The organism is Methyloradius palustris (genome assembly GCF_019703875.1).
In the GTDB taxonomy this organism is placed as follows: domain Bacteria; phylum Pseudomonadota; class Gammaproteobacteria; order Burkholderiales; family Methylophilaceae; genus Methyloradius; species Methyloradius palustris.
The window spans coordinates 1-57671 of record NZ_AP024110.1; the positions used below are offsets into that span (position 1 = coordinate 1).

General features: G+C 46.7%; 51 protein-coding genes (1 of these 51 running past the window's edge). 21 read left to right on the plus strand and 30 right to left on the minus strand.

What is annotated here, in order from left to right; all coding sequences use genetic code 11:
• The first annotated feature begins 100 nt into the window (after positions 1 to 100).
• The 10 genes from dnaA (at position 101) to egtD (ending at position 14686) form a co-directional block, all read left to right on the plus strand.
• Complete coding sequence (gene dnaA, locus ZMTM_RS00005) at positions 101 to 1537, plus strand: chromosomal replication initiator protein DnaA (RefSeq protein ID WP_221764326.1); 1437 nt, start codon at positions 101 to 103, stop codon at positions 1535 to 1537.
• Positions 1538 to 1781: 244 nt separating this feature from the next.
• Positions 1782 to 2885, plus strand: coding sequence for a DNA polymerase III subunit beta (dnaN, locus tag ZMTM_RS00010; RefSeq protein ID WP_221764327.1), 1104 nt, complete (start codon positions 1782 to 1784; stop codon positions 2883 to 2885).
• A gap of 85 nt (positions 2886 to 2970) precedes the next feature.
• Positions 2971 to 5379, plus strand: a complete 2409-nt coding sequence (gene gyrB / locus ZMTM_RS00015) for a DNA topoisomerase (ATP-hydrolyzing) subunit B (protein ID WP_221764328.1) — start codon at positions 2971 to 2973, stop codon at positions 5377 to 5379.
• Positions 5380 to 5511: 132 nt separating this feature from the next.
• Positions 5512 to 6966, plus strand: a complete 1455-nt coding sequence (locus ZMTM_RS00020; RefSeq protein WP_221764329.1) for a class I SAM-dependent DNA methyltransferase — start codon at positions 5512 to 5514, stop codon at positions 6964 to 6966.
• Positions 6963 to 7319 (plus strand): GIY-YIG nuclease family protein, encoded by a 357-nt coding sequence (locus tag ZMTM_RS00025; protein WP_221764330.1) that lies wholly within the window; start codon positions 6963 to 6965, stop codon positions 7317 to 7319. Before ZMTM_RS00020 ends, ZMTM_RS00025 begins: the two co-directional genes overlap by 4 nt.
• A complete protein-coding gene (locus ZMTM_RS00030) occupies positions 7316 to 8530 on the plus strand; it encodes a restriction endonuclease subunit S (RefSeq protein WP_221764331.1) in 1215 nt (404 codons plus the stop codon). Before ZMTM_RS00025 ends, ZMTM_RS00030 begins: the two co-directional genes overlap by 4 nt.
• 329 nt (positions 8531 to 8859) lie before the next feature.
• Positions 8860 to 9972, plus strand: coding sequence for a protein adenylyltransferase Fic (gene fic / locus ZMTM_RS00035; RefSeq protein ID WP_221764332.1), 1113 nt, complete (start codon positions 8860 to 8862; stop codon positions 9970 to 9972).
• Positions 9973 to 9977: 5 nt separating this feature from the next.
• Positions 9978 to 12299, plus strand: a complete 2322-nt coding sequence (hsdR, locus tag ZMTM_RS00040; RefSeq protein WP_221764333.1) for an EcoAI/FtnUII family type I restriction enzme subunit R — start codon at positions 9978 to 9980, stop codon at positions 12297 to 12299.
• A gap of 207 nt (positions 12300 to 12506) precedes the next feature.
• Positions 12507 to 13694, plus strand: a complete 1188-nt coding sequence (gene egtB / locus ZMTM_RS00045) for an ergothioneine biosynthesis protein EgtB (RefSeq protein ID WP_225907044.1) — start codon at positions 12507 to 12509, stop codon at positions 13692 to 13694.
• A 5-nt stretch (positions 13695 to 13699) separates the two neighbouring features.
• Positions 13700 to 14686: an L-histidine N(alpha)-methyltransferase gene (egtD, locus tag ZMTM_RS00050; protein WP_221764335.1), complete on the plus strand. Its 987-nt coding sequence runs from the start codon at positions 13700 to 13702 to the stop codon at positions 14684 to 14686.
• Positions 14687 to 14688: 2 nt separating this feature from the next.
• Here the strand turns inward: egtD and ZMTM_RS00055 are convergent, their stop codons facing one another.
• Together ZMTM_RS00055 and ZMTM_RS00060 are read right to left on the minus strand one after the other, a co-directional pair.
• Complete coding sequence (locus tag ZMTM_RS00055) at positions 14689 to 14973, minus strand: DUF427 domain-containing protein (protein WP_221764336.1); 285 nt, start codon at positions 14971 to 14973, stop codon at positions 14689 to 14691.
• Positions 14974 to 14991: 18 nt separating this feature from the next.
• Entirely contained in the window at positions 14992 to 16158 is a 1167-nt protein-coding gene (locus tag ZMTM_RS00060) for an aminotransferase class I/II-fold pyridoxal phosphate-dependent enzyme (RefSeq protein WP_221764337.1), read from the minus strand.
• 132 nt (positions 16159 to 16290) lie between these two features.
• Between ZMTM_RS00060 and ZMTM_RS00065 the strand changes: the two genes are divergently transcribed.
• Both ZMTM_RS00065 and ZMTM_RS00070 read left to right on the plus strand, forming a co-directional pair.
• On the plus strand, positions 16291 to 17658 hold the full coding sequence (locus tag ZMTM_RS00065; protein WP_221764338.1) for a TAXI family TRAP transporter solute-binding subunit: 1368 nt from the start codon (positions 16291 to 16293) through the stop codon (positions 17656 to 17658).
• Positions 17659 to 17752: 94 nt separating this feature from the next.
• Positions 17753 to 18106: a hypothetical protein gene (locus tag ZMTM_RS00070; RefSeq protein WP_221764339.1), complete on the plus strand. Its 354-nt coding sequence runs from the start codon at positions 17753 to 17755 to the stop codon at positions 18104 to 18106.
• A 15-nt stretch (positions 18107 to 18121) separates the two neighbouring features.
• Here ZMTM_RS00070 and ZMTM_RS00075 read toward each other — a convergent pair whose 3' ends face one another.
• Positions 18122 to 18304 (minus strand): hypothetical protein, encoded by a 183-nt coding sequence (locus tag ZMTM_RS00075; RefSeq protein ID WP_221764340.1) that lies wholly within the window; start codon positions 18302 to 18304, stop codon positions 18122 to 18124.
• 90 nt (positions 18305 to 18394) lie between these two features.
• Between ZMTM_RS00075 and ZMTM_RS00080 the strand changes: the two genes are divergently transcribed.
• Entirely contained in the window at positions 18395 to 18721 is a 327-nt protein-coding gene (locus ZMTM_RS00080) for a cupin domain-containing protein (protein WP_221764341.1), read from the plus strand.
• Between the two features lie 55 nt (positions 18722 to 18776).
• Here ZMTM_RS00080 and ZMTM_RS00085 read toward each other — a convergent pair whose 3' ends face one another.
• The 4 genes from ZMTM_RS00085 to ZMTM_RS00100 form a co-directional block, all read right to left on the minus strand.
• The gene (locus ZMTM_RS00085; protein ID WP_225907045.1) at positions 18777 to 19283 is read right to left on the minus strand and encodes an OmpH family outer membrane protein; all 507 of its coding nucleotides are present in this window, start codon (positions 19281 to 19283) and stop codon (positions 18777 to 18779) included.
• Between the two features lie 222 nt (positions 19284 to 19505).
• A complete protein-coding gene (locus ZMTM_RS00090; protein ID WP_221764342.1) occupies positions 19506 to 20399 on the minus strand; it encodes a dienelactone hydrolase family protein in 894 nt (297 codons plus the stop codon).
• Positions 20400 to 20467: 68 nt separating this feature from the next.
• Complete coding sequence (locus ZMTM_RS00095; protein ID WP_221764343.1) at positions 20468 to 21466, minus strand: HDOD domain-containing protein; 999 nt, start codon at positions 21464 to 21466, stop codon at positions 20468 to 20470.
• 105 nt (positions 21467 to 21571) lie between these two features.
• Entirely contained in the window at positions 21572 to 21805 is a 234-nt protein-coding gene (locus tag ZMTM_RS00100; protein ID WP_221764344.1) for a DUF2789 domain-containing protein, read from the minus strand.
• Positions 21806 to 21882: 77 nt separating this feature from the next.
• Here ZMTM_RS00100 and ZMTM_RS00105 point away from each other — a divergent pair, with 77 nt between their 5' ends.
• On the plus strand, positions 21883 to 22140 hold the full coding sequence (locus tag ZMTM_RS00105; RefSeq protein WP_221764345.1) for a hypothetical protein: 258 nt from the start codon (positions 21883 to 21885) through the stop codon (positions 22138 to 22140).
• A gap of 14 nt (positions 22141 to 22154) precedes the next feature.
• Here ZMTM_RS00105 and ZMTM_RS00110 read toward each other — a convergent pair whose 3' ends face one another.
• From ZMTM_RS00110 to ZMTM_RS00125, 4 genes are read right to left on the minus strand one after another with little or no spacing between them, the layout of a single operon-like run.
• A complete protein-coding gene (locus ZMTM_RS00110) occupies positions 22155 to 25232 on the minus strand; it encodes an efflux RND transporter permease subunit (RefSeq protein WP_221764346.1) in 3078 nt (1025 codons plus the stop codon).
• Positions 25232 to 26365 carry an efflux RND transporter periplasmic adaptor subunit gene (locus ZMTM_RS00115; RefSeq protein ID WP_221764347.1) on the minus strand — a complete coding sequence of 378 codons (1134 nt, stop codon included), beginning with the start codon at positions 26363 to 26365 and terminating at the stop codon, positions 25232 to 25234. The genes ZMTM_RS00110 and ZMTM_RS00115 overlap by 1 nt, the downstream gene beginning before the upstream one ends.
• Positions 26362 to 27846, minus strand: a complete 1485-nt coding sequence (locus tag ZMTM_RS00120) for an efflux transporter outer membrane subunit (protein WP_221764348.1) — start codon at positions 27844 to 27846, stop codon at positions 26362 to 26364. The genes ZMTM_RS00115 and ZMTM_RS00120 overlap by 4 nt, the downstream gene beginning before the upstream one ends.
• Positions 27836 to 28315 (minus strand): MarR family winged helix-turn-helix transcriptional regulator, encoded by a 480-nt coding sequence (locus ZMTM_RS00125; protein WP_221764349.1) that lies wholly within the window; start codon positions 28313 to 28315, stop codon positions 27836 to 27838. Before ZMTM_RS00125 ends, ZMTM_RS00120 begins: the two co-directional genes overlap by 11 nt.
• A gap of 456 nt (positions 28316 to 28771) precedes the next feature.
• Here ZMTM_RS00125 and ZMTM_RS00130 point away from each other — a divergent pair, with 456 nt between their 5' ends.
• From ZMTM_RS00130 to ZMTM_RS00145, 4 genes are read left to right on the plus strand one after another with little or no spacing between them, the layout of a single operon-like run.
• A complete protein-coding gene (locus tag ZMTM_RS00130) occupies positions 28772 to 29398 on the plus strand; it encodes a POTRA domain-containing protein (protein ID WP_221764350.1) in 627 nt (208 codons plus the stop codon).
• Complete coding sequence (locus ZMTM_RS00135; RefSeq protein WP_221764351.1) at positions 29367 to 30446, plus strand: ShlB/FhaC/HecB family hemolysin secretion/activation protein; 1080 nt, start codon at positions 29367 to 29369, stop codon at positions 30444 to 30446. Before ZMTM_RS00130 ends, ZMTM_RS00135 begins: the two co-directional genes overlap by 32 nt.
• An 11-nt stretch (positions 30447 to 30457) precedes the next feature.
• Entirely contained in the window at positions 30458 to 36553 is a 6096-nt protein-coding gene (locus tag ZMTM_RS00140) for a two-partner secretion domain-containing protein (RefSeq protein ID WP_221764352.1), read from the plus strand.
• Positions 36550 to 37251, plus strand: coding sequence for a hypothetical protein (locus ZMTM_RS00145; RefSeq protein WP_221764353.1), 702 nt, complete (start codon positions 36550 to 36552; stop codon positions 37249 to 37251). Before ZMTM_RS00140 ends, ZMTM_RS00145 begins: the two co-directional genes overlap by 4 nt.
• 168 nt (positions 37252 to 37419) lie before the next feature.
• On the opposite strand, the gene ZMTM_RS00150 is transcribed toward ZMTM_RS00145, so the two are convergent.
• The 8 genes from ZMTM_RS00150 to cutA all read right to left on the minus strand — a co-directional run bounded on the left by ZMTM_RS00150 (position 37420) and on the right by cutA (position 44764).
• Positions 37420 to 38610: a zinc-ribbon and DUF3426 domain-containing protein gene (locus ZMTM_RS00150; RefSeq protein WP_221765506.1), complete on the minus strand. Its 1191-nt coding sequence runs from the start codon at positions 38608 to 38610 to the stop codon at positions 37420 to 37422.
• Positions 38607 to 39494 (minus strand): 50S ribosomal protein L11 methyltransferase, encoded by an 888-nt coding sequence (prmA, locus tag ZMTM_RS00155; RefSeq protein ID WP_221764354.1) that lies wholly within the window; start codon positions 39492 to 39494, stop codon positions 38607 to 38609. The genes ZMTM_RS00150 and prmA overlap by 4 nt, the downstream gene beginning before the upstream one ends.
• A gap of 17 nt (positions 39495 to 39511) precedes the next feature.
• Entirely contained in the window at positions 39512 to 40861 is a 1350-nt protein-coding gene (gene accC, locus ZMTM_RS00160; protein ID WP_221764355.1) for an acetyl-CoA carboxylase biotin carboxylase subunit, read from the minus strand.
• A gap of 26 nt (positions 40862 to 40887) precedes the next feature.
• Positions 40888 to 41340, minus strand: a complete 453-nt coding sequence (gene accB / locus ZMTM_RS00165) for an acetyl-CoA carboxylase biotin carboxyl carrier protein (protein WP_221764356.1) — start codon at positions 41338 to 41340, stop codon at positions 40888 to 40890.
• Positions 41341 to 41382: 42 nt separating this feature from the next.
• A complete protein-coding gene (aroQ, locus tag ZMTM_RS00170) occupies positions 41383 to 41850 on the minus strand; it encodes a type II 3-dehydroquinate dehydratase (RefSeq protein ID WP_221764357.1) in 468 nt (155 codons plus the stop codon).
• 141 nt (positions 41851 to 41991) lie between these two features.
• Complete coding sequence (locus ZMTM_RS00175; protein WP_221764358.1) at positions 41992 to 42534, minus strand: TlpA family protein disulfide reductase; 543 nt, start codon at positions 42532 to 42534, stop codon at positions 41992 to 41994.
• A gap of 17 nt (positions 42535 to 42551) precedes the next feature.
• Positions 42552 to 44369, minus strand: coding sequence for a protein-disulfide reductase DsbD (gene dsbD / locus ZMTM_RS00180; protein ID WP_221764359.1), 1818 nt, complete (start codon positions 44367 to 44369; stop codon positions 42552 to 42554).
• Between the two features lie 161 nt (positions 44370 to 44530).
• Positions 44531 to 44764 carry a divalent cation tolerance protein CutA gene (cutA, locus tag ZMTM_RS13565; RefSeq protein ID WP_404804673.1) on the minus strand — a complete coding sequence of 78 codons (234 nt, stop codon included), beginning with the start codon at positions 44762 to 44764 and terminating at the stop codon, positions 44531 to 44533.
• Between cutA and ZMTM_RS00190 the strand changes: the two genes are divergently transcribed.
• Complete coding sequence (locus tag ZMTM_RS00190; RefSeq protein ID WP_221764361.1) at positions 44739 to 45152, plus strand: FxsA family protein; 414 nt, start codon at positions 44739 to 44741, stop codon at positions 45150 to 45152. The two genes, cutA and ZMTM_RS00190, sit on opposite strands and share 26 nt — an antisense overlap.
• A gap of 79 nt (positions 45153 to 45231) precedes the next feature.
• Entirely contained in the window at positions 45232 to 46254 is a 1023-nt protein-coding gene (locus ZMTM_RS00195) for a CDP-6-deoxy-delta-3,4-glucoseen reductase (RefSeq protein WP_221764362.1), read from the plus strand.
• On the opposite strand, the gene ZMTM_RS00200 is transcribed toward ZMTM_RS00195, so the two are convergent.
• From ZMTM_RS00200 to ZMTM_RS00225, 6 genes are all read right to left on the minus strand, one after another.
• A complete protein-coding gene (locus tag ZMTM_RS00200) occupies positions 46255 to 47439 on the minus strand; it encodes a heme biosynthesis protein HemY (protein WP_221764363.1) in 1185 nt (394 codons plus the stop codon).
• Positions 47439 to 48602 (minus strand): uroporphyrinogen-III C-methyltransferase, encoded by a 1164-nt coding sequence (locus ZMTM_RS00205; protein WP_221764364.1) that lies wholly within the window; start codon positions 48600 to 48602, stop codon positions 47439 to 47441. Before ZMTM_RS00205 ends, ZMTM_RS00200 begins: the two co-directional genes overlap by 1 nt.
• Before the next feature lie 57 nt (positions 48603 to 48659).
• Complete coding sequence (locus tag ZMTM_RS00210; RefSeq protein WP_221764365.1) at positions 48660 to 49442, minus strand: uroporphyrinogen-III synthase; 783 nt, start codon at positions 49440 to 49442, stop codon at positions 48660 to 48662.
• The gene (gene hemC / locus ZMTM_RS00215) at positions 49442 to 50383 is read right to left on the minus strand and encodes a hydroxymethylbilane synthase (RefSeq protein ID WP_221764366.1); all 942 of its coding nucleotides are present in this window, start codon (positions 50381 to 50383) and stop codon (positions 49442 to 49444) included. Before hemC ends, ZMTM_RS00210 begins: the two co-directional genes overlap by 1 nt.
• 85 nt (positions 50384 to 50468) lie before the next feature.
• Positions 50469 to 51215: a LytR/AlgR family response regulator transcription factor gene (locus ZMTM_RS00220; protein WP_221764367.1), complete on the minus strand. Its 747-nt coding sequence runs from the start codon at positions 51213 to 51215 to the stop codon at positions 50469 to 50471.
• Entirely contained in the window at positions 51215 to 52384 is a 1170-nt protein-coding gene (locus tag ZMTM_RS00225; protein WP_221764368.1) for a sensor histidine kinase, read from the minus strand. The genes ZMTM_RS00220 and ZMTM_RS00225 overlap by 1 nt, the downstream gene beginning before the upstream one ends.
• A 31-nt stretch (positions 52385 to 52415) precedes the next feature.
• Between ZMTM_RS00225 and argH the strand changes: the two genes are divergently transcribed.
• Positions 52416 to 53819 (plus strand): argininosuccinate lyase, encoded by a 1404-nt coding sequence (argH, locus tag ZMTM_RS00230; RefSeq protein ID WP_221764369.1) that lies wholly within the window; start codon positions 52416 to 52418, stop codon positions 53817 to 53819.
• 418 nt (positions 53820 to 54237) lie between these two features.
• Here the strand turns inward: argH and hemW are convergent, their stop codons facing one another.
• The 5 genes from hemW to ZMTM_RS00255 form a co-directional block, all read right to left on the minus strand.
• Entirely contained in the window at positions 54238 to 55485 is a 1248-nt protein-coding gene (gene hemW / locus ZMTM_RS00235; protein WP_221765507.1) for a radical SAM family heme chaperone HemW, read from the minus strand.
• Positions 55451 to 55696: a hypothetical protein gene (locus ZMTM_RS00240; protein WP_221764370.1), complete on the minus strand. Its 246-nt coding sequence runs from the start codon at positions 55694 to 55696 to the stop codon at positions 55451 to 55453. The genes hemW and ZMTM_RS00240 overlap by 35 nt, the downstream gene beginning before the upstream one ends.
• A 19-nt stretch (positions 55697 to 55715) precedes the next feature.
• A complete protein-coding gene (rdgB, locus tag ZMTM_RS00245) occupies positions 55716 to 56324 on the minus strand; it encodes an RdgB/HAM1 family non-canonical purine NTP pyrophosphatase (RefSeq protein ID WP_221764371.1) in 609 nt (202 codons plus the stop codon).
• 2 nt (positions 56325 to 56326) lie between these two features.
• Entirely contained in the window at positions 56327 to 57043 is a 717-nt protein-coding gene (gene rph / locus ZMTM_RS00250; RefSeq protein ID WP_221764372.1) for a ribonuclease PH, read from the minus strand.
• 94 nt (positions 57044 to 57137) lie between these two features.
• A protein-coding gene (locus tag ZMTM_RS00255; protein WP_221764373.1) for a PP2C family protein-serine/threonine phosphatase crosses the window boundary here: on the minus strand, positions 57138 to 57671 show its 3' portion. The gene runs 414 nt beyond the window's last position; the window shows 534 of its 948 coding nt (coding positions 415–948); its start codon lies off the right edge, out of view; it ends in the stop codon at positions 57138 to 57140.

Genomic DNA, 57671 nt, shown 5'->3' on the forward strand with positions numbered 1-57671 from the left:
CGGTTTTGTAGCTAAGTTTCAATTAAGTCTTAGTACCCGATTTCATTCTAGATTTTGGGCTACACCGTAAATTATTACGCATTGGAGTGTCGGGTAACCGATGGAAAATTTTTGGCCTGCATGTCTTGTTCGTTTTGAACAGGAATTATCAACGCAACAATTTAATACCTGGATCAAACCTTTGCGTTGCGAGGCTGTGAACGGTTCTGTACGTTTGCTTGCACCAAACAGATTTGTACAGCAGTGGGTAAAAGACCGTTTTATGCAACGCATTCAGACGTTTGCTGAAGAAATTCTATTGCGGCCTGTGGATATTGACCTCATTCTAATTGATAAAGTTAAAGAAGAAAAAGTCGATAAGGTTAAGTCGAAAACTTCCGCTGAATCTAGCGATAATGGGTTAAACGAATTAGAGAACCTAGAGTCGTTAGTCAAAAACAGTCTAGCTAAAACCGAAAAAATCGTTGAGCCAGCTAGTAAGAAAACGACTAAAAAAACATCGACTTCTACTGTTGAATCTAACGGCCTAAACAGTGCTTTTAACTTTGACAACTATGTCACAGGCCGTGCAAATCAATTGGCCAGAGCAGCGGCTGTTCAAATTGCCAATAATCCGGGTACTGATTACAACCCACTGTTTATTTATGGGGGAGTGGGTCTAGGTAAGACGCATTTGCTGCAAGCCATAGGTAATCATCTTAAAGAGTTAAGACCTGAAGCTAAAATTCGTTACCTGCATGCAGAGCGTTATGTATCTGACGTGATTAAGGCCTATGAAAATAAGGCTTTTGATGAATTCAAGCGTCAATATCACTCTTTGGATTTATTGCTGATTGATGATATTCAATTCTTCGCCAAAAAAAGCAGGACGCAAGAAGAGTTTTTTTACGCCTTTAATTCTTTGATTGAAGCAAAAAAGCAGATTGTGATCACCTGCGATACGTACCCCAAAGAAATCGTTAACGTGGATGAGCGCCTAAGAACACGTTTTAGCTGGGGTTTAACGGTAGCAGTAGAGCCACCAGAACTTGAAATGCGTGTTGCTATCCTGCTAAAGAAAGCTGAAGAAGCTAAATTTGTATTACATGAGGATGTTGCTTTCTTCATCGCCAAACAAGTGAGATCGAGTGTTAGAGAACTTGAAGGCGCATTAAACAGAATTGTCGCAATGGCTAAGTTTACTGGCCACGCTATTGATGTGCAATTGGCAAAAGATGCTTTAAAAGACTTGATTGCAGTACGTGGCAGACAAATCACCATTGAAAACATACAAAAAACAGTGGCTGACTACTACAAGATAAAAGTAGCAGAGATGTACAGTAAAAAACGTACCCGTAATTTTGCCAGGCCAAGGCAGATAGCAATGTCTTTAGCGCGTGAATTGACTAATCATAGCTTCCCTGAAATCGGTGAAGCATTCGGTAGCCGGCACCATACAACCGTGATGCACGCCTGTGATGAAATTGAATCATTACGACAAAGTGATAATAATGTCGCACGCGACATTGCTTTTTTAACGCAGGTAATCAGGGATTAGAAGATTTAATTCAGAATAGTATTAATGGTATTTACGAATGGATAGGCTGTGCATGAAAATGTGGTTTAGTCTAAGTTTTGATATTAGGATAAAATCATCAACATTTCATCCACAACAGTTATTCTAGTTATGCAACGATGTTTTAGCTGTTTAAGTATTTGATTAAATAATGATTAATTTTTAATCCACAGAAATCCCGTACATTATTATTACTATTATTTATATATAAAATAGATTGTAAAAGATGAATATCAAAATAAACCGAGAAACGTTCTTAAAACCACTGTCTTCAGTAACTAGTATTGTAGAAAGACGTCATACGCTCCCTATCCTTTCTAATTTGCTATTAGAAGCCAAAGATAATCAGATCGTACTCACAGCCACAGATCTGGAAATGCAAATTTCTTTGTCCGTGAATACTGATATAGGTGGTAGTTTATCAACCACGATTTCTGCCAAAAAATTACTGGATATCTGTCGTTCATTACCAGATAACGCAGAAATCAATATGACTACCTCAGAAAGCCGGGTACAAGTAAAAGCGGGCAAAAGTCGTTTTAACTTACAGACCTTACCAGCCGCCGATTATCCAGTGATGACAAAGGCACAAACGGCTACATCTACTTTAATCAAGATAGGCCAAAGTTCACTTAAGCGTTTGTTTAAACAAGTTGAGTTTGCTATGGCACAGCAAGATATTCGTTATTACTTAAATGGTTTATTGTTTGAAGTATCTGGTAATCAATTGAATATCGTAGGCACAGATGGACATAGACTAAGCTTTACATCAACAGAGCTTAATCAGTCATACGAAAAGCAAGAGATCATCTTACCGCGTAAAACAGTGATAGAACTCATCAAATTACTCGATGAGAGTGATGAAGAAGTTTCTATAGAAATCACCAGCGGTCAGGTTAACTTCTCTTTTGGCGATATCAAGTTAATCTCAAAAGTGATTGATGGTAAATTCCCTGACTACACTAGAGTGATTCCAACAGGCCATCAGAACAACTTTACGATAGATCGCACCAGCATTTTATTGTCTATGCAACGTGCTTCTATCCTGTCAAACGAAAAGTATCGCGGCATCCGTATGGTTTTAGGTACAAATAGCTTGCGCTTGGTGAGCACTAATAGCGAACAAGAAGAAGCTGAAGAAGAGTTGGAAGTTAGTTACACTGGTGATTCCCTGGATATCGGCTTCAATGTTACTTACATGATTGATGTATTAAATAATGTAGATAATGAGCAAGTAATATTCTCTTTCGCTGATGCCAATAGCAGTTGCTTAGTCACAGTCCCTCAAGATAACAATTACAAATATGTAGTAATGCCAATGCGCATTTAAAAGTAGTTAAAAAGTGAGTTAAGTTACTTAACACCACATAATGTTTCACGTGAAACCAAAGCAAGACAAATAGAAAAGACAAAGCATGACTGATTACGATTCATCCAGTATTAAAATCCTTGAAGGTTTAGATGCCGTTCGCAAGCGCCCAGGCATGTACATAGGCGATACCTCTGACGGCAGCGGTTTGCACCATATGGTATTTGAAGTATTGGATAACGCGATTGATGAAGCGTTAGCAGGTCACTGTGATGACATCAAGATCATTATTCATCCTGATAACTCGATTAGTGTTTCAGATAATGGTCGCGGCATTCCTACAGATATTAAGACTGATGATAAGCATGAGCCTAAGCGCTCAGCGGCTGAAATTGTGATGACAGAGCTGCACGCTGGAGGCAAGTTTGACCAGAATTCATACAAGGTTTCTGGCGGCCTGCATGGTGTAGGCGTTTCCGTAGTAAATGCTTTGTCTGACTGGTTAAAGTTAAAGATTTACCGTGCAGGTAAAGTACACCAAATGGAATTCAAGCGTGGCGTTCCTGTTTCACCACTTGTAATTACTGGCACCAGCGAAAAGCGTGGTACTGAAGTACATTTTCTGGCCTCAGTTGAAACTTTTGTTTTAGTGGAATATCACTTTGAGATTTTGGCCAAGCGCATTCGTGAACTCTCATTCTTAAATAACGGCGTCAAGATTGAGTTGATAGACCAACGCCCGAATGGAAAATCAGAAAACTTTGCTTACTCAGGCGGCGTAAAAGGCTTTGTTGAATACATGAACCGCACCAAGTCGGTTTTGCATCCCAAAACTTTCTACGCAATCGGTGAAAAAGATGGCATGACGGTAGAAGTCGCTATGCAATGGAATGACTCATATAGCGAAACAGTTCAATGTTTTACCAATAACATTCCACAACGCGATGGTGGTACCCACTTAACTGGGCTGCGCACCGCGATGACACGTACGCTGAATCAATACATCGAGCAAAGCGAACAAGCGAAGAAGGCAAAGGTTGAAACAACGGGTGATGATATGCGTGAAGGCATTACTTGCGTGTTATCAGTAAAAGTGCCAGACCCCAAGTTTTCATCACAAACCAAAGACAAGCTAGTTTCTTCAGAGGTACAGCCTGTCGTATCTGAAGTGGTATCCGCTAAATTGGCTGAGTTCCTCCAAGAAAACCCGATTGATGCCAAAATTATCTGCGGCAAGATCGTAGATGCAGCTCGTGCGCGTGAAGCAGCCCGTAAGGCACGTGAAATCACCCGCCGTAAAGGCGCTATGGACACCATGGGCTTGCCTGGCAAGCTTGCAGATTGCCAGGAGAAAGACCCAGCGCTTTGTGAGCTCTACCTAGTCGAGGGTGATTCTGCAGGCGGTTCGGCCAAACAAGGGCGTGATCGTAAGAATCAAGCGATTCTGCCACTCAAAGGTAAAATCCTGAATGTAGAAAAAGCACGTTTTGATAAATTATTATCTTCGCAAGAAATTACCACCCTAATTACAGCGCTTGGTACAGGGATAGGTAAAGATGATTTCAGTGTAGAAAAGCTGCGTTATCACCGCATCATCATCATGACCGATGCTGACGTTGACGGTGCCCACATCCGTACTTTATTGCTGACATTCTTCTACCGCCAGATGACAGAGCTGGTTGAGCGCGGCCACATCTATATTGCCCAACCACCGCTCTACAAAGTGAAACAGGGCAGGGATGAGCGCTACCTTAAAGATGAGCATGAATTGGATGAGTACCTCTTGCAATCTGCATTAAAAGGCGCAGAACTGCTTACTAAAGAAGGTGGCGAAACCTTAACAGGCGAGCCATTGGCAGCCATTGCCAAACAAATGGTGCTCACAGAAGCCGTGATTCGCCGTTTAGTCTCGCTCTATGATGAAAGTGTATTGCGTGCCCTACAAGATATCCCAGATATCGCTGAGCTAGACTTGAACACCAAAGAGGGTGCTGAAAAAGCAGCCGCACAATTACGCCCATTACTCGGCCATACAGGCAGTGAAGTCATTGTCGGCTTTAACCAGGAAACTGAAAGCTATAGGCTGGAAGTAAATAAATATGTACACGGCAATTTACAGTGTTGCGTGATTGACTCTGATTTCCTCGCTAGCGGCGATTACCGCCAAATCAGCCGTATCTCTATCATGTTGCAAGGGTTGATCGGCGCAGGCGCATTAATCAAGCGTGGTGAAAAAGAGCAATCAGTCAGCACCTTCAAGGCAGCACTTGATTGGCTGCTCGGTGAAGCCAAGCATAACTTGGGTATTCAGCGTTACAAAGGCCTGGGTGAAATGAACCCAGAGCAACTTTGGGAAACCACTATGGACCCTAAGGTACGCCGCCTGCTGAAAGTGCAGATTGACGATGCGATTGCCGCAGATGAAATCTTCACAACGTTGATGGGTGATCAGGTTGAGCCACGCCGTGCATTTATTGAAAACAATGCACTGGGTGTGAATAATCTGGATATTTAAGCAATGTAACAAGCAAACAGAAAAGGCTCGTACAGAGCCTTTTCTGTTTTTTAGCGCTGGGTGTTTTCAGTCAACCCAATCTGTTACAAAATAGGCCAATACAAAAACAATTACTCAAGGCAATAACACTCCATGTTTGAACAAACCTTTAAGAGTATCGACAACATCCTGCGTATCGATGAAGGCGTTGCTACCGAGCTCGATTACACCGAGCAGACCTCATGGATACTGTTTTTAAAATACCTTGATGCTCTGGAAGTAAAAAAAGCCGACGAGGCAGTACTACTAGGTAAGAGTTATCAACCCATTATAGATACCCCATATCAATGGAACACATGGGCAGCGCCCAAGACAGCCGATGGCAAGTTTGACCATAACAACGCTTTAACAGGCGATGACCTCACCAACTTTGTGAACACCAAGCTATTTAGCTATTTAAAAGGCTTTAAGCAGCGTGCTACCAGCTATCAAACCATCGAATACAAAATTGGTGAGATATTTGATGAGATCACCAACCGCATCAAGAGCGGCTATAAATTGCGTGAGATTATCGAGCGCGTAGATGAGTTGCGCTTTAACACGCAGGCCGAAAAGCACGAGTTATCAAGCCTGTACGAAGATAAAATCAAGCGCATGGGCAATGCCGGGCGCAATGGCGGCGAATACTACACACCGCGCCCGCTGATTCGCGCCATGATTCAGGTGATACAACCCAAGATAGGCCAGACTATCTACGACGGTGCAGTGGGTAGCGCAGGCTTTTTGTGCGAGGCGTACGAATACCTCAGAAGTACCGACAACCTTAGCACCAGCGATCTAGCCATGCTGCACACCAACACGTTTTATGGCAAAGAGAAAAAGAGCCTAGCGTATGTCATTGCCATCATGAACATGATTTTGCATGGCATAGAAGCGCCCAATCTTCTCCACACCAACACGCTCACCGAGAATATCAACGATATTCAGGAAAAAGACCGTTACGATATTATCCTCGCCAACCCACCGTTTGGCGGCAGTGAAGATAAGCAGATACAACAGCCTTTCCCCATTAAAACTGGTGAAACCGCGTTTCTATTCCTGCAGCATTTTATTAAGAGCCTCAAAGCCGGTGGCCGCGCCGCCGTGGTGATTAAAAACACCTTTTTAAGTAATACCGATAATGCCTCGGTAAGCCTACGCAAGTTGTTACTAGAGAGCTGCAACCTGCATACGGTGCTCGATTGCCCAGGTGGTACCTTTCAAGGTGCAGGCGTTAAAACCGTGGTGCTGTTCTTTGAAAAAGGCGCGCCTACTCGCAATACTTGGTTTTACCAGCTAGAGCCAGGTCGGAATATGGGCAAAACCAACCCGCTCAATGACGCCGATTTAGCAGAGTTTGTAGAACTGCAAAAAAGTTTTGCTGACTCAGCCAAAAGCTGGCGGGTGCCATTCAGCGATATCAACACGGATACTTATGATTTATCGGTGAAAAACCCGAATGGCAATGAAGCTGTGGCGCATCGTAGCCCGCAGGCGATTATGGAAGAAATAGCCTTGCTGGATGCTGAAAGTGCAGAAGTATTGGCGGGGATTAAGGCGTTGTTATGAGTTTTTCGGTTTATATTTTGCGCTGTGCAGATCATAGCTATTACACAGGCCATACCGATAATCTTGAGCAACGCATAGCTCAACACAATCAAGGATACTTTCCTACTTGTTACACATACAAGCGTAGGCCTGTAGAGTTGGTATTTATTCAAAATTTCGCAACAAGAGAAGAGGCATTAGACTCAGAGCAACAAATAAAAGGATGGAGCCGAAAAAAGAAAGAGGCCATGATGCATGGCGATTGGGCAGAAGTTTCTCGCCTAGCAAAATGCACAACCCCCGTTCGCCCTGAGCTTGTCGAAGGGCAATGTGGTTCGACAAGCTCACCACGAGCGGATGGGGAACATTTATGAAGGCTGAGTGGCAATTAAAAACACTTGGGGAAGTTTGTGAAGTTGTAAACGGAGGCACGCCTAAAACAGGTGTTGATGAATATTGGGGTAATGAGCATTTGTGGATTACGCCAGCCGAAATGGGAAGAAGAGCAACTCCATATGTTAACGATACAGAGAGAAAAATTACCTCTCAAGGTTTAAAAAATAGTTCGGCTAGGCTTTTACCGCCTAACTCAGTAATACTTTCATCAAGAGCGCCTATAGGCCATTTGGTTATTAATACAAAACCAATGGCAACGAATCAGGGCTGCAAAGGCTTGGTGCCAAACGACGGATTAGCGCATAAGTATTTATTCTATTTTTTAATGGTAAATATTGATTTGCTTAATGATTTGGGAAGCGGAGCGACCTTCAAAGAGCTTTCTGGTGGCAAGCTAAAAGAAGTCAAAATACGATTGGCTCCGCCACCAGAACAACAACGCATCGTAGCCATACTCGACAAAACTTTTGAGGGTATTGCCAAAGCCCGCGCAAATGCAGAACAAAACCTGCAAAACGCTCGCGCCTTGTTTGAAAGTCATCTGCAATCCGTATTCACTCAGCGCGGTTTGGGTTGGAGCGAGAAGAAAATTGGTGATGTATGTGATTTAGTTAACGGATTTGCATTCAAGAGTTCTGATGTTGTTGATACTTCGCAAACTCAATTAGTCAGAATGGGGAATCTGTATGGCAATAATTTAAGTCTCGACAGAAGCCCTGTTTTTTACCCAGATAATTTTTCTGAAATCTATCGTAATTATCTTTTAGTTGAAGATGATTTAATTATGTCGCTCACGGGCACAACAGGTAAAGAGGATTATGGCTATACGGTAAAAATACCAAAGTGTAGCCATGCGCTTTTAATGAATCAGCGTATCGTTAAATTTGAAATATTGAATGCAGAGGTAATTAATCGAAACTTTCTAATGTATTACCTACGTTCTAGAGTTTTTCTAGACAAACTTTACTTAACCGCGAATGGAACGCGTCAAGCGAATTTATCTAGCCTAGTAATTAAAACGCTACCATTACCAATTTGCTCCACCGAAAAACAGCTATCTATTACAACAAAACTAGATGTGATTTGTAAAGAAACGCAACGCCTAGAAATCCTCTACCAACGCAAAATCACATGCCTCGATGAACTCAAAAAGTCGCTCTTGCAACAAGCTTTTGCTGGCGAGTTATAGGGTTTTATTTCGTCATTCCCATGTAAATGGGAATCCATCTTAAAGCTTTTAAAGTCCAAATAGATTCCCGTTTACACGGGAATGACGCGTAGATATGTATAGAAAACGCTATTTTTTATACATATCAAACACGACGTGATAAGAAAAATGAAAAATCTATACATGTCGATGAATCTGAAAAGTATCGCCACATCAACTGTATGTGTCGATACGGACGACATATTATGCATATGTGTCGATAGAATTGAAAAACATCGACATAAAAAATTGACGTGTCGATAGCATCGACATATACTCAACATGTGTCGATAAAACTTTAAAATGCAAACATGAGCTCTCTATCCTGGCAAGCTGATCAACCTTATCTGGCACTACCTAGGCTACCACCACAGGCGGATATTGAGAGTAAGTTGATTTTAAAACAATGCATTACAGCGCGCGCAGCGCTGGCGGAGCTTAAGCAGGCTGCGGAGCTGATACCTAATCAGGCAGTGTTAATTAATACCTTGCCGCTGTTAGAAGCGGGTGCTAGCTCTGAAATTGAAAACATTGTTACGACGACAGATAAGCTTTTTCAACATTTGCGCAATGAAGACCAGGCTGATCCAGCCACCAAAGAAGCTTTACGCTATAGCAGAGCGCTATTCGAGGGCTTTAAAGCGCTTAATCAATACCCTTTAAGTACCCGCACCATAGAAGAAATCTGTACCCAAATTAAGGGCGTGCAGATGAATGTGCGCCGTGTATCTGGCACTGCACTGAGCAACCATAAAACTGGTGAAGTGATTTATACGCCACCAGTAGGCGAAGATGTGCTGCGCACTATGCTGGCTGACTGGGAGCGTTTTTTACACAACGCGATTGATATAGACCCATTAATACGCATGGCAGTGGCACATTATCAGTTTGAGGCGATACACCCTTTTACTGATGGCAATGGCAGAACTGGACGTATCGTCAATAGCCTGTTCCTGATTCAAGAGGGTTTGCTCACCTTGCCGATTTTGTATTTAAGTCGCTATATCATTCAAAACAAGGCTGATTATTATCGATTGCTGTTGCAGGTGACACGCGAGCAGGATTGGGAATCGTGGATATTGTATGTACTGAAAGGCGTAGAAGAAACCGCAACCTGGACAACGGCCAAGATTGCGGCCATGAAAGCCTTGAATGAACATACCGTAGAATTTGTGCGGCAGAAATTGCCCAAGATTTATAGCTATGAGCTGGTGAACCTGATTTTTGAGTTGCCTTACTGCCGTATTAGCAGCTTGGTCGAGGCTGGCATTGCTAAGCGCCAGGCGGCGTCTGTTTATTTAAAGCAGTTGGTCGAGATAGGCGTATTGATTGAAGCGCCAGTCACGAAGGAGAAGTTATTTATTCACCCCAAGCTCATGCAGTTGCTATCAAAGGATAGCAATGAGTTTCAGCGATACCAATAACCAAAATGAATGAAGCCGAAACCCGTGCCGAGCTGATAGACCCTGCGCTTAAAACCGCTGGTTGGGGCGTAGTGGAAGGCAGCTATATCAAGCGTGAGCACATCACGCTGGGGCGTCTGCAGGGCGGCGGCAAGCGGAGCAACCAAGAAATCGCCGACTATGTGCTGGTATATAAAAACCACAAGCTGGCGGTGATAGAGGCAAAAGCTTTTGATAAGCCTTACACCGAAGGCGTGGCGCAAGCAAAGACCTACGCGAAAAAACTGGGCAGCCGCTTTGCTTTTGCCACCAACGGCCAGCGCATTTACGGCATTGATATGCAAACGGGCAAAGAGGCTGATGTAGCGATCTACCCGAGCCCGGAAGCGTTATGGCAGCAAACCTTTGCCGAACAAAATGCATGGCGTGATGCCTTTGGCGAAATTCCGTTTGAAGATAAAGGCGGCACCTGGAGTGCGCGTTACTACCAACATAACGCCATAGAAGCAGTGCTTGAGGCGATAGCCAATAATCAGCAGCGGATATTGCTGACACTGGCGACGGGTACAGGCAAAACCTTTATTGCATTTCAATTGGCGTGGAAGCTGTTTTATAGCCGCTGGAACCTGAGCCGCGAGCTAGACCACGAAAAACAGCGCAGGCCGCGCATTTTGTTTTTGGCCGACCGTAATATTCTGGCCGACCAGGCTTATAACGCGTTTTCAGCCTTCCCAGATGATGCCTTGGTGCGTATTGCGCCAGATGAAATCAGCAAAAAAGGCCGCGTACCTAAAAACGGCAGTATCTTCTTTACGATATTCCAGACCTTTATGAGCGGGCTGGGTGCGGATGGTGAGCCTGCCCCCTATTTTGGCGAGTACCCGCCCGACTTTTTCGATTTCATCATCATCGACGAGTGCCATCGTGGTGGTGCCAATGATGAAGGTAACTGGCGCAGCATACTGAAGTATTTCAGCCCTGCAGTGCAGTTGGGCTTAACAGCCACGCCCAAGCGCAAAGACAATGTGGATACTTATGCGTATTTCGGCGAGCCTGTCTATGTTTATTCGCTGAAAGAGGGCATTAACGATGGCTTTTTAACGCCGTTTAAACTGAGACAATTCGCTACCACGCTGGATGAATATATCTATAGCCCAGGCGATGGCATCGTGGTGCAAGGTGAGGTGGTGCCCGGCAAGTTATATAAAGAGGGCGATTTTAATCGCGTTATCAAGATTGCTGCGCGTGAACAATACCGTGTGAAACTGCTGATGGATTTGATTAACCAAGGCGAAAAGACGCTGGTATTTTGTGCCACGCAAGAGCATGCCCTGGAAGTGCGCGACTACATCAATCAAATCAAAACCAGCAAGGATCCGGAATATTGCGTGCGAGTGACTGCGGCAGATGGCGCGCTCGGCGACCAGTATCTAAAGGCGTTTCAAGATAACGATAATACGATACCTACTATTTTGACTACCTCGCAGAAGCTTTCTACCGGCGTGGATGCACGCAATGTGCGCAATATTGTGCTATTTCGCGAGGTAAATAGCATGATTGAGTTCAAGCAGATCATCGGGCGCGGTACACGATTATTTGATGGCAAGGATTACTTTACGATTTATGACTTTGTAAAAGCGCATCATCATTTTAGTGACCCGGAATGGGATGGTGAGCCAGACCCAGTCGAGCCAACTGAGCAATCAGAAAAGACTAGAGGCGCAAGTCAAGCCGAGCAACCACGAGCACCTTATGTGCCTGAGCCACGACCAGAGAAAATCCTCATTAAGTTATCCGATGGTAAAACCCGCCAGATACAACACATGATGGCAACCAGCTTTTGGGGTGCTGATGGCAAACCGATGTCCGCAGCACAGTTTTTGGAAAGTTTGTTTGGCGTACTGCCCGAATTTTTCAAAGATGAAGACGTGTTGCGCGAGATTTGGAGCCAGCCGGAAACCAGAAAAAAACTGTTGGAAGGCTTGGGCGAAAGAGGGTTTGGATTACCCATACTGGCTGAGATGCAGAAGATTATTGATGCTGAGCAAAGTGATTTATACGATGTATTAGCCAATGTTGCCTTTGCGCTACCGCCGCTAAGCCGAGATACAAGAGCTAGCGAAGCTAAAACTAAAGTCCACCAGAAGTTTGCAGACAAGCAGGCTGAGTTTATCGACTTTGTGCTTGGGCAATATGTGAAACAAGGCGTGGAAGAGTTGAGCCAAGAAAAGCTAAAAGACTTGCTGGAGCTACGTTATCAATCGATTCACGATGCTACCCAAGTGCTAGGTAACCCCAATGAGATCAGGCAGCTGTTTGTAGACTTTCAGCAATATCTTTATCTCTAGTAAAACATAGCTTTAAGAAGTTACTCATTATCAATTTTGAGTCTTTTGGCTATGAACTAAGGCTTGTGAAAAATCATACAAAACAAAAGGTGAAACTAAGTTAAGCGAACTAGGGTCGTAAGTTTTCTTATATTCAACCGACATATACAAATAACAAAACGCAATCTTGTTACTATTTACAAGACTGCAATGAATGAGGTTGTCTCCATGTCGAACTTACTACGTACGGCTTTTATCAATACCCGCCAGAAAACGATAGCACTGGCTGAGCCTTTGTCAGAAGCTGATATGACAATCCAGGCGGCAGAGTTTGTGAGCCCTGGCAAATGGCACTTGGCGCATACCAGCTGGTTTTTTGAAGAGTTCATGTTGCGGCCGCTTGGTATCAGTTTTGTTCAAAGTGAGTCATACCGGTTTTTATTCAACTCTTATTATGAAACGATAGGCAAACGCCAGCCACAATATGCACGTGGCTTGATTACACGCCCAGCACTGGCCGAAGTCTTGGAATATCGCGAGGCCGTTAATCAGGCCGTTCTGAAATTGATAAACGCAGGCTTGGATAATCACCAGCTAGAAATACTGGAAATCGGCATCAACCACGAACAGCAGCACCAGGAGCTGTTCTTAACTGACATTTTGTATAACTTGGCACAAAACCCTTTGTACCCTGCGTACATACCAGCCCCACAAGACGTAATAAAGAAAAATGTAGCCCACAGCACAGATTCAGTAATAACGTTCGCTGGTGGGCTCTGTAGTATCGGGCATGAGGCATCTGGTTTTAGTTTTGACAACGAGTTGCCGAGTCATCTAGTATTTTTGCAGCCTTACGGTTTAAGCCGCCATTTAGTGACTAATGCTGAGTGGGTTGAGTTTATTGAAGATGGCGGCTACCAAACACCCTTACTTTGGCTGGCGGATGGCTGGAAAAAGCTTAAAGAAGAAGATTGGCAGATGCCTTTGTATTGGCAAAAACAGGACGAATATCTTGCATATGGTTTGCATGGGCTGCGTGCGCTGGATTTACAAGCACCTGTAAGCCACATCAGTTTTTTTGAGGCCGATGCTTTTGCGCGTTGGGCTGGTAAACGTCTGCCTACCGAGGCAGAGTGGGAAGTCGCAGCGCGCACTTCGGACCCAGAGTCTGAATTACAAGATCTTTATCAGTCTGTATGGCAATGGACGGCGAGCCCTTATGTGGCTTACCCAGGTTTTAAAGCCGCTACTGGTGCAGTGGGCGAATACAACGGCAAGTTTATGAATGGGCAGTATGTATTGCGCGGCTCTTCATTTGCTACACCAGCAAGCCATGCGCGCGTGAGTTACCGCAATTTTTTCTATCCGCATCAACGTTGGCAATTTAACGGTTTGCGTTTGGCCGAAGCAGCCTGATTATTATGAATAAAATGACCGAAATACCGCAGATCACCAACCAAGCGTTTCTACAGGACGTGCTGGATGGCCTTTCGCAAAAGCAGAAAACGTTGCCATGCAAATGGTTCTATGATGAAACGGGTTCACAGCTATTTGAAGCCATTACAAAAACGCGTGAATACTATCCAACCCGTGTGGAAACGCGTTTGTTGCAACAAGCTGCGCTCGAACTCACAAGCTTGATTCCAGAACTACAGGTATTGATAGAGCCTGGTAGTGGCGCCAGTGTGAAAACGCGAGCGCTGCTGCAAACGCAAGCCCAACTGAAGCACTACATACCGATTGATATTTCAGCAGAGTTTTTGCAGGCGGTTGCCGCGCAGTTGCAAGCAGATTTCCCGCAGATTAATACTGTGCCTGTCGTTGGCGATTTCAGCATGGATATGCCAACGATTGATTGGCATGGCATAGCTAAAACAGGTGATTGCGTAGTGTTTTTCCCTGGCTCTACTATTGGAAATTTTTCTCCAGAAGAAGCAAGTAAGCTACTCAGCGACTTTCACCAACTGGCTGGCGAGCATGCGATTAGCAAAAAAAAGTGGCTGCTAATTGGGGTAGACAGCACGCAAAATACAGCGCAGTTAGTGAATGCTTACAATGACGCAGCGGGGATTACAGCAGCCTTTAACAAAAACTTATTGGTGCGTGCTAACCAAGAGTTGCAAGCAAATTTTGAGCTTGATCAGTTTAAACACGAGGCTAGATTTAATCCTGTAGAAAGTCGTATCGAGATGCACCTTGTCAGTTTACAAAAGCAAGTTGTAGAGATTGCTGGCTCAAGCTTTGTGTTTGAATCAGGTGAAAGCATTTTGACTGAAAACTGTTACAAATACGCCCAGCCGCGCTTTCTTGAAATGGCGCAAAAAAGCGGTTGGCAAAGCGTTAAAACTTGGCAGGATCAACAAGAGTCAGAGTTTTGCCTGTTTCTTTTCAGGGCATCTGCGCCCTAGGTTTACTTAGTGACTTCGACACCCTTCCAGAATGCCACGTAGCCAGTGATGTTCTTCGCTGCTTCTTTGGGCTCTGGATAATACCAAGCTGCATTTGCGTTGGTTTTGCCATTCACGACTACATCAAAATAATGGGCTACGCCTTTCCAGCTGCATATGGTGGTATGCGCGCTTTCTTTAAAGAACTCACTCTTGATCGCTGATCTGGGGAAATACACATTATTTTCAACCATCTCAAACTCATCACTATTTGCGATTACCTGACCGTTCCATGTTGCTTGTGCCATAAGAATTCCTTTTAATAGCTAGTTGTCCAAAGTTTGAAAAGCTTGTTCCAGATCAGTGATTAAATCTTGAGTGTCTTCAAGCCCAATATAAAACCTGACCAAGCACCCTTCATAGGCATAACCAGCATGCATTTGGTTCCGCAAGTAGGGAATAGCCAAGCTTACAGCGCCACCCCAACTAAAGCCTAAATGAAATAACTGCAATGATTCAACAAAACGATCTATCTGCACCTGGGTAATTTCAGGCTTAAACACGATTGAAAACAAGCTGGCTGCAGCACTGAAGTCTCTTGCCCAAATGTTATGGCCAGGCGCGCCAGGCAGAGCGGGGTGCAGTACTGCTTCAATCAGGGGTTGCTGTTGTAGCTTTGCTGCAATCGTACGTGCTGACTGGTCTTGCACGCGGTAGCGCAATGGGTAGTGCGGCAGGCTGCGTAAAATCAAATGGCAATCTTCAGGGCTAACACCCAAGCCAAGCTTGATCTGCATTTCGCGCAGTTGCTGATAGATGGAGTCACTCTCTACCGTGATGCTACCCATCATCACATCGCTACCACCAGACTGGTATTTGGTCAGGGCTTGAATAACGATATCCGCACCCAGCTCAAAAGCAGGCAAGGCAATGCCTGCAGCCCAAGTAGCATCAATCGCGACCAATACGCCATGCGCATGGGCAATCTTTGCTAAAGCAGGTAAATCCGCCACTTCCATCGTGACCGAGCCTGGAGTTTCAATCCAAAGTAGCTTGGTATTTTCCTTAATCACCAGGTTTTCAGGGTGCGCAGGATCATAAAAATCAAGTTCCACGTGAAACTGTGATTGCAGGCTACGTAAAAAAGTAAGCCCGGGCTCATAGCTATTACTGGGCATCAAAACGCGGTCACCAGATTTCAGCAAGGCGAGCAGGGTGGTACTGATGGCGGATAACCCAGAAGGTAATAACATGGCGTGAGGTACACCATCAATCATGGCTAGTTGTTCTTCCAGTTTGCGCGTGGTGGGGGTGCCTAACAAACCGTAGGTATATTGATTTTTATCAAGCCAGTCGCGTTTGCGCAGCTTTTCTACGGTATCAAACACCACGGTAGAAGCGCGTTCCACAGGCGTAGTCAGGCTTTTTAATGATGTTTTTTGTGAAAAGTCTGGTTGAACCAGTTGTGTCCAGCGGGATAGTTTTCGAGACATGATGTAAACCAATCAGAAATTCAGTAACGTAAGATTCAAGTGAACTATATGGTAATCCATTTTAAATGGACTAAGACCCAGATATGCTTATCGCATAAGCTTTATGGCACACTATCGTCAGAGGCAGATTAAATGACACCTATCAAAACATTCATACAACCATTCCAGATTCTGTTCAACAAGATCAGTGCGCTTTATGGCAAAAGCTTTATCTGGTCGATTATTGTGGTACTTGGCATTAGCCTGTTTGTCTGTGTACTGGTATTTACCTTTTTCAATTCTGCAGCGCCTACTACTTTGACGATAGTAAGCGGCCCTGATGGCAGTATTTTCAGAAAAACGGCTGATAAATACAAAGTGATTCTGGAAAAACAGGGCATCAAAGTCAAAATTATTCCGTCGGATGGCTCCAGTGATAATCTGGACATTCTGATGAACCCGAAAATCAAGGTAGATGTTGGTTTTGTACAAGGCGGTTCGCTAGAAGATAAGACCGATAAACCAGAAAACCTGTTATCTCTAGGCAGTATTTCTTACCAGCCGTTGATGATTTTTTATCGCGGAGAACCAAAAACCCTGATTTCTGAGTTTAAAGGTAAGCGTATTGATATTGGCGAAGATGGAAGTGGTACGCATTCGCTGGCCATTGCCTTATTAAAAGCCAATGGCATTAATACGGATGATAGCAAATACCTGATAGAAAAATATCCAGGCAACGCTGTGCGTGCCTTACTAGATAACCATATCGATGCTATTTTTGTGATGGGTGATTCAGCCTCGCTAGAATTAATCCAGAAGTTGATACAAACTCCGGGCATTCAGTTGTTTAACTTTGTGCAGGCCGATGCATATGCGCGCCGCATCAAATATTTGAATAAGATCCAGATACCAGAAGGGGCGCTTGACCTAGGTAAAAATATCCCAGAAAACGACATTTCCCTGATTGCGCCAACGGTGGAATTAATTGCTAGAGATACTTTGCATCCCGCCCTGTCTGACATGTTGCTAGAGGCTGCAAAAGAGGTACACGGTACAGCGGGTTTAACAAGAAAAGCAGGCGAATTCCCTTCGCCTGTAGAGCATGAGTTTAAGATCAGCCCAGATGCAGCGCGCTATTATGCTTCTGGTAAAAGCTTTTTGTACCGTAACTTTCCATTCTGGATGGCAAGCCTGATTAACCGCATGTTGGCAGTAATTGTGCCCATAGCCTTGTTATTAATACCAAGCTTGAGAATCGCACCAGCAGTTTATCGTTGGCACATGCAATCGCGGATTTATCCTTGGTATAAAGCTTTGCTAGAGCTTGAGCGTGATGCATTTTCTGCCAAGGCGGATGAAAGCAAACGCGAGGCATTAATAAAGCAACTGGATTACATTGAAGCATCGGTGAACAAGATCAAAATCCCTGCGACATTTGGTGATTTGTTTTATGGCTTGCGTGGCCACATTAGCTTTGTACGCCAGCGCTTACTTGCCGAACAACAAACAGTGGATACGTAAAATTACTTATAAAGACTTATTTTTGGCAGCCGTTAACAATTTAAAAGCTTTTTAGTTAAGTGCAATATTTAGTTAAACACAAGGGAATGCAGTTATGGCATCTAGAATTTCTGTTGAGGCGCTAAATGCTTATAGACAAGGTATATTTGCAGGTAAGCAGCGTTTAAGATCTAAAGCCCCAGAAAGTATTTCTTCATATTTGATCGGCTTATGGCAACAAGGGCATTCCGTTGGCCTGCAGATGCCAGCAACAAAGCCTTTACCTCCTAAAAATCTTACCGAAGAAAATCAGCCTGTTTCAGAAAATCTGCCACACCTTGCAGATTTCTTGAATGAAGATGTAGCAAAAGAGGCTATGGCTGAAGAGTCAGCCAAGCAAAACAAAACTCAAGAGGCAGTAGATAAAACCCACGAGTTATATGGCTTTACAGCAGAGCTGGCAACATAACTAAACTCTTCGGCATTATCGGCATTGCGCATTTTTAAAAGGGCCTAATCGTTTAATCCAGCCTTCCCCGGGCGATATTTGTGCGCAAATACGATGCGCATTCAACTTACTTTCCCATATATACCAAGCAGCAGGTTCAGCTTGGCTGATAGTCGTAAACCAGAACAGACAAAGTAAAAGCCCAGCGTGGGTTTTCATTAGCACTCCTCATGTCTCACAAACTATAAAATCTATCAGAGTGGCATTCAAGCTTATAATTCTGCAAACCCATTAAATGAAAGTCAAAGCATGTCCAAGATTGTCGTCGAGCATCAACCATCTGTGAGCCGTTTAGAAACCTTAGGTGTTAGCAAATGGCCTACCTGGCAAAAAGAAGTATCAGTATTCCCTTGGTTTTTCCCAGAGCAGGAAATTGCTTATATTCTTGAAGGCGAATGCGTGATTACGCCAGAGGGTGGCGAGCCAGTAAAGTTTGGCAAGGGCGATCTGGTGACTTTCCCGGCAGAGATGTCAGCCAGCTGGGAAGTGGTGCAACCATTGCACAAACATTATCAGTTAGATGGTAGCTTTATTGGCAGAATTGCGCGCCGCGTTAAACGTGCTTTAAAACTCTAGTGATTTGGCATGCTCTTGAAGCACGCCATTTAATGCATTAATTTGAAGAGTTATTTTAAGGATTAGTGGCGTTAATAGCTTTGATAATTTTGTCGGTAATGTCGGCATCTTTACCTACGTAAGCAGCGCTGCCATAAAAGATCAGGTCGTAACCTTCGTTGGCGGCGACTGTTGCTACCGCTTTATTCACGCGGTCTTGCAGGTTAGACATTTCCTCGTTTTTTCTCTGGTTAAAATCTTCAGAGAGCTCTCTTTGCTTGCGCTCAAAATCAATCTGCATCGTGCTTAATTCTTGCGATCTCTTGCGGCGGTCAGTTTCAGACATGGTGGCTAGATCTTTATCCATACTGGCTTGTTTATCTGCAATCTGTTTTTTGAGTTTATCCAGGTCTGCATTGCGCGGACTAAATTCGTTTTGCAGCTTTTTACCTGCCTCTAAAGAGATAGGTGATTGCATGATTTTATCAATCTGCACGTAACCCATTTTGGTGACATCTGCTTTGGCAACCGCAGTGATTGATGTGAATGCAAGTATCAAGAGGCAGGGGAGTAATTTTTTCAAAGCATGCTCTCAGTGTATAAAGTTTAGGCAGCAAAACTATATCAAACGATATAGCTAGTTTAATAAAGGTTAAACGCAGATTACTGTAATCGAGATGACACAGACAAGTAAATTTTTGTATCGTGCCTGATTATTGAACTAAGCTTCTGTGGTTTTAAGCTTTAGATATGGTGACAGGCACATAGGATGTGCCTGTTTGACTGGATTTAAATATAAGGCTGATTAAACGCCGTGGTCTTTCAACCAGTCACGCGTGAGTTTCCAAGCATAAGTGGCTGCGGTTTTATCATAAGTCGGGCGGTAATCGGCATTAAAGCCATGATTGACGCCAGGGAACACAATAATCTCAGAGCCACTTCCAGATTTGCTGATACCAGCCTGCATTTTATCGATGGCAGGAGCGGTGATCATAGAGTCATTACCCGCATACAAGCCTAATACAGGTACTTTTAGTGTTCCAGCGATATCGACCGGGTCGTTGGCCTTGATGTCACTTTTCATGCCGTCTAACAGGCCGTAATAGGCAACGCCTGCTTTTACCGCTGGATTATGTTTGGCATACAACCAAGTGGTGCGGCCACCCCAGCAGTAGCCTACGATGCCGACCTTTTCGCCATTCGCAGAGCCGCTCGCTTTAGCAAAAGCCAATGTGGCATCAAGGTCAGACATCACTTGGTCATCAGGGACTTTAGCCACCACGGTAGAGAGTATTTCACCAATATCCGTCATCTTAGAAACATCACCCTGACGTGCAAAGAGCTCAGACGCAATGGCGTAGTAACCCAGCTTGGCAAAGCGGCGGCACATATCTTTGATATGCTCATGCACACCAAAAATCTCTTGTGAGACTAATATCACGGGGTATTTACCAGGCTTTGCTGGCATGGCGCGGTAAGCCGGGATTTTGCCATCGCTCACAGGAATACTCACTTCACCAGCCACTAGGCCGCTGCTGTCAGTGACAATCGTATCTGCCATCACAGGTTGCGTCGCCACGGCAAAACCAACTGCCAGTGAGGTCATGATAAAACCACGGCGGGTAAAGCCCTCTGGCTGGGTTTCTACAACTGAATTTTGAACATCAATCGGTTTAAGACCAAATTCGGATAGTTTCATGAGTTTCCTTGATTAAAAGACAGAGAATAAAAGCTCTGAGCATCTTAAAAGCAGCAAGTTTAATTAAGTTAACAAAATTGGATTAAGTGCTCTGGAATCTCGATTAATTCTGTTTCGTTATCCTGAAGCTGCTTATTTTTGGAGAGTAACAGGAGCTTACTGAGGTAATCACTAAGCCTTAGCGTTTCTCCCAGCGCTGAAACAGGTGAATCCTCTAATGCCTGTATCAATGTTTCAGGAAATTGCCATTCTTTCGCAATTTTGCAGGTGAGCTTTTTAGAAGTACGAATCAAGCCATCATAAAATTCAGGTGAGCCGATAGCATCAAGGCTGTTGGTCATCTGGTCCACGATACGCAGAGCAACAATTAAACCGATGTATTGCATGAGGCCCGCAAGAAACGCATCAAGCGGATTCGTTGAAGATGCGATGGCCATTTTTCGGTTGATGGCAGCAGAGGCTTCAGAGTGTTTCCATAGTATGGGCCCACAAGTTTTTGTAAAGGCACCATCGCTTATATTGATAATCGGCTTAAATGCCACGCTCGTAATCAATTGACGTAAGCCATTTTGGCCAAGAATCACTACTGCCTGCTCTATGCTTTTGACTTCTTCTCGCGAATTTTTCATTGCTGCACTAGCCAGTCGTGTGACTGCTTCTACAAGCACGATGTCTTGTGAGAGTTTTTTTGCGACATCTGTCACAGAAAAGTTTTCATTTTTTAAGGTCTGCAAAACCTGCGGTATCAAGCCTGGCATTCTTTTAACCAGTTGCGAACTGAGTTGGTCAGAATGCAAGGTTTCGTCCAAGATGCCCAAGATTTCTGTTTCTTTTGCATTTAATGTGGGTAAATGATGGGGAAACAGCCATCGATAAAACAACGTATCGACTAATTCATACTGTGCAGATGAAACATCGGCTGATGGCGCTGTTTCATTTGTGTCTATGTGGAGCGCCTGTTCAGGCTTTTCGACTAAAGGCGGTGGCAAGCTAATAGTAACGGCACTGATTTTGGGGTTGTTGAATAGGCGTTTATATAGCCCATAAATGCTACCGTATCTACTCACCGTCAATCCCCGTTGTTATTATTTAGGTGCTAACTATTTGTTTTTTCTACATTCTAATATCATTTTTAATCAAATGTTGGTCTTAAGTAGTGATTTAAATAGCAATTAGATATGCAGCGCTGCATTAAGCATATCAATCACCTCTGCCCAATCAGCATCGTTCAGAATCTCGTCCCTGAGAAATGCCTTCTGCGAATCTGTCCAGAAAGCGGCATCTGCCAATGGCAAACCGTGCGGCAGAGGGCTATGGGTTGCAATAAACTGGCTGATCGAAGCTTCGTCAGAGGGCAAACCGAGTTGATCAAACAGATTTGGCATGGTGTGCATGAGGCTATCCATAGAGTTTCCTTATAAAATTCACAAGCGTATGGAGAAAAATATTACTCTTCCACAAGCGAGGATGATAGAAAGCATTTATGAATATCGATTTAAAAAAGGCAGTATCAGCTGCATTGAACGGCGACTGGACGGCCGCCCATGAAATAGCGCAGGAGTCAGATGAGCAGATTGCCTGCTGGATACATGCGGTGCTGCACAAAATAGAAGGCGACGAAAGCAATAGCCGCTATTGGTATAGCCGTGCGCGAAAACGCTATGAAGATTTCGCAGATAGCAGCAGCGAGCTCAAGGCGATTGCCAAGTTCTTAGAGAAAAAGTCACTGGAAAATCAGTAACTCTCGAGCATACTTTAAGCTTCTATAGCTTTTACTTGCTGAACTGATTTGCCAGAAAAACGCTTGACCAGCCGCACCTTTAATTCATCCACAATCTCAAATACCACTGGGATTACCAGCAAGCTCAATATTGTTGACGTCATTAAGCCACCAATCACCGCCATCGCCATCGGTGCGCGGAAGCTGGAGTCGCCCTCAAGACCAAGCGCCATGGGCAGCATGCCGGCAATCATGGCAATGGTGGTCATCAAAATAGGGCGTGAGCGTTTGTGGCAGGCATCGATAATAGCGGCTGTACGATCAAGGCCATGATCACGGCGCGCTGTAATCGCATATTCCACCAATAGGATGGAGTTTTTGGTGACGATGCCCATCAGCATAATCAGCCCAATGAGCGAAGGCAAAGACAGGCTGTAACCAAGCAGGGCAAGCAAGCCAAGTGCGCCACCTACAGCCAATGGCAAGGCTGCCAGCACGGTAAAAGGCTGTAAAAAGTCGTTAAATAGCAGCACCATCACCCCATACACGCAGAACACCCCAGCGACCATTGCCAACAAGAAACCACCAAATAACTCAGCCTGGCGCTCAGTATCACCTGAAGCTACGCGATGCACGCCTGCAGGTAATTTTTGTAGCGATTTAAGCTGATTCACCTCTTTAGTAACGTCACCTAGTGGCCTGCCTTGTAACTCGATGCTGATGGTGATGTTGCGTCTGCGGTCGTAGCGATCTATCTGCGCTGGGCCACCATTGATGGTGACATCTGCGACGTTCTGTAATGGGATAGTACCGTTGCTGCTTTTTACGCGTAGCTGTTTTACGGTCTCAAGATTATCGCGCGCATTTTGTTCCAGCATCATGCGGATGGGGATTTGCCGTTCGGGCAGATTGAGTTTGGGTAGTGAGACATCATAATCGCCAGTCGTTGCTACACGTACTGCCTGGCCGATGGCTTGTGCGGTAACGCCGTATTCAGCGGCTTTGGCAAAGTTGGGACGAATCACGATTTCAGGCCGCAACAGGCTGGCAGAAGAAGTGATGTTGCCGAGATTAGGTAGGGTGCGTAAGTCGCTGGTGACTTTTTGCGCGGTATCTTGTAACAAAGCGGCATCATCGCCTGCAAGCACCACGGTGAGTTTTTCACCGTTGCCGCCATAGCCTATCGAAATACGTGCGCCGGGGATTTGATTGAGCTTAGTGCGGATTTCTTTTTCAATCTGTTGTTGCGTGCGTTTACGTTCGCCAATGCTGGCAAGTGTGGCAGTCAGTGTGGCTTTGCGTACATCGCCAGTGGTGCTTGCGCCGCTACCTGCGCTAGTGCCTGTGCCGATAGAGGTGTAGATGTTCTCCACCTCTTTAATCGGCTGGATCAGTCGCCGTGCCTGTTCGGCCAAGGCCATGGTTTGCTCAATGGTGCTACCAGGTTGTGACTCAACAGTCACAGTGGTTTGGGCGGTATCGCCGGCTGGTAAAAAGCTCGAAGGCAAACGGCTGACTAAGGCGATCGATGCGATAAAAAATATTGCAGTGGCTACAGAAGTCAAAACGGGATGCGTCAGGCACCAGCGTACAGCCTCTAAATAGCGCTTCATGACAGTGCCATCTTCTTTGTGGGCTGGCTGGTCTTTGAGTAAATAGGCCGCCATCATGGGCGTGAGTAGGCGCGCGACAATTAATGAAGTGAGTACGGCAATAGCAGCAGTCCAGCCGAACTGCTTGAAGAATTTACCAGGAATACCGCTCATGAATGCCGTCGGTAGAAACACGGCAACCAAAGTGAGTGAGGTGGCGATGACGGCAAGCCCAATCTCATCAGCGGCCTCGAGTGCTGCCTGAAACGGCGGTTTACCCATGCGCAAATGGCGCACGATATTTTCTACCTCGACAATCGCGTCATCTACCAGAATCCCCACCATCAGGGTAAGCGCCAGCAAGGTAATCACATTAAGCGTGAAACCAAGCATGCTCATCACGGCGAACGTGGGAATCACGGATAAAGGCAGCGCAATGGCAGAGACAAAAGTCGCGCGCCAATCGCGCAAAAACAGCCAGACAACAAGCACAGCCAGCAATGCGCCTTCGTACAACGCATCCATGGAGACTTTGTATGAGACTTCTACTGGCCGCACGGTATTGCTGATTTCATCAATCTTGATGCGCGGATTATCTTCCATCAGCTTAGCAACGGCCGCACGTACGGCCTTAGCGACAGAAATTTCACTGGCGCCACGTGCGCGAAATACCTGGAAACTTATGATGGGTTTGCCATCGAGTAAGGCAATCTGGCGCCGCTCAGCCATGCCATCTTTGATGGTTGCTACTTCATCAAGCCTGATTTTGCGGCCATCACTCAACGGAATAGTCATTGCTGCAATGGCTTCGATGCTGTTCACATTACCGATGGTGCGCATGGTTTGCTCCATACCGCCAAGATTGCCGCGTCCACCTGGTGCTTCTTGCTGGACGCTCACCAACTGGCTGGAAAGCTCGCTGGCGGTGACGTTCATGGCCTGCAGTTTCAAGGGGTCCAGACGAATCGCCACTTCGCGCGTAATACCGCCCAGCCGCGTTACTTTGCCTACGCCTTTAACAGGCAATAGGGTTTTGCTGACCGTGTTATCCACGAACCACGAGAGATCGGCCTCATCCATATAATCGGTATGGATGGAAAAGGTCATCAAGGCGCCGCCTGGTGTATTGACGCGGGAGATGATGGGTTCTTGCACGTCCGCAGGCAATTGCGGCCTTACACGCGTCACTGCATCACGTACGTCATTCACCGCTTCTTGCAGGTCTTTTTCCAGCTCGAATTCCACCAGTGTGGTGCTGTTGCCATCGCTCACGGTTGAGGTGATGTGCTTGACTGCGCCTATGCCAGAAATCGAATCTTCGACGATGCGAGTGACCGTCGTTTCAAGCTGCGACGGTGTGGCACCGGGCAAGTTAACGGTCACGGTTACGGTGGGTAAATCAAAGTCAGGGAAATTCTGTACCCCAAGCGCTTTAAAGCCAACAAAACCAGCTGCGGTGAGAATAATAAACAGCAAGATGGCCGGCGTAGGCTTGCGTATAGACCATGCAGAGAAATTCATTACTGAGCTCCGTCTTTATTGATGCTGGTGTTAGCACTTACTGACACTAAATCACCATCATTCACAAAGCTTGCGCCAGAAAGAATTAGCTTGTCATCTACACTCAGGTTGTTACTGATTTCAATTTGCTGATCTTGCCGCCTGCCAGTTGTTACCTTGATCTGGTGCGCGCGGTTTTCAGCATCTATTTTCATCACGTAATTATTACCATCGCGAAACATAATGGTTGATTCAGGCACTGTTAAGGCGGGCTTAACACCAGTAGAAAATAAGCCTTTGACATACATGCCTGCAGTTAACCCACTGTGGGCGGGCAAATCAACATAGACCAACCCATAGCGTGTGTTGCTATCAATGGTAGGGGCAAGCTGGCGTACTGACCCTATCACTTGCTTGCCATCAGGGCGCAACAGTGTGACGGCCTTGCCCGATTGTATGCGCCCCAGATTTTCAGCATCTACTTCGGCACGCCATTCCAGGCGGTTATTGCGGATCAGCTTGAACAGTTCACTGCCCACAGTACCAACCGCGCCAACCGTGGCGGTGCGTGAAGAAATCACGCCATCATCTGGCGCAATGATTTTGGCATAGCGAATTTTGAGTAATGACGCATCGCGCAAAGCCTTAGCAGATGCCAGATTCGCGCTTGCTGTCGCGGCAGTGGTTTGGTACTGGGTAATATCCTGCTGGCTGATAGAGCCTGTGGTTTCAAGTAGTTTGGCGCGGTCATATTCGCTATTGGCTTTGCCTAAATTGGCCTCAGCCAATGCAACTGCAGCCTCTTGTTGTGCCAGGTCAGTGCGCAATGAATCTTCATTAAACTGCGCCAGCAACTGGCCTTTGCGTACCTGGTCGCCCACGTTCACCAACACGCTATCCAGCTTTACACCGCCTACTTCAACGCCAATCGTGGCTTCTTGCCAGGCCGCAACATTGCCGCTCGCGGTAATCTGCTCTTGCCAATCTTTAGTTGATGGCGAAACAAGCTCAACCGCAATCACAGGTTGTGCCTTTGCTGCTTCAGCACTTGGGGATTTCGCGCCGCAAGCTACGAGGTTGATTGCTAGCGTTGAGATTAAAAACGCTTGTATTGATGCGCTGGTGAATTTTAAATCTAGTGAAAGATACTTCATGGTGTCGTTTTCTCAGGGTTAGTCTCAGCTACATTTTCTACTGGCTGCCAGCCGCCGCCTGCGGCCTTGTATAACGCAACCCACGCTGCGCTGCGTTCAAGCTTGGCCGCTGCCAGCTGTTCTCTGCTAGAAAGCAAAGTGCGCCTTACTTGTTCAAGCTCAAGCAGGCTGGCTGCGCCGAGCTGGTACTTTTGTTGTATGGAGGCAAAATAGCGGCTGTAGCGTTCTTCCGCTTTTTCAGCGCTGACTTCACGTCGCGTGATTGAATCTACACGCACCAGCGCGTTTTCTACTTCTTGCACGGCGGTTAACACTTGGCTGCGGTAGGTCGCTAAAGCTTGGTCATATTTAGCACGGGCGGCTTCTACATTCGCAGCGCCACTACCACCATCAAAAATCGGTAACGATAACGATGGCCCAAACGACCAGGTGTTGTAGCTTTGTGATGAAATTGAAGTGACACCAATGGCGCCAGTCAAGCTGATTGAGGGTAATCGCTTGGCGATCGCTACACCGATATTGGCGCTCGCTGCATTCAGCAAACGCTCAGTGGCAGCAACATCAGGCCGTTGCGAGATAGTGACTGCAGGTATTGCAGGCACGCCATCTGCTGGTGGCATGGGTATTTGTGCCACATTCGCCGTTAGTTGTTGTTCAACATCCGCATAGGGCAGGCTGGTGAGCGCTACCAATTGGTTAACATATTGCGCGCAATTGCTTTTCTGCGTCTCAAGCTTGGTTTCGCTTTCCGCAATCGCCGCTTCAGTTTGCATCTGGTCTGAAGGCGGCACAAAACCAGCCTTCAGTTTCAGGTTGGTGAGGCGGTCTGTTTCAAGGTTAGAGCTCAGTTCGGTTTCATACACATTCACTAATACTTCGCACTGCCGCAGATTGATGTAAGCGTTTGCTACCTCCGCAGCCAAGCTCACACGGGCATCATCCCAACTGAATTCAGCAGAGGCTAAATTGGCGCGGCTCGCTTCAACACCTCGGCGAATCTTACCGAATAGATCGATTTCCCAACTTGCATCAAGGCTGGCGGTTTGAGTGGTCTGCTCACTGTTACCTGCGCTGGTGGTAATGCCTGTGGTAGTGCCACCAAAGCTCGTGCCACTTTTCGCACGAGTTACACCAGCGTTGCCGTCTAAAGTAGGTAACTGATTGGCCTTTTGTATTCTCAGGTTGGCACGCGCCTCTCTTACACTGCCAACGGCTTTAGCAATGCTGGGGTTATTCTTTTCTGCCTGTTCAATCAGGCTAGTCATGGCTGGGTCGTTAAACTGCTGCCACCATTGGGCGAGATTTTTTAACTCACCACCATGCGGCAATTTGGCATGCCACTGCTCGGCAATGCCCACTTGTTCAGGCGCTGGTTTTTGATAGTTTGGCCCTACCATACAAGCGGTCAGTGAAAAGCTAAGCATCACGAAACTTAGTGTTTTAATCGTGTGTTGTTGATTCAGCATGTGTTTAATCGACATCTGGAATATTCTCCAGCATGCGCGTAAGCAGGCTTTTGAGGGTTGCTAACTCTTCACTATTGAAACCATTTAGATGCAGATTCATGCTCTTAAACAGTACCGCAGGGATTTGCAAAGCCATACGCTGGCCTTCTTCTGTCAGCTCTAAATTAACAACACGCCGATCATCCGTGCTACGTGTTCTTACCAACAAACCTTTAGATTCAAGCCGATCCAGCATACGGGTAATGGCGCCAGTATCTATATTGGCTATATTTGCCAAATCCGCTGCCGTCTTTGCATAGCCTTTTGCAATCGCCATGATAGGCGCCCATTGCATTGCGGTTAGGTCAAGCGGCGCAATGTTCTTATCTACCGTACGCAAGATAGCAAAGTGCACATTTTTGATTAAAAGCAATATCGAATCTTCCGGCCCAGAAGATTCGGGGATAGCAATATTTGTGGGGGTATTTTTAGATATTTCAGTCATGATTCCAAATTAACTGCCTAGACAGTGATTGTCAAGACAGCTAATTGTAAGGTTCTGTAAATATCTGTGAAAGCAACGTGATTACCTAGATTCAGATCAAGACGAAGTGTTTTCTATCACATACGAAAGATGTGCACCAAAATCAACAAATCGTGCACTTCTGTGAGCATCTTGCTGTGGCTATTTATAGCTGCCACCCAATAAAAGTTAACCTATATGCAAAATTTTTGCATATAGGTTAACTTTTAATATCAATCACTTACAAATCTTACTTAATTCTCGTTAAACCCTGTTTTTGGCATAAGTATTGCTGTAAGCCTTTTTGTGTTTTAAGTCAGCGGGGATGAATCAATCTGATTAAGAACATCCTGCAATGTTGGATTTAATCCAATCAAAGTCTTTAAAATTAAATGAATGCCACTAAAAAGGCAGATAAAAATAAGTGGTTCATCACCTATGTTCAAAAGCAATACGTTACACCCAGCACGTCTATTCGGGGTTAGTTTGGCTATATTGTTGGTTGTAGCTAACCATTTGGTGGTTGCTGCAGATGCAAACTCAGATGCACAAGAACAGATCAGGCAACAGGAACGTGAGCGAGCGCAGCGCGAACAACTCACACCTACCCCTGATGTACGTCTTGACCAGGGCGAACCAGCGACAGCTCTGACTCTGTTACCCAAAGATGAGTCTCCCTGCTTCACCATTCAAAGCATTGTGCTGACTGGTGATTCGTCTCCCCAGTTTCAGTGGGCACTGACAGCGGCAAATCAGAAGAACGACCCACCGACTGGTCGTTGCCTAGGTAGCCAAGGCATTAACATCGTCATGAAGCGCATCCAGAATGCCATCGTTGCCCATGGATTCGTCACAACTCGTTTACTAGCAGCTCCACAAGACCTTAATACTGGCGTGCTGACATTAACTCTAATTCCAGGCCGTATTCACGCTATTCGCTTTGCCCCAGAGACCAGTAGCCGTGCCACCCAATGGAATGCAGTAGCTGCAAAACCTGGTGATATTCTGAATCTGCGAGATATTGAACAAAGCCTTGAGAACTTCAAGCGAGCCCGGTCTCAGTGATCTGGTCATCAGTTGGAAACAAGCCTTCCCATTGCGCTTAACGCTCTCAGCAGATAATTCAGGCATCAAATCCACAGGCAAGAATCAGGGCAGTGTCACTATTTCTGGTGATGACTTGCTTAGCCTGAACGATCTGTTCTATATCTCCTATAACCATGATCTGGGTAATAGAGATGCTGGTAGCCGTGGCACCCAAGGTACCACTGTCAGCTACTCACTGCCTTTCGGGTATTGGATGCTTGGCTTTAACAGCAGTAACTACAACTATTATCAAGCCGTCGCTGGTACTAACCAGACCTATCTCTACAGCGGCACCAGTACCAACAGCGATGTACGTTTGTCACGCGTGGTATGGCGAGACGCAGTACGCAAGACCACAATCAATGGACGTCTATGGATGCGTAGCTCCAGTAACTATATTGATGACACCGAAGTGCAAGTACAGCATCGTCGCATGGCAGGTTGGGAGCTGGGTGTGAATCAGCGTGAGTTCATCGCCAGTGCAACCTTGGATATCAACCTAGCCCTTCGTCAAGGGACTGGCATGCTAGGTAGCATCCCTGCTCCTGAGGAGTCTTTCGGCCAAGGAACTTCACGTCCGAGGCTCATTATTGCCGATGTCCAATTCAATCTGCCGTTCAGCATTGCAAATCAACGCCTGCGCTATAGCTTGTCTGCCCGTGGCCAATCCAACCAAACGGCTTTAGTTCCGCAAGACCGATTTGCCATCGGTGGCTTCTACACCGTACGTGGTTTTGATGGAGAAAGTATCCTCTCTGCCGAGCGCGGGTTGCTAATACGTAATGATCTAGGCCTAAGTCTGGGTGGTACAGGGCAGGAGCTGTACCTTGGGTTGGATTACGGCGAGGTGGGTGGCCAATCATCTGACCTGCTAGTCGGCAAGAGGTTGGCAGGGGCAGTGGTCGGCTTACGTGGCGGAGTCAAAGGGCTTAACTACGATGTGTTTCTTGGTGAGCCCATCATGAAGCCCGATGGTTTCCAGACAGCGAGAAGCAATATTGGCATGAATTTGATTTGGACGTATTAGGGATGAAGACGATGAATAAGAAATTCGAACGTAATGTGTCTATGACGGCAACCTTGCGACCACTCACATTCTCTATATTGCTTGCGATAGGCGCTGTTGGGGTAATTTCAGGTGTAGATGCTGCTGGGATTGTCGCAGATGGTTCAGCACCTTCAAACCAGCAGCCCGTCGTGTTGAACGCAGCTAACGGCGTACCTCAAGTCAACATCCAGACGCCAAGTGCCGCAGGGGTGTCCCGCAATATCTACACCCAGTTTGATGTGCAGCAGCAAGGTGTCATTCTTAATAATAGTCGTACCGATGTACAAACCCAATTGGGTGGTTATGTACAAGCTAATCCATATCTTGCGGCTGGCACTGCCCGTGTCATTTTGAATGAAGTGAACTCCAGCAATCCGAGTTTGCTGCAAGGATATATTGAAGTCGCGGGTAGTCGGGCCCAAGTGGTTATTGCTAACCCGGCGGGTGTCACTTGCGATGGATGCGGATTCATCAATGCCAATCGCGCTACGCTTACCACTGGTACCCCCATTCTGAATGGCGGCAGTCTTGATGGCTACCGTGTACAACGCGGCACAGTCAGTATCATTGGAAATGGCATGGATGCGAGCCAGACCGATTACACCGATATCATTGCACGTGCAGTACAGGTCAATGCCAGCATCTATGCCAATGATCTGCGAGTGACTGCAGGTAGCAATCAGGTCAATACAGCCAATACTACCGGTACTCCTATTGCAGGCACTGGCATTACACCGACACTGGCTATCGACGTCGCGCAACTTGGGGGCATGTACGCTGGCAAGATTCAACTGATCGGCACCGAAGCTGGAGTGGGTGTTACCAATGCTGGGCAGATAGGGGCTAGTGCAGGCAATGTGGTTGTGAACGTCAATGGCCTGCTAACCAATACAGGCACAATCAGCAGTACAGGAAATAATACTCTACAAGCGGATTCCATTACGAATACCAATGGCTCTATCACCGCAGGGCAGTTGCTCGGTATCAATGCCAATGGTCTGACTGGTGATGGTAATCTATTATCTAATGGTGATATATCAGTGCAACTGAGCAGTGATTTTGCAAGCACAGGCCAATTACTAGCAAACGGTAATCTCAGCTTTACCACCACAGGCAACTTTATCAACCAGTCCGATCTGCTTGCAGGCAGCATACTCACAATAACCGCTGCCAATATCGATAACACTGCGGGGCGTGAAATCAGTGGCGCCAATACTCATCTGACTGCCAGCAATACTCTGACTAACCGTGGACTCATTGATGGTAGTGATACTTTCATCAATGCCACCACATTAAATAACATCGGTACAGGCAGTATATTTGGTGATCATGTTGCATTGCAGGCTACTACTCTTACTAATGATGTAGAAACAGTCAACAGCACTACAACAGCTGCTGTGATTGCTGCAAGAACCAGTCTGGATATAGGGGCGACTACCCTTAACAACCGTGAACACTCGCTTATATTTAGCAGTGGAGATATGACGATTGGTGGCAGTCTGGATGCCAATCATCTGGCTGCTGCTTCAGCCACTACAGTCAATAACAACAGCGCTACGATCAACGCATTAGGTGCTTTGAATCTTTCAGCTGATCAGGTGAATAACACCAATGAGCATTTCTCGACACAGGTAGTCAATCTATCTACGAGCTTTTATCAGCTTTGGCAGTCTGCTTCGCCAATACATGACCCAGACTGGTTGCATAGTATGGGTACGCTCTGGACAGCATCCCAAGTCACCATACTGCCTAGGGCAAGTTATGAAGTAGATTTATTGTCATCGGCAGATGGGGTAACAGACCATTTTATCCGCTATGACATCAACGAAACCATTTCTGAAACTCAGGTGCTAAGTTCTGATCCAGGCCAGATTCTCGCTGGCGGCAATATGTTGATCACTGCTAACAATGTTTTGAATGACAAGAGCCAGATCATTACCGGTGGCAGCTTGACTGGAAATATCGGTACGCTGAATAACACGACTGTGGCAGGCCAACACATCATTACAGATAGTGGTTTAGCAAGGAATTACTTCCGCATCCCAGAAGACGGGCGTGATTCTCAAGGGCTAACAACAAGTGCATATAACCCAGCACCTACGGTGCAATCCATTAATCTTACGCCAACAGCTTATGAACAAAACACAACGCCTAGCGGATCTGTAGCGACGATTGGCACGTTGAATACCACACTACCCAATAGTGGTTTATTCCAGCCCAACCCTAATCCCACTGCAAATTATCTGGTGGAGACCAATCCACGCTTTGCAAACTACCGAACATGGCTAAGCTCTGATTACCTACTGCAACAATTGAGCTTTGATCCTGCCACCACGCAAAAGCGCATCGGTGATGGTTTCTATGAACAAAGCCTGGTACGTGACCAAGTTGCTCAACTCACTGGGCGCCGCTTTCTGGATGGGTATGCCTCTGATGAAGCAGAATACCAAGGCTTGCTAAGCAATGCAGTAACGGTTGCTAAAGCATGGAACTTAGTACCAGGTGTTGCACTTAGTCCAGCCCAAGTTGCACAATTGACCAGTGACATCGTCTGGCTGGTACAAAAGACCGTGACTCTTCCTGATGGCACTACCACGCAGGCACTGGTGCCTCGACTCTACGTCAGTGTACAGCCAGGTGATTTAAACGGTAGTGGCGCCCTTATCTCAGGCAACACCACTAATCTCAATATCGGCGGAAATCTTAATAACAGCGGTAGCATCGCTGGCCGTACTGTACTTGCCCTGAACGCAGTCAATGTGAATAACCTTGGTGGCAACATTACGGCCACTGATGTTAATGTAAATGCCACCAATGACATCAACAATATCGGCGGTACGATTTCAGGTAAGGATAGTCTGAGCGCCACGGCTGGACGTGATTTGAATGTGGAAAGTACCACCAGTACACAGACGAACAGTCAAGGCTATACCACCAACATTAACCGCGTGGCTGGGATCTATGTGAGTAATGCGGATGCTGTGCTAATCGCTACCGCAGGCCGTGATGTCAATCTAAATGCCGTACAGATTAGCAATTCAGGTGCTAATACCAACGGCACTGGCGGAACACTGATCCAAGCAAGCAACAACCTGAATATCGGTACAGTTACCACTGGGAATCAAGAAACCATTGTTTGGGATAGTAAGAATCACATTAGCCAGGGCGGTACGGCTGAAGTCGGTAGTAATATTCAAACTAAAGGCGATGTCACTTTAATGGCCGCACAAGACCTGAATGCCAAAGCCGCTACTGTGACCAGTGATAACGGAAACATCACTGCGCTGGCAGGCAACAAAGTGAACCTGACTAGTGGCCAGTCCACACAAAATCTGGATGCTTCATTCCAGACCAAGAGGCACGGTTTCCTTTCTAGCAAAACCATTACCACGCACGATGTCATCAATAAAACCAATAGTGAAGGCACCACGCTTAGTGGCGACACCGTTACGGTATTAGCTGGGTATAGTGCAGATCAGAACGGACAGTTACAGCAAACTACTGGGTCTGGAAACATCACTATAGAAGGTAGTAATGTCGTCTCAACTAATGGAACTACAGTCAATGGAACAGGAAGTATCACGGTTACTACTGCTCAGAATACTGATAACGAAACTCATCTGCGCGATACCAAGAAGAGTGGTCTCTTAGGCGGTGGCGGGGGGATAGGTTTCACTATCGGTAGTCAACAACTCATCAACACTGGCACTAGCCAAACTACTACCAATACAGCCAGTACGGTTGGCAGTACCGCCGGCGATGTGAATATCAATACAGGCAAGGTCTATACCCAGAGTGGCAGTGATGTGTTAGCTCCCCAAGGCAATATCAATATCAGTGCCCAAAGTGTAGAAATCAATGCCGCACAGAACACCAGCGTAGTCAGCGAAGAGACGAAGTTCAAGCAGAGCGGGTTGAGCGTTTCACTTGGTAGTGGCGGTTTGAATAGTTTACAAACTCTTGCTAAAACAACACAAGGCAGCTTTAAAAGTGAGCCCACTCAAAACAAGGTTTTGAATGCACTACAAACCTATGCCAATACCGCTTCGCTAGTTGAAGATGGTGCAGCGGTTACAGAAGCGATTAAAGCAGGAGACATTGGATCAGCCGCTAGTGCTTCTGGGATTAAGTTAAGCGTTAGTATTGGCAGCTCAAGTATGCAAAGCTCGACTACAAGTAGCTTAGTTAGCAACCAAGGTAGTGCGATCAAATCTGGCGGAAATGTCACAATTCAAGCTACAGAGAGCGACTTAAATGTCATTGGCAGCAAGCTATCTGCAGGTAAAAACCTGACCTTAGAAGCAAAGGACAACATCAATTTAGAGGCCAGTGCAGATACCGAATCTATAGACAGCAACAATAAATCCAGTAGCACTAGCATTGGTCTGTCCATGGGTATTGGCAAAGGAGGTGCTGGCCTCAGCCTTGACTTAGCGGCAAGCCGCGGTAAAGGGCAGGCTAATAGCAATAGTATTATTTTTAACAATACCAAAATTTCAGCTGGAGATACTCTTAGCTTGAAATCTGGGGAAGATACCAATCTCCTAGGCGCTAACGCCAGCGCAAATAAAGTAAAGGTAGAAGTAGCAGGCGACCTCAACTTGCAAAGTCTGCAAGACACCTCAACTAGTAAAGCCAAACAAAGTAACACTGGTGTTAGTGCCAGTATTCCACTCACTGGTGCAGGCTCCGTGAGTGGGAGCATCAGCATGAACAAACAAAACAGCAATAGTAGCTATGCAAGTGTTTATGAACAAACTGGTATTGCGGCGGGTGAGGCTGGCTTTGATATCAAGGTAAAAGGCAATACCGATCTTAAAGGTGCATTGATAGACAGTGCAGCTGCTTCCGATAAAAATCAGCTAGTTACAGGCTTATTAACTGTAAGTAATATCCAAAACCAGATGAGCGCAGAAGCCAGCACCAGCGGAATTACGGTTGGCACAGATATGTTTACAGGTAAATATGCAGCCACCAAAGGAATTGCAGGGAATCTAATGGATAACGGTGAGGCCGAAATTCAGGATCAAAGCATTACCCGAAGTGCCATAGCGCCAGCGGATATCACCATTACCGACGAAGCTAAGCAATTAGCGGTAACCGGCAAAACTGCAGAAGAAACCATTGCTACTTTAGATCGGGATACGACAGATACGAATCGCGTATTGGCAAAGCCTGATGTGGAAGCTCTGCAGAACCAAGCGCAGCAAGAACAGGTGGACAAGCAATTGTTGCTGACTACTATTACGACATTCACGGACGAAGCCTTTAAGAAGTCATTTTTAACTAAAGCGAAAATGTATGAAATAGCTCGAGACGAAAAGACTGGGAAAGTTATTACCGATGAAAACGGTAATCCTGTGACGCGAGAGTTAAATGATGAGGAGAAGCTTAGTTTAAAAGCAAATGGCGGAAATAAAAGGTTAAATGTATTCACAAATGGTATTTTTAATGATGAAACATCAGCTGCAAATTATTCCGTGCAGATAACAGAAGCCCCAGTAGGGGAAAAGGTTTACCTTGTATATTTTCCTGATGCTAATAATTTCTTCTCTGAATTAATGATAGCTGCGTACCAAAAGAATTTAGAAGGTACAACATTAGGGTTAACGAATGCCACTCAAGAAATTGTAAACTTATCGCAACAATACGGTAGCGAGGGTTTAAATTTGGTTGGTCATAGTCGTGGTGGAATGACTATCGGGAATGCGCTGGAAGCATTAGAAAACATGGGTAATAATCAAAACATTTTGAGTGGCACCAACATAAAACTGGTTGGGTCAGCTTACTCTGCGCAAGATGCGGCCAATTCCTTAAGTGATTTAAGTGGAGGTGCTCAAACAAGTGTACAACTCCAAAATCACGTGGATGATTTTGTGGGGAGGTTAATTGGTGGTAACCCTACCACTTATGGGAATACTCCGACAGGAAGCAGCATGATTCAAGAGTGGATTCATATATTCGGTGCATCGCCTACTACACATAGTTGCTATGGTGCTGCAAGTTCCGCATGTAATGATAAATACGGAGTACCTATCACAATAAATATCCCATCTAAAGATTCAACGGATGGAGTGCAGAAATGAAGAAATACCTTTCAATGCTGTTATTACTGATGCTCAACGGATGTGGTGGTTACAGTATTCACAATATTGACAAGCCACCCCCTGAGGACTATGACACATGGAAAAAACAAGGTGAATCTCAGTTGCGAATTAAGAAAACATTGCTGGAATGTGGCGCAATCGCGCCTAGCACTCTCGGATGGTCATATATGAAGGCATATGAAAAAATAGGCCTAATTAACCAAAAAGATCAAACCAATCATGGATTTCTGGTAGACAGGTGTATGTTAAAAGCTGGCTTTGTTCAGCAAAATACTAGCTGGACAATTCAAGATGCTTGTGCTGATCCACGCTACCGTGATTATCCCGCCTGCCAACCAGATACTATTATTCCCGCTCCCAGCTTTGAGAAACGATTAAATGGTTGGTACTGCAAAGTAAAAACTAACTATGATTTTTGTTTAAAGTATTCACTCAATGTGAGTGGATGTAGTCCTGAGCGAGCGAGTAATCCTCCACCAGAATGCCTTGACTCCAATCAGAGTCCTTCATCTTCAATCGGAAGTAATGGCTCAACTGACAAGCAATATAAAAACAATCTCTCACCACTCAACCCAGATTCAGACAAAGCAATTCGGTTACAGAGAGATATAAGAAACCAAAGTAATCAACAGATGAACGAGATGCTGCGCAATAGAGCGCCAAGGATTGGCCGCTAATACTCGGTAAGACAAATTAATAACAATTTCAATGTTATGAGAATTGATAGCAACAAAAAAGAGGCTTAAGCCTCTTTTTATTATCTAATCAACTTATTTTTAATGTTGTAACGTTAGGGCTTGAAAACGTAAAATCACTCTAAAGATTTCCGTTAGATTTTAGAAACCCTAGTAATTGACTTGAACCCGATAGCCTGAGACTTTTTCGCCGTTGGTGGTGAGTGCCAAATCGATATGCAGCTCTTCACCAGCAGGGATGCCGTCAGCGATTTTTGTGTTGGGGGGTAAATACTCACTCGGTTTGAAAGTGCGGCGCAGTGAGGGAGCGTCGTTGGCGTCGGTCAGTGTCAATTCCAGCATGGGGTAAGCTTGCGGGAACTCAGCATTATTGATGAGGGTGCTTGATAAATGAATGACATCCGCATGTTCTGTATCTTCTTGAATGCTGGAGTCATCAATTACTAGTAGCTTGATATTTTTGGGTAGCTCTACCGTGCATCCGAGTTTGGCGCAGGCTTGTACCAGGTAGGGTTTTAGACCTGGTAGCATGATAGAAAGCTGTGTCCTGAAGTAATAGGTGCTCTGTACTAATGCCGCAATGACTAAGATTACGGCTAGTATTATCGATAGCCATTTTCGGCGGCTTTGTTTTTCAGGTAATTGTTCGTCTGTCTTCGAAATGCTATCAATGAAGGTGGTTGATGTTGCCTCAGGTTCAGGTTTTTCTGATACATGCATATCTGTTACTGAAGTGCCGCTGGTTTTTTCAGGTTCAACATCAACAATCGGAGTTTCAGTGACTTCAGGTTCAATTCTGTAATCTACGAGATCAGCGTGGGGCGATGGAGTATTGGTGATACTGGTTTCAGTGGAGGGCGCTAAATCAGTAAAGTCTGTTTGATCGAAAGCATCGCCAAGTTGCTCGGGATTAGGCTCCTCAACAGGCTTTTGCGCGATTTCATCAAAAGATGTGACGCCGAAAGGGTCATCATCGAGCGTTATCGCTGGAATTTCAGGCGGTAATTCTGACTTTATATCTGGTGATGATTCTATCTCAACTTCTGGTTGAGGCTCTATTATTTCAGGCCAGGTGATCTCAGGTTCTGTGGTGATAGCAGATTCGCTAATCTCTAAGTCAGTTTCGGCAGTTGCTTCAACTATTATTTCCGCTAATGGCTCAATGATTTCAGCGGTTGGGGTTTCAGTGTGGGTAATCTCTACCGTTTCACCCAGTTTATCGAGCGCATTAAAAACAAAATCGCATTGACCACAACGTACATCGCCGCGATGCGCTGCAAGGTGTTCTGGCTTAAGCAGAAAACTGGTTGCGCAAGCAGGGCAAGTGGTGACTAGACTCATCTTTTGGTGCCTGTCAGCAGTACCCAGCTATCCATGAAAATGGGTGGGTGCATATCGAACCATTGTGTATAAATAGTAGAGACTTGTTCGGTTTGCTCGCGCAGAATACCAGAGAGGGCAATCTGCCCTTGCGGTTTGCAGGATTTTGCCAACGCTGGCGCGAGCACCGATAAGGCGCTAGATAAGATGTTGGCTACGACAATATCGTAAATACCTTCAGGCATGTCTTTAGGTAGATGAAACTTGGCATCTACGGCATTTTGTTCGGCATTGAAACCGCTGGATAGAATGGCTTGTTCATCAATGTCGGTACCGATTACTTTCGCTGCACCCAGTTTTTTAGCCGCAATGGCCAAAATGCCCGAACCACAGCCGTAATCCAGAACGGAGTCTTCATTTTTAATGTGATCTGCCAGCCAAGCCATGCACAGATGCGTGGTCGGGTGGCTGCCTGTGCCAAAAGCCAAGCCAGGATCAAGCACGATATTGAGTGCATCAGGATTAGGCGCGCTATGCCAAGTAGGTACTATCCATAAATCATCACGAATACGGATCGGATCAAACTGGGATTGCGTAGCGCGCACCCAATCTTGTTCCTGAATGATTTCGGTGCTGTATGGTAAGTCTTGCAAGCCAGTGACCTTGGCAAGTGATCGCATGACATCTTTAACGATAATCTGCTCATCAAATAAAGCGCTGACGATGTTCTGCTGCCAAATACCTGGGGGAGGGTCGCCAGGTTCGCCGAATATTGGCTGCTCATCGGGTGTTTCGGCATTCGCATCTTCGATAATGGCCGATAGCGCGCCAATATCCATCAGTGAGTCACTAATCAGCTCGGCGGTGTTGTCTTTCGCTTCGATTTTGAGAGATAACCAAGCCATGGCTGCGTTAACTCCAGTTACTTGGAGCTGATGCCCAATTTGTGTTCCAGATAATGAATACTGGTTCCGCCCGTATGAAAAGCCGCGTCATTCATCAAATCCAAATGCAAAGGCACATTGGTTTTAATGCCTTGAATCACCATCTCAGACAGGGCAATACGCATTTTTGCGATGGCTTGCTCGCGCGTATCTGCATACGAAATCAGCTTACCTATCATTGAATCGTAATGCGGTGGTACCAAGTAGTTCTGGTAAGCATGTGTATCAACGCGAATACCAGGACCACCTGGCATGTGGAACGTAGTAATGCGGCCTGGAGACGGCACAAAGTTGTACGGGTCTTCAGCATTGATACGGCATTCAATCGCGTGGCCATGATATTGAATATCACGCTGGCGGAATGCCAGTTTCTCGCCTGCAGCAATCTTGATCTGTTGTTGCACGATATCAATACCGGTAATCATCTCAGTAACAGGGTGTTCAACCTGTACCCGGGTATTCATTTCAATGAAATAGAACTCATTGTTTTCATACAAAAACTCAAAAGTGCCCGCACCGCGATAATTGATACGGCGACAAGCGTCGGCACAACGTTCACCCACTTTATCTCTCAACTTCTGGCTGATGCCAGGCGCAGGAGCTTCTTCCAGTACTTTTTGGTGACGACGCTGCATGGAACAATCACGCTCTCCCAGATAGACGGCATTGCCATGCTGGTCTGAGAGTATTTGTATCTCGATATGCCGTGGCTGCTCGAGGAATTTTTCCATATAGACCACAGGGTTGCCAAAGGCAGCCTGTGCTTCAGCTTTGGTCATATTCACTGAAGCGATCAACGCAGCTTCTGTATGCACTACACGCATACCACGACCACCACCACCGCCTGCAGCTTTAATAATGACTGGATAGCCTATCTTTTTCGCAATCATGATGATGGCTTCTGGGTCATCTGGCAGCGCACCTTCTGAGCCTGGTACGCAAGGTACGCCAGCAGCCCTCATGGCATTTTTTGCGCTGACTTTATCGCCCATCAGGCGAATAGTCTCAGCACGCGGGCCGATAAAGACAAAACCACTTTGCTCAACACGCTCAGCAAAGTCAGCATTTTCAGACAGAAAACCATAGCCTGGGTGTATCGCCTCGGCATCAGTGACTTCGGCCGCGCTGATGACAGCGGGAATATTCAGGTAGCTCTGGCTAGAAGGTGCAGGGCCTATACATACAGATTCATCAGCCAGTTTTACATATTTAGCTTCACGGTCTGCTTCAGAGTGTACAGCCACAGTTTTAATACCGAGTTCACGACAAGCGCGCTGCACTCGCAAAGCAATTTCGCCGCGGTTCGCGATTAGAATTTTTTCAAACATGATTACTTATTATCCAATTATGCTTGTTATCCGATGATGAATAATGGCTCGCCATATTCAACTGGCTGACCGTTCTCAACCAGAATTGCTTTGATCACGCCACTATGGTCAGCTTCAATTTCATTAAGCAGTTTCATGGCCTCAATAATACAAAGCGTATCGCCAGTGCTGACCGTGCTACCTATATCAATAAAAGATTTTGCATCTGGAGATGGTGAGCGGTAGAAAGTACCAACCATCGGTGATTTAACCACATGGCCTTCAATCACTGGTGGTACATCGGCCGCAGGGGCTACTGCAGCAACAGGCGCTGCAGCTGGCGCTGGCTGGTAATATGGCTGGGCATACTGCATTGCACCTTGCGCGCTAGGGATGTTGCGACTGATACGTACTTTTTCTTCACCTTCAGTGAGTTCAAGCTCTGAAATGCCAGACTCTTCAACTAGGTCGATTAATTTTTTAAGTTTGCGTAGATCCATGATTAACCTCTATTAGCGCGATGATTGCTTGCGCGGATTTGATTATTGTATTGATGGAGAATTTAACTGACTGATAGCGTAATCAAGCGCTGACAAATAGCCTTGCGTACCAAGCCCACTAATGACACCAACTGCAATATCGGTGAAGTAGGAATGATGGCGAAAAGCTTCGCGAGAATACACGTTAGATAAATGTATTTCTATAAATGGTATACGTACTGCCGCTAATGCATCACGCAAAGCTACAGAGGTATGGGTAAAAGCAGCAGGGTTGATAATCAGAAAATCAACTGGCTCTGTTGCCAGTGCCTGTACCTGATCGATTAACTCAGCTTCAGCGTTACTTTGAAAAGATTTTAGGGCAATGCCAGCACTTTTAGCTTTATCAGCGAGAAGCTTGTCAATATCAGCTAGCGTGTTTTTCCCGTAATGTTCTGGCTCACGCAAACCCAACAGATTCAGGTTGGGTCCATGCAACACCAATACAGATTTTGTGCTTTTAGCGACCATATTAGATGGTTTTTTGTAACCATAGGCTGTAATTCATGGTCGCAAGTTTGCCGCAAATAGGGGGATATTGTCCAGTGAATTGACGAAATTTAAAGAAATTAACCGTTTTTGCAGTTAATTTTTTAGAAGTTTTTGGGCTTGTTATGGTTTTGTCAGCAGTGGCACTATAGCCGCTTCGAGCATCGCTTGATCTATGCTCCCAGAAAAGCTTTTTACGATTTTACCACTAGCATCAATAATCACCGTGTAGGGTAATACACCTTGATAATTGCCCAGATTGTCGCTCATGTCTGAACCTTCCATATCCCCGGCCAATAGTGGGTAGCTGACCTTGATCTTATTGGCATATGCCGCCATTTTTTCGTGGTCTTCAACTGAAACACCTAATACTACCAAGCCGCGGGCGGCATATTTATCATATACGGCTGATAAGTCAGGCATTTCTTCGCGGCACGGTTGGCACCATGATGCCCAGAAGTTAACCACGCTGACCTTGTTTTTCCACTGGCCCAGGGCTTGTGTTTTGCCTTGTGTATCTGGCCATGCGGAGGCATATAAAGATTGTGTGGATAATAAGCTGAGGTTGGGCGCGTCATCCTTAGATATAACCAAGTAAATGGTGCCAGCTAAGAGAAGCAAAAAGCTACCAGCAATCCAATAGGGCCATTTTTTTCTAGTAAGCATGATTGAGAGCCTGGAAGCTAGTTAAGCTTGTTTAATATAGTAAGAAAAGTATCTGCGTTTTTATAACCTATTGTTTTTGCTTGTGCGATTTCTTGACCTGAAGCGTCAAAGAAAATAATGCCAGGCGGCCCAAACAGATTAAAACGCTTTAACAAAGCACTATCTTCAACGGAGTTCTGGGTCATATCTGCTTGCAACAAGACAACATTTTGTAGTGCGTTAGCCACGCGCTGATCGCTAAACGTGAACTGCTCTAATTCTTTGCAAGCCACACACCAATCAGCGTAGAAATCCAGCATCACAGTTTTACCGGCTGCACTTTTAATCGCGCTATCTAACTCAGCAATATTGCGTACTCGCTGAAAAGGTAACTTATGTCCTGCGTCAGCCGACACTCTCAAGCCAGAGAGCGGTTGCAAGGCAGATTTAGCACCAGAAGCAGCCCCTATAATCAAGGTGACGCCTAATAGCAGCATGATAATGCCTATACTTTTGCAAAATTTTCTCCAAGCACTTGCGCTTGCATCTAGCCTATTAAAAGCGCCTATATAGGTAGCGGGTACAATGAGTAATGCTGCCCATAGTAGTAATTGCAGACTGATTGGAATCACGGGCGAAATAAGCCAAATGGCCACTGCGAGCATAATCACGCCAAAGAACTGGCGAATAGTGACCATCCAGTGCCCCGTTTTTGGTAACAGGCCAGCTGATAACCCAATCAACAGTAACGGTACTCCCATGCCTATTGCCATTGAAAACAGGGCAACACCGCCCAGTAACACATCGTGTGTCTGGCTGATATAGATCAATGCGCCAGCTAATGGGGCAGCAACGCATGGGCTCACGATTAAAGCGGAGAAAGCACCCATGATAAACAGGCCGATAAAGCGTCCACCGTTGAAACGGTTGGATGTATTGAGAATGGTATTTTCAAATTTTGAAGGCAGCCTCAACTCATAAAAACCAAACATGGACAATGCCAGCAAGACAAATATGAATGCGGAAAATCCAAGTACCCAGCCATTTTGCAAAGCACTACTTAATAAATGACCCGATAAGCCAGCGCCTATGCCAGCGAGCGTGTAAGTCAGTGCCATTCCCAGCGTATAGGCGAGTGATAAGTTGAATACTCGCAAGCGGCTTGGTTTTAATGAGGCGTTTGGTGATTGCGCATCGCGTACGATCATGCCAGAGAGAATAGGGATCATCGGCAACATGCAAGGGGTGAATGATAGCAATAAACCAAAGCCAAAAAAGCCAATGGCAATTAGCCAGAGCTTGCCGCTTTTTAGTAAATCTGTTGCGTCATTATCGCTATTTGTTTCTGTTGCAGTAGGGTTATTGGCTTTTACAGATAAATTGGTAGCAATATCTGGAAGTAAAGCTACTTCGAGTGTTTTGTGGATGGGTGCATAGCACAATCCTTTTTCACTGCAACCTTGATAACTGGCGAGTAAGGAGAGCGTGCTTGGACTGCTATTTTGCGGCGTACTCTTAGAAATATTGAGATGTACCAGCGCTTCAAAATTCTTGTGGAATACATGCGATTCGCCAAAATTCGGGTCTTGTTTGATATCGCCAGGCGGTAAATCTATGCTGCTAACACTGATCGCTTTCGCGCCATCCTTGGCTGGTGCAATATCAAACTTAATGCGTTCACGGTAAATATAATGGCTAGGCGCAACCTGAAAAACTGCTCGTAAGGTCTTGCTATCTAGTGCTTCAACCGAGATTTTAAACGCTTGGTCTGGGCTAAGAATTTCGTCGTCATTGCTGCTTTGGGTAAAAAGACTGCTGACAGATGATGGTTCTGCAAGTGCGTTGCTACTGACCATTGCAGGCAACAGGCTACACAGGCATAAAAGAAGCCTAGGTAAAAAACTATGCAAGCTGGTTTTAATATGATTTTTGATAAGCAACGCTGATTTCCCCACTGGTGCTTTGATGACGCAATGTTTACGTAAACAAGTTATTCTTTAGTATTGATTCAGCATAATTACGCCTCAAGCTTGACATTGATACTGACATGAATGATTTCGGGAAGTTCGTAGGCATGCATAGACTGAATAACCGCCTCAAATGCAGTGTATCTTGCTAGCGTGGATTTAATAATCACTATTTTAGAAATGCTAAGCTGAAAAGCACATACTTGAAAAATCTGCCAAACACGCCATCTACACAACATCATCTTCGTTAGCGATGCCATGCCACTTATTTTTATATTACTCATCTTACTTGCTTTCCCCACCTTAGAGATTTTGGTCTTGATCAAACTTGGCAACCTGTATGGCAGCTGGTTGCTGCTTTACCTTGTTCTGATGGCTATTTTAGGTATCCGCCTGATTCGCGAAGAAAAGCAGGTCATGGCTGGCCGTTTTATACAGAGCATCAGCCAAGGCCGTACGCCCTTGCGCGCTATTTTTGGCACTGCCAAAAACGTGATTGCAGGCATACTGCTGATCATACCTGGAGTAATCAGTGATGCGATTGCCGTGATTTTGTTGCTGATTCCTGGCCCCAAGCCTATGCTTGGCGATCAGCCGAATACGCCAAAATATACGAATAAACGCGCTGCGAATGATGATGTGATCGAAGGTGAGTTCAGACGTGAGGATTGATTTTTAGCGTCAAAAGCTTAAAAATCGAACCTTTACCCACACCAGCTTCATAGCCATCAATTCACGAAAGAAATTCTGAATGTCCTATCAAGTCACTATCCAGCCTAGCGGCCACCAGTTTCAGGTTGCCGCGGGCGAGACCATACTGGATGCCGCTATCAATGCCAGTTTCAATCTGCCTTATGGTTGCCGCAATGGCACATGTGGTGCGTGTAAAGGGCGTGTGCTTGAAGGCAGGGTGGAGCATGAGGCACATCAATCCAGCACCTTGATTCAGGCAGAAAAAGACACAGGTTTGGCCTTGTTTTGCTGCGCGGTTCCACAAAGTGATGTGGTGATAGAGTGTCGTGAAGTAAGCACTAACAATGGCATACGTCCACGCATCATGCCGGCTCGCGTGCAAAAGATTGAAAGGCTGGCAGATGACGTAATCGCTTTGTCTCTCAAATTACCTAGCAATGAGCGCCTGCAATTCCTGGCTGGGCAATACATCGAGTTTTTGCTGAAAGATGGGCAAAGACGCGCGTTTTCACTGGCTAATGCACCGCACGATGATGAGCTGCTGGAGCTACATTTACGCCATGTACCAGGTGGGCTATTTACTGATCATGTATTCACGCAGATGCAGGAAAAAGCCATTTTGCGGCTTGAAGGCCCATTTGGCAGTTTTTATCTGCGGGAAGATAGCGATAAACCAATCATCTTTGTTGCTGGTGGCACTGGATTTGCGCCGATCAAGGGCATGATTGAGCATCTGTTGCATGTGGGTTCAAAGCGGAAAATACTGTTGTATTGGGGTGCTCGTGCACTGAAGGATTTGTATTTGCCCGTATTGCCTCAAACCTGGTTGGATGCGAACAAAAACCTGAGTTTTATTCCTGTGTTGTCAGAACCGTTAAGCACCGATGCGTGGCAGGGCAGAACGGGCTTTGTGCATCAGGCGGTGTTAGATGATCTTGGTGATTTAAGCGCTTACCAAGTCTATAGCTGTGGCGCACCTATTATGGTGGATACGGCGCGAGCAAGTTTTCAGGCTGCTGGTTTACCCGCCGATGAATTCTTCGCGGATGCCTTTACTTACGCGCATCCATCAGCCAATTAACTAATAATCCACGTCTTTTAAAAATTGAGTGCTCAGGCGGTAATGCTTATAAGCTGCTTCGGTTTCGCCGCGGCTTTCCAACAGCTTGGCTAACGCAACATGTGCAGCAGCGCTTGGCGTAACGCTAATGCTGGCTTCAAAATAGCTCTGCGCCTTACCCCACAAGCTTAGCCGTACACACATCTTGCCAAGTGACAGCAGCAAATTGGCATCGCCCTCATGTTTGAGTAACCAGAATTCTGCTTGTTCAAGTTGTTTCATGGGCTGGCTGGTAATGCAATCGCCCACCAGCGCTGCGAGTTTGGTATCCCAACCTTTGGTTAAGCTCATGCCTAATACTTCCGCAGCCTGATCTGGCGCGTTGCTTTGCAGCAATGTGGTGGCTGCGAGGTAGGCTAGGCGGTTATTCAGGCGGTCTTCTTCAGGCAGTTTCTTCCAATAGGCCAGCAGACTGGCCAAATCGCCAGAATAGCGTTTGATCAAGTGTTGATGAGCTTGTTGGCGAATCTCGCGTATTTGCCACGACTCAAGCGCATCGCGCTTTTCCAGCTGTTGCAGCAAAGTCACGACGCTATCCCAGTTGCCCAAATGCACATGGATTTTTAAGGCAAGCCGCATGGCGGGCGGATGTTTAGGCTCTATCTTTTCCAGCTTCTGCAAAGCGCTCAATGCTTCGCCATATTGGCGGTCATCCAGCAACAGCTCGGTTTGTGTGAGCAAGCGGGATAACGCATCGTCAGGTGCCAGGCGTTCAGCCTCGGCCAGATAATAATCGCGCTGGCTTTTTTGCCGGAGTTTGTGCGATGCACGCGCCGCTATCAATGCACTTATGCTGATATTTTCGCCCAGGTCTATCGCTTGCGATGCCGATTTGGCCGCTAGGTTATAACGACCTTCAACCAAGGCATGCAACCCAGTTTTGAAAGCTGCCTGGCCTTCGCGTAAGCGTTTATCTTGTTTGTAGGCTAATACAGTCGCTGGCAAACGGCGTGTGTAGTGAATCAACCGCAACAGCCCATGCAAGAATATAAAGCTGGCAATGATCAACACCAGCAAAAAGTTGAGTGACAGCTCAAGCCGATAAGGCGGCCGCACAATCAACACATAGCCTTGATTGTTTCCAGTGAGTAAAGCCAAGCCAACTGCCAGCCCCAAAATCAGCAACATCCAGAATAGCCAACGCATTATTTTGCTCCGCGTGTAGGGGTTTTAGCCGCAGCTTTGCTGTCATGCGAGTTGATATTGGTGCGTTCCAGCGATAGTTTGTATTTACTCACCAGCGCAAGGCTTGGGCTGATATCTGGTACATCCAGCACAATATTGCTGGCAGATAAAGTTTCAATAGTTGCCAAGGCGTTTTTGGTTTCAAGCTCACGTAAATCAAAATGGGCTTTCAGCCAGTGGTCAGCAGCTTCAAGGTCTTTACGATAGGTGACTTCATCATGCTGCAACAGCGCAATACGCGCAGTCAGCAGGCGCAGCTTGATGTTTTCACGCAAAAAGAAATTCTGATCTGGCGCCAATAGAGGTGGTTCGGCTCTATCAATGCGCTCTATTCGTATCATGCTTTTGAAATCCTGCCAGATTTCGTAGGTGAGTTTTTGCCAGCGGTTCTGGTTAGGTACGGCATTTTCAACAGGCATTGCGCTTTCTGGGTGCCGCTCGCTCACCAATGGTAAATGATCAACACTGTCGGCCAGACTTTCCAGTTTGAGACTCATCCCCACTACATCAATGAGTGGCATAGCCTGCAAGCGCTGTATATCTTGCGCAACGCTTTTGCGTAGTTGCGTGACTTGCAGCGAATCTAGTTGCTGCAAGCGCGAATCGGCTGTTTGCAGCGCTAAAAGTGAGAGTTTAATGTTGCCAGCCAGTTGCAACTGCTGATTGGCGATAATAAGCAGTTGTTCGACTTCTGCCAGCAAGCGTTCTTCACGATTATTCGCCAGCTCAACATACAGCGTTTCCAGCGATTCTTGCTGATCTAGCGATTCGCCCAGTTTTTCTTCCAGTATGCTGGTGCGGGCTGAAGATTCAATACTGCGCTCATCCGAATTTTTCGCTAATGCCAGGCTTTGCTGGTTGGCAGCATCAAATTTCTCAAGACGCTCTGTCAGGCCACGTTCAAGTTTGGTATAACCGTGGCGACTGCTGATCGATTGCCAAACCGTGCCCAGTAAGGCCAGAACAGCAATCACCAGCGCGGCACTGGTTAAAAAAGATACTCCGCTGCCTGTTCTGCGCTCTGCGTTCCTACGTTCTTCAAGCGTCTGGCTGGCCGACTCTTCAGAAGTAGTCAAGGCGGCATTTTGCTCATTATCAGGCGAGATTTTGTTTTCTTCAGTCATGGTCAATTCTGTGGATGAATAAGCCTGGTTTTTAATATGGAAAATACGAATATCTTGTTAATTTGCGCTCACGGCGTCGATCACACACTGCAACATGGCTTCATCACCTGGTGCATGAGCAATTGCTACCTTTAACCGCAATGTTAACGGCGCTTCAGCAATGCGTGCGTGGTTAACACATAACACTACATGCTTGATCCAGTCAGCGGCTTGATTACTGTTAATAATTAAATCCAGCAGATGGCGCATGGCCTCAGAGCTGGTGACGACTACAGCATGTAATTGTTTATTTTGCCACAGTGTTGCTAATAAATTTGTATCCATTTGTGGATTTGTGCGCTGGTAACATTCCGCCAAATCCACTTGCGCACCACGGGTTTTAAGCGTTTCTGCCAGAATCTCCCGTCCGCCTATTCCGCGAAAAATCATGATGCGCTGGTTTTTGACCGATTGCATCTCGCTTAAACCTAGCAAAGATTCACTATCGAAGCGATCTTGCGGCGTGAGCACATCTAGAGCGCCAAACTTTGCAAGTTCATTCGCAGTGACTGGACCAATCGCAGCAAATTTGAGGTTCGAGGGAATATGCCCAAAGTGCTTCAACAATCTCGGCATGCCATGCTGCACGGCATTGCTGCTGATAAATATCGCCCAGTGGTATTCGTTTAACTCACTGATTTTTTGCTCAAAAACGCCATAATCATCCAGCGTCGTAATTTCAATGAGCGGGAATAAAATCGGCGTTCCGCCATTTTCAGTGATCAGTTTGCTCAGCTTTGTCGCCTGACTAGCTGGGCGGGTGATGGCAATACCAAGCTTATTTAGTACCAGTTCACGCATTACTTGGGGTGGGGCTCATCAAGTGCCGCAAGAATTTTGTCTGCGCCTTGTGCAATCAGCTTGGAAGCTAGCGCTTTACCCAATGCTTCTGGTTCGTTAGCCGTTCCACTAACGGTTTCACGCAATACTTGACGGCCATCAATGCTGGCTACAAAGCCAGTCATTTGTAGCGTGTCGCCTTCACGCACTGCATAAGCACCCAGAGGTACAGTGCAACTTCCAGAAAGTGCACGACTCATGCCACGTTCAGCTTCTACACAAGAGGCTGTTGCAGGGTGATTAAGTGGCGCCAGAATAGGCAACAAATCAAGGCGGTCAGCACGAATCTCAATCCCAAGCGCACCCTGGCCAACGGCGGGGATGCTATGTTCGGCAGATATATACTGCGCAATACGTGATGCCAGCCCCAAGCGTATGAGCCCAGCCGCCGCAAGGATAATGGCGGCATATTGGCCTTCATCCAGCTTGCGCAACCGGGTTTGCAAGTTGCCGCGTAGCGACTCAATTTTTAAATCAGGGAAGCGTGCCTGCAACTGGCTTTGGCGACGCAGACTAGAAGTGCCGACAATACTGCCTGCTGGCAAATCATCTAGCGCTGAATAATCGTTTGAAACAAACGCATCTCGCGCATCTTCACGCTCGCCAATGGCCGCCAGGGCAAAACCCTCGGGCAAATGCATTGGCATATCTTTCATCGAGTGTACGGCCAAGTCAGCACGACCATCTTCCAGCGCCTGTTCTAGCTCTTTAATAAACAGGCCTTTGCCACCAATGCGCGCCAGTGGCGTATCCAGTATCTGGTCACCCGTGGTGGTCATGCCAAGAATTTCTATAGTGCTATTGGGGTACAAAGCCTGCAAACGGCTCTGGATATGTTTTGCCTGCCACATGGCAAGCGCACTTTCACGGGAAGCGATAACGAGTTTGGTTGGGGTGGTCATGAAAAGCTTGGGAGATAAGTCATTAGTGACTTAATTTTAACACAGCAAGGAATGGCGAAACCCTTACTAGGTGACAGTCGGGCTGTTAATTTCCTAGCTCTTTTAGTACATGCATTTGCCGCCTACTAACAGCTACCGTTTCAGTTAGGTTTTTAAGCAATGCTACCCAGCGTTGTTCGCCTTCAATGGTGCGTTTTTCGTAGCCGAGAATGGCATCTTTTGCCACAAGGCAATTGCGGTGTAGGCGTAAAAATTGTTCGCTAAATTCTTGCTCCAGGCTGGTAAGAGAATCTTCAATCAAGAACTCGCGGTCGCGGGTGCGTAGCGTGGTGTATTTGAGTTCGGCGCGCATGTAGATCACATCAGCTACTGGCACTAGCAGCACGCGGCCACGTTCATGTACGCTGAAGAAATTGCGTTTGGGTTGCAGTGGTTTGATGGCAGTAAGCTGGGCAGGTAATAACGCACGTGCCTTGTTTATTGCGGTTTGCAGGCGCTCAACGCGGATGGGTTTGAGCAGGTAATCCACGGCATTCATATCAAACGCTTGCAAGGCGTAAGCATCAAATGCGGTAGTGAAAATAATGGCAGGTGGCGGGCTGACTTTTTGTAAGTGTTCGGCGGCTTCTATGCCGTCCATCTGCGGCATGCGGATGTCTAGCAAGACAATATCGACTGGCGTTTCAGCGACTAGCTCCAATACTTCTTTGCCATTCTTGGCCTCACCGATGATATTGAGGTTGGCAATATCGCCCAGCAACTCACGCAGGCGATTGCGCGCAGGGGCTTCGTCATCTGCGATCAAAATTCTTACAGTGTCGGATTGATTCATCACAAGAGGTTCTTTTTGTAGGGGATGACGATATGCACTTCATAATGCTGCCCTTGTGAATTCTGGCCTAGCACCTGACTGGTGAGCACGGCCTCGGCATCAAAATGCAACGATAGGCGTTCTTTAATGTTACTCAATGCCATTTTGTTACCGTTGTGTGGGCTGGTCTGTTTACTGAATGGGTTGCTCAATATCAGGTGTACTTCATCGCGATGGGTGTAAATCTTGATGGTGATTTCACCGCCTGCGGGCATGGGCTCGATACCGTGATATACCGCGTTTTCAAGCAAAGGTTGTAATACCAAAGGCGGTATCAATGCGTCTGGGGGCATGCTGTCGATTTGCCAGATGATAGTCAGGCGTTCGTCTAATCGTAATTTCTCTAATGATAGATACTGGCGACTTAAAGATATTTCATCAGCCAGCGGCACCAGATCGCGGTTATCAGCCATCAACACGCGGAACAAATCTGCCATGTCTTCCAATGCCGTTTCAGCCCGGGCAGGCTGGCCGCGGATGAGTGACAGCACCGCATTAATACTATTGAACAAAAAGTGTGGGCGAATACGTGCCTGTAAGGCTTGCAGACGGGCTTCCGCAATGGCTGGTGTGAGCGCCCGTTGACGTAGATTCAGGTAGTAAAGCACAAGGCCAGACATCGCCGCCGCCAGTATCCATGCGCGTACCAGCGATGGCATGGCGTCCACCCCTAGAATCAGGCTGCCGATGAAATGTACGCCGCTGGTGGCCATAATGCTCAGGAGTAAAACGAACGCGGTTGACCACCGATAACTCAATTTCAACAGGTAAGGGTAAATCACATAAAGCAGTAATATGGTCAGCAGCACGATAGGCTGCAATAAGGCCAATACCTGTGTGAATTTAGTGAGTACGTCACTCAGATGATCCGCTTCAAAAATGGCGCCGAACAAAGCCAGCAGATTCATGATCACGATAATGCGCAGGCAAATCCCCAGGTTACGAAAATCAGGTAGTTTGACCGAAAGGCGGTTAGACGGGGTTTGCAGCGATGTCAGGCTATCTGGCAATAATGCACCGGCAGCAATCGTAGTTTCAGCGACCGTTTCATCAGTAACGGGCGTTAAATCGCCTTCTGCATCAGCAGCCTGCGCATTAGAAAAGCCCGTGTTTTGCTTTATACTTGCCATATCACCTTATTATTCTTAAGCCTATAAAAGCATGCAACAAAAATCCAAAGACAATACCCAGCAAAACAAGGCCTGGTCTGGCCGCTTTAACGAACCAGTGGCCGAGCTGGTCAAACGCTACACTGCATCGGTAGGCTTTGATCAACGCCTCGCCGAGTTCGATATTCAGGGCTCGCTAGCCCACGCCCGCATGCTGGGTGCGCAAGGCATCATTAGTGTAGAGGATGTTGCGGCGATTGAGCATGGTTTGGGCGAAATTCTGCAAGAAATTCAAAGCGGTGCCTTCGAGTGGCTGCTCGATCTGGAAGACGTGCACCTCAATATCGAAAAGCGCCTGACCGATAAAATCGGCGATGCAGGCAAGCGCTTGCACACAGGCCGTTCACGTAATGATCAGGTTGCTACCGATGTACGCCTCTGGTTGCGCAGTGTGACGGATGACGTGATTGCCGGTATCCGCAAGCTACAATTGTCGATAGTTGATCTGGCAGAAGAGCACGCCGATACCATCATGCCGGGTTTTACCCATTTGCAAGTCGCGCAGCCAGTCACGTTTGGCCATCACCTGCTCGCCTATTTTGAAATGCTGCAACGCGATGCTGCACGATTTGCGGATGCCCGTAAGCGTATCAACCGTTTGCCGCTAGGCGCCGCTGCGCTGGCTGGCACTAGCTACCCAATCAACCGTGAAATGGTCGCGAAAGAACTCGGCTTTGACGGCGTATGCGAAAACTCGCTCGATGCGGTTTCAGATCGCGATTTTGCCATTGAATTCACCGCGGCCGCCGCGCTGGTGATGACGCATCTTTCACGATTTTCTGAAGAACTGATTTTGTGGTCCAGCCCACGCTTTGCCTTTATTGATATTGCCGACCGTTTCTGCACGGGGTCATCCATCATGCCGCAGAAAAAGAATCCAGATGTGCCCGAGCTGGTGCGTGGTAAAACAGGTCGCGTGAATGGCCACTTGGTGGCGCTGCTTACCTTGATGAAAGGCCAGCCACTAGCCTATAACAAAGATAATCAGGAAGACAAAGAGCCACTGTTTGATACCGCAGACACGATTCTGGTGACGCTGGAAATCTATGCCGACATGTTGCGGGGTATTAAAGTGAATAAAACCAATATGCGCCAAGCCGCGCTGGAAGGCTTTGCCACCGCGACTGATCTGGCCGATTACCTAGTGAAAAAAGGTACGCCGTTCCGTGATGCACATGAGGCTGTGGCCTTGGCAGTGAAGCATGCCGTGGGTAAGGGTTGTGATCTGGCGGATTTATCGCTGGAAGAATTGCGTCAGTTCAGCGCCAAGATTGATGATGATATTTATGGGGTATTGACGCTGGAAGGGTCGATTGCGAGTAGGAATCATATTGGGGGGACGGCGCCGGAGCAGGTTAGGGCGGCGGTTGGAAGGGCTAGAAAGTCTTTAGTTTAGAAGTTCTCTGATTTATTAGTCATCCCTTTTCGCCTGAAGGCGAGTTTCTTTCTTTTGCTCAGCCAAAAGAAAGAAACCAAAGAAAAAGCTGCCCCACTACCGCTTATTCCCTGTGCTGCTCGTCCTTATGGGCGGCTTGCGCAACTCGCCCTAACAAGCCACACAACCCGTGGCTTGTCGCGGAACTCAAACAGTGCGCGCCGAAAACTCCCATGACGACTGCGCTGCTCGGCGCGGTAGAGGGGGAATGAAGGTCAACTTCAAAAGCCAATCCACCTTGAGTTCGTCATTCTCGCGAAAGCGGGAATCCATTTAAGTATTGTTGGGTGGCATACATATTTCTTGAAAAATACGATGCCCTGGGAACCGCATGGATATTGGCTCTCAGGGCATCTCTTTTTAGCGCAATTAAATAGCTCTAATCAACCAAAAACATCTGCAGTAACTCATTCAAAAAGCGTTGGCCGAGCATGGTGGGGGCGATTTGGGTGGGGGTTCTGACAATCAGGCCTTTGCTTTCTGCGGCTTTCAGGGCGGGTTCAATGCTCAACAATGGTTTGCCTGTGGTGGCGCTGAATTGGTCTACGTGAAAGCCGTCGGTGAGTCTTAGCGCGTTCATCATGAATTCAAAGCCGAGGTCGTCGCTGGTGAGTGTGCGTTCGGTATCGATGTGGGTGTTTTCCGCCACCCCTTTGAGGTAGGCGTTGGGGTGCTTGGTGCGCGATTGACGCAGGATATGGTCGTGAAAGCTGAGTTTGCTGTGCGCGCCAGCGCCTATGCCGAGGTAGTCGCCAAATAGCCAGTAGTTAAGGTTATGGCGACTGCGTTTGCCTTTTTTGGCAAAGGCCGAGGTTTCGTAATGTTCGTACCCGTTATTTGCTAGCAGGTCTTCAATCGCCTCTTGCATCTCGGCGCTGGCATCATCATCCGGCAGTGGCGGCGGGCTGTGATGAAAGGCCGTGTTCGGCTCAAGTGTCAGGTGATAGGCGGAGATATGCGTGGGCTTTAGGCCGATGGCGGTTTCGATATCCGTCAGCGCCTGTTGCAGGGTTTGCTCGGGCAATGCGTACATCAAATCTAGGTTCACGTTGCCGAATATCTCAATGGCATGCGCGGCGGCATTCCGTGCTTCGGTGGCGTCATGAATGCGCCCCAAAGCCTTTAAATGCTGCTCATTAAAGCTTTGTATGCCTAAAGATAAGCGATTGACACCTGCTGCCTTGAAGCCTGCAAAGCGTTCTGCTTCAAATGTGCCAGGGTTGGCTTCCAGCGTGATTTCGGCATCGTATTCCAACTGCACCAGCGCACGGACGGCGCTTAAAATGCGGTCTATCGCTTCTGCTGAGAACAGGCTGGGCGTGCCGCCGCCAAAGAAGATGCTACGGACTTTTCTGCCCCAGATATTAGGCACGGCTTGTTCAAGATCGGCGATCAGCGCTTTGACATAAGCATCTTCAGGAATCTCGCCCTTGCCGCGCGTGGTGGGCGATTCGTGCGAATTGAAATCGCAATACGGGCATTTGCGCACGCACCAGGGGATGTGGATATAAAGACTAAGTGGTGGCGGGTTGCGCAGGCCAGTGAGGGTTGGCCCGCCAAGTATAGGCGCTGCACTCGCCAGCGAGGCGAGGCTACTTGCTGGTGTGATCGGTATGACGGTTTTGATAGGGGTTCACCAGTTCATCTACAAGTTTGTGCAGGGCTTCGCGCATCTGTTCTTCGCCAACTTCCATCAGAAGGCCGTCTTCAAGCGCGTCTTGGGCGATTTGCTTGATTTCGTCAAAGTTCTCGGTCATTACTTTGACTTTTTCCGTGCACGACACCACGGTACCGTCGTCGCGTAGCCATTTCGGCCAGTTGTTTTCAGATTTTGTCATGGGTTGATTTTCAGCAATTTTAATTCGGTTCAAAATGAGCAAGCTTTTGCAGTAGCTTGCTCATGGCGTGGCCGCGGTGACTGATTCTGTTCTTGATTTCGGGCGGCAGTTCAGCTGCGGATTTTCCTGTTTTATCATCAAGAAATAATGGATCGTAACCAAAGCCGCCTGTGCCCTGCAGCGTTTCCAGAATCTCACCCGGCCAGATGCCTTCCGCGATCAACGGTTGCGGGTCGTCGGCGTGCAGCACCAGCACAATCACGCAGTAATAATGAGCTTGACGGTTAGTTTTGCCATTTAGTTCTTGCAGCAGTTTTTCGTTATTGCGCACGTCAGATTTTGGTTCGCCAGCATATCGCGCAGAGTGCACGCCGGGTGCGCCTTGCAGGGCATCAACACAAATGCCGGAATCATCAGCCAGTGCAGGCAAGCCGGTCAGGCGGCTGGCGTGGCGTGCCTTGGCTAGCGCGTTTTCAATAAAGGTCACAAAGGGTTCTTCTGCCTCGGGCACGTTAAAGTGCGATTGCGGCAATACCTCGATATTGAGCGGCTCAAGCAGCTTTTGTAACTCATTCAACTTGCCTTTGTTACCGCTGGCGATGACCAGTTTTTTAAATAATTGCGGCATGTTCAGCTAGATAATGCTGCTTTTTGTTTCTGGATCAGTTCGCTAATGCCACTTTGCGCTAAATCCAGCATCTGGTTCATGGCTTCACGCGAAAACGGGTCACCTTCTGCAGTGCCCTGGATTTCAACAAAGCCGCCGCTGCCAGTCATGACTACGTTCATGTCGGTATCGCAATCGGAGTCTTCAATGTAATCCAGATCCAGTACCGGCGTGCCTTTGTAGGTGCCGACTGAGATGGCAGCTACAGCGTCTTTAAGAGGTGATTCTTTAATCAGGCCTTTTTCCAGTAGCAGGCTAACAGCATCATGCAGCGCAACATAAGCGCCAGTGATGCTGGCGGTACGCGTGCCGCCATCGGCCTGGATCACGTCACAGTCAATCTGGATGCTGCGCTCGCCAAGTTTTTCCAGATCGATAATGGCGCGCAGGCTGCGGCCAATCAAGCGCTGGATTTCCTGTGTGCGGCCAGATTGCTTACCCTTGGCAGCCTCCCTGTCCATGCGGCTGCCAGTGGAGCGGGGCAGCATGCCGTATTCCGCCGTTACCCAGCCCTGGTTTTTGCCACGCAAAAAGCCTGGTACTTTTTCATCCACGCTGGCTGTGCATAGCACATGCGTATCGCCATATTTCACCAGCACAGAACCCTCGGCGTGCTTGGTGTAATGGCGGATGATCTCAACCGTGCGTAATTGATTGGGGGTGCGATTGCTTGGGCGCATGGACTTATCCTGAATGCTGGGCAGCGAATTAAAAGAAGCCTAATTATAAGCCAAGCAGGATTTCTAATCAGCAGCCTATTTATTAGGGTGCGATTTAGTTAGGGCTGGGTTTCTTGCCTTTGTTGATGGCGGCCTGGATTTCAGCAATCGCGCTTTCAATATCATCATCTGAAAACGCTGGCGCTGGCTCGCCTTGCGATAGTTGGATCGTGGATTCCAGGCCAGCAGCAGGGTCCATCATAATCGTAGTAGTAGAGCCCAGCGGCATGGTAGCGGTTGAAACGGCATGCTTGTTGTTTTGCTTGCCCTCACCCCATTGCAGGGCAATCGCGCTCATGTTGTCGCCATCTTTACCTGCGCTGGTTTCAGCCGCATCCAGTAATTTAGGCACAGTTTGATTGACGTAACCACTAAGTAATATCTGCGTGATTTTCTCATCTGGTAGCGCGCCCCACACACCGTCTGTGCAAAGCATCAGCGTATCGCCATCCCACAATTCATGTTTATGGGTAAGCTCGATTTCGGGTGCTTTATTGCCGCCGATGCAGTTATAGATTTTGTTGCGCTCAGGATGCGTGCGCATACTTTTTTCATCAAGCTGCCCCTGCCGCCGTAGTTTTTCAACGAT

Bases quoted from the DNA above. Each gene is read 5' to 3' on its own strand.
- dnaA (WP_221764326.1), top strand. From the start codon at position 101: ATGGAAAATTTTTGGCCTGCATGTCTTGTTCGTTTTGAACAGGAATTA.
- ZMTM_RS00080 (WP_221764341.1), top strand. From the start codon at position 18,395: ATGTCCAAGATTGTCGTCGAGCATCAACCATCTGTGAGCCGTTTAGAA.
- hsdR (WP_221764333.1), top strand. From the start codon at position 9,978: ATGAATGAAGCCGAAACCCGTGCCGAGCTGATAGACCCTGCGCTTAAA.
- fic (WP_221764332.1), top strand. From the start codon at position 8,860: ATGAGCTCTCTATCCTGGCAAGCTGATCAACCTTATCTGGCACTACCT.
- ZMTM_RS00090 (WP_221764342.1), bottom strand. From the start codon at position 20,399: ATGAAACTATCCGAATTTGGTCTTAAACCGATTGATGTTCAAAATTCA.
- egtB (WP_225907044.1), top strand. From the start codon at position 12,507: ATGTCGAACTTACTACGTACGGCTTTTATCAATACCCGCCAGAAAACG.
- ZMTM_RS00030 (WP_221764331.1), top strand. From the start codon at position 7,316: ATGAAGGCTGAGTGGCAATTAAAAACACTTGGGGAAGTTTGTGAAGTT.
- ZMTM_RS00210 (WP_221764365.1), bottom strand. From the start codon at position 49,442: ATGCGTGAACTGGTACTAAATAAGCTTGGTATTGCCATCACCCGCCCA.
- ZMTM_RS00075 (WP_221764340.1), bottom strand. From the start codon at position 18,304: ATGAAAACCCACGCTGGGCTTTTACTTTGTCTGTTCTGGTTTACGACT.
- ZMTM_RS00020 (WP_221764329.1), top strand. From the start codon at position 5,512: ATGTTTGAACAAACCTTTAAGAGTATCGACAACATCCTGCGTATCGAT.
- ZMTM_RS00205 (WP_221764364.1), bottom strand. From the start codon at position 48,602: ATGACTGAAGAAAACAAAATCTCGCCTGATAATGAGCAAAATGCCGCC.
- ZMTM_RS00115 (WP_221764347.1), bottom strand. From the start codon at position 26,365: ATGAAGTATCTTTCACTAGATTTAAAATTCACCAGCGCATCAATACAA.
- ZMTM_RS00175 (WP_221764358.1), bottom strand. From the start codon at position 42,534: ATGCTTACTAGAAAAAAATGGCCCTATTGGATTGCTGGTAGCTTTTTG.
- gyrB (WP_221764328.1), top strand. From the start codon at position 2,971: ATGACTGATTACGATTCATCCAGTATTAAAATCCTTGAAGGTTTAGAT.
- ZMTM_RS00195 (WP_221764362.1), top strand. From the start codon at position 45,232: ATGTCCTATCAAGTCACTATCCAGCCTAGCGGCCACCAGTTTCAGGTT.
- prmA (WP_221764354.1), bottom strand. From the start codon at position 39,494: ATGGCTTGGTTATCTCTCAAAATCGAAGCGAAAGACAACACCGCCGAG.
- dnaN (WP_221764327.1), top strand. From the start codon at position 1,782: ATGAATATCAAAATAAACCGAGAAACGTTCTTAAAACCACTGTCTTCA.
- hemC (WP_221764366.1), bottom strand. From the start codon at position 50,383: ATGACCACCCCAACCAAACTCGTTATCGCTTCCCGTGAAAGTGCGCTT.
- ZMTM_RS00130 (WP_221764350.1), top strand. From the start codon at position 28,772: ATGTTCAAAAGCAATACGTTACACCCAGCACGTCTATTCGGGGTTAGT.
- rph (WP_221764372.1), bottom strand. From the start codon at position 57,043: ATGCGCCCAAGCAATCGCACCCCCAATCAATTACGCACGGTTGAGATC.
- egtD (WP_221764335.1), top strand. From the start codon at position 13,700: ATGAATAAAATGACCGAAATACCGCAGATCACCAACCAAGCGTTTCTA.
- ZMTM_RS00220 (WP_221764367.1), bottom strand. From the start codon at position 51,215: ATGAATCAATCCGACACTGTAAGAATTTTGATCGCAGATGACGAAGCC.
- argH (WP_221764369.1), top strand. From the start codon at position 52,416: ATGCAACAAAAATCCAAAGACAATACCCAGCAAAACAAGGCCTGGTCT.
- ZMTM_RS00100 (WP_221764344.1), bottom strand. From the start codon at position 21,805: ATGGATAGCCTCATGCACACCATGCCAAATCTGTTTGATCAACTCGGT.
- ZMTM_RS00225 (WP_221764368.1), bottom strand. From the start codon at position 52,384: ATGGCAAGTATAAAGCAAAACACGGGCTTTTCTAATGCGCAGGCTGCT.
- accB (WP_221764356.1), bottom strand. From the start codon at position 41,340: ATGGATCTACGCAAACTTAAAAAATTAATCGACCTAGTTGAAGAGTCT.
- rdgB (WP_221764371.1), bottom strand. From the start codon at position 56,324: ATGCCGCAATTATTTAAAAAACTGGTCATCGCCAGCGGTAACAAAGGC.
- cutA (WP_404804673.1), bottom strand. From the start codon at position 44,764: ATGAGTAATATAAAAATAAGTGGCATGGCATCGCTAACGAAGATGATG.
- dsbD (WP_221764359.1), bottom strand. From the start codon at position 44,369: ATGGTCAGTAGCAACGCACTTGCAGAACCATCATCTGTCAGCAGTCTT.
- ZMTM_RS00190 (WP_221764361.1), top strand. From the start codon at position 44,739: ATGCCACTTATTTTTATATTACTCATCTTACTTGCTTTCCCCACCTTA.
- ZMTM_RS00055 (WP_221764336.1), bottom strand. From the start codon at position 14,973: ATGGCACAAGCAACATGGAACGGTCAGGTAATCGCAAATAGTGATGAG.
- ZMTM_RS00200 (WP_221764363.1), bottom strand. From the start codon at position 47,439: ATGCGTTGGCTATTCTGGATGTTGCTGATTTTGGGGCTGGCAGTTGGC.
- ZMTM_RS00070 (WP_221764339.1), top strand. From the start codon at position 17,753: ATGGCATCTAGAATTTCTGTTGAGGCGCTAAATGCTTATAGACAAGGT.
- ZMTM_RS00065 (WP_221764338.1), top strand. From the start codon at position 16,291: ATGACACCTATCAAAACATTCATACAACCATTCCAGATTCTGTTCAAC.
- ZMTM_RS00240 (WP_221764370.1), bottom strand. From the start codon at position 55,696: ATGACAAAATCTGAAAACAACTGGCCGAAATGGCTACGCGACGACGGT.
- ZMTM_RS00150 (WP_221765506.1), bottom strand. From the start codon at position 38,610: ATGAGTCTAGTCACCACTTGCCCTGCTTGCGCAACCAGTTTTCTGCTT.
- ZMTM_RS00140 (WP_221764352.1), top strand. From the start codon at position 30,458: ATGAATAAGAAATTCGAACGTAATGTGTCTATGACGGCAACCTTGCGA.
- accC (WP_221764355.1), bottom strand. From the start codon at position 40,861: ATGTTTGAAAAAATTCTAATCGCGAACCGCGGCGAAATTGCTTTGCGA.
- ZMTM_RS00105 (WP_221764345.1), top strand. From the start codon at position 21,883: ATGAATATCGATTTAAAAAAGGCAGTATCAGCTGCATTGAACGGCGAC.
- ZMTM_RS00025 (WP_221764330.1), top strand. From the start codon at position 6,963: ATGAGTTTTTCGGTTTATATTTTGCGCTGTGCAGATCATAGCTATTAC.
- aroQ (WP_221764357.1), bottom strand. From the start codon at position 41,850: ATGGTCGCTAAAAGCACAAAATCTGTATTGGTGTTGCATGGACCCAAC.
- ZMTM_RS00060 (WP_221764337.1), bottom strand. From the start codon at position 16,158: ATGTCTCGAAAACTATCCCGCTGGACACAACTGGTTCAACCAGACTTT.
- ZMTM_RS00125 (WP_221764349.1), bottom strand. From the start codon at position 28,315: ATGACTGAAATATCTAAAAATACCCCCACAAATATTGCTATCCCCGAA.
- ZMTM_RS00110 (WP_221764346.1), bottom strand. From the start codon at position 25,232: ATGAATTTCTCTGCATGGTCTATACGCAAGCCTACGCCGGCCATCTTG.
- ZMTM_RS00145 (WP_221764353.1), top strand. From the start codon at position 36,550: ATGAAGAAATACCTTTCAATGCTGTTATTACTGATGCTCAACGGATGT.
- ZMTM_RS00120 (WP_221764348.1), bottom strand. From the start codon at position 27,846: ATGTCGATTAAACACATGCTGAATCAACAACACACGATTAAAACACTA.